Origin of the sequence: uncultured Tateyamaria sp., assembly GCF_947503045.1 — a bacterium.
Classification (GTDB): Bacteria; Pseudomonadota; Alphaproteobacteria; order Rhodobacterales; family Rhodobacteraceae; genus Tateyamaria.
Map to the genome: position 1 here is coordinate 890,988 of NZ_CANNCF010000001.1, position 55,145 is coordinate 946,132.

Annotated in this window: 60 protein-coding genes (2 of these 60 cut by a window edge); 35 read left to right on the forward strand and 25 right to left on the reverse strand. The window is 61.5% G+C overall.

The window, feature by feature from the left end; translation table 11 throughout:
- The 4 genes from Q1A89_RS04540 to Q1A89_RS04555 form a co-directional block, all read left to right on the forward strand.
- On the forward strand, window positions 1–133 hold the end of the coding sequence (locus tag Q1A89_RS04540) for a DUF484 family protein (protein WP_299724351.1). Its footprint begins 575 nt before the window's first position; 133 of the gene's 708 nt are visible here — the last part of the coding sequence; its start codon lies off the left edge, out of view; the stop codon is at window positions 131–133.
- The gene (locus Q1A89_RS04545; protein ID WP_299724353.1) at window positions 130–1,050 is read left to right on the forward strand and encodes a tyrosine recombinase XerC; all 921 of its coding nucleotides are present in this window, start codon (window positions 130–132) and stop codon (window positions 1,048–1,050) included. Before Q1A89_RS04540 ends, Q1A89_RS04545 begins: the two co-directional genes overlap by 4 nt.
- Before the next feature lie 116 nt (window positions 1,051–1,166).
- Window positions 1,167–1,751: a cytochrome P460 family protein gene (locus Q1A89_RS04550; RefSeq protein ID WP_299724355.1), complete on the forward strand. Its 585-nt coding sequence runs from the start codon at window positions 1,167–1,169 to the stop codon at window positions 1,749–1,751.
- Between the two features lie 99 nt (window positions 1,752–1,850).
- Complete coding sequence (locus tag Q1A89_RS04555; protein WP_299724357.1) at window positions 1,851–2,540, forward strand: CDP-alcohol phosphatidyltransferase family protein; 690 nt, start codon at window positions 1,851–1,853, stop codon at window positions 2,538–2,540.
- A gap of 20 nt (window positions 2,541–2,560) precedes the next feature.
- Here the strand turns inward: Q1A89_RS04555 and Q1A89_RS04560 are convergent, their stop codons facing one another.
- Window positions 2,561–3,016 (reverse strand): methylated-DNA--[protein]-cysteine S-methyltransferase, encoded by a 456-nt coding sequence (locus tag Q1A89_RS04560; RefSeq protein WP_299724359.1) that lies wholly within the window; start codon window positions 3,014–3,016, stop codon window positions 2,561–2,563.
- Here Q1A89_RS04560 and Q1A89_RS04565 point away from each other — a divergent pair.
- From Q1A89_RS04565 to Q1A89_RS04585, 5 genes are all read left to right on the forward strand, one after another.
- Window positions 3,015–3,152, forward strand: coding sequence for a hypothetical protein (locus Q1A89_RS04565; RefSeq protein ID WP_299724361.1), 138 nt, complete (start codon window positions 3,015–3,017; stop codon window positions 3,150–3,152). The genes Q1A89_RS04560 and Q1A89_RS04565 overlap by 2 nt on opposite strands.
- On the forward strand, window positions 3,149–4,381 hold the full coding sequence (locus Q1A89_RS04570) for an MFS transporter (RefSeq protein ID WP_299724363.1): 1,233 nt from the start codon (window positions 3,149–3,151) through the stop codon (window positions 4,379–4,381). The genes Q1A89_RS04565 and Q1A89_RS04570 overlap by 4 nt, the downstream gene beginning before the upstream one ends.
- Before the next feature lies 1 nt (window position 4,382).
- Window positions 4,383–5,768 (forward strand): MATE family efflux transporter, encoded by a 1,386-nt coding sequence (locus Q1A89_RS04575; RefSeq protein WP_299724365.1) that lies wholly within the window; start codon window positions 4,383–4,385, stop codon window positions 5,766–5,768.
- Window positions 5,768–6,637 carry a 50S ribosomal protein L11 methyltransferase gene (locus tag Q1A89_RS04580; RefSeq protein ID WP_299724367.1) on the forward strand — a complete coding sequence of 290 codons (870 nt, stop codon included), beginning with the start codon at window positions 5,768–5,770 and terminating at the stop codon, window positions 6,635–6,637. Before Q1A89_RS04575 ends, Q1A89_RS04580 begins: the two co-directional genes overlap by 1 nt.
- A gap of 109 nt (window positions 6,638–6,746) precedes the next feature.
- Window positions 6,747–7,094 carry a hypothetical protein gene (locus Q1A89_RS04585; RefSeq protein ID WP_299724369.1) on the forward strand — a complete coding sequence of 116 codons (348 nt, stop codon included), beginning with the start codon at window positions 6,747–6,749 and terminating at the stop codon, window positions 7,092–7,094.
- Window positions 7,095–7,201: 107 nt separating this feature from the next.
- Here Q1A89_RS04585 and Q1A89_RS04590 read toward each other — a convergent pair whose 3' ends face one another.
- A complete protein-coding gene (locus Q1A89_RS04590; protein ID WP_299724371.1) occupies window positions 7,202–7,411 on the reverse strand; it encodes a DUF1127 domain-containing protein in 210 nt (69 codons plus the stop codon).
- A gap of 347 nt (window positions 7,412–7,758) precedes the next feature.
- Here Q1A89_RS04590 and ruvC point away from each other — a divergent pair, with 347 nt between their 5' ends.
- The 5 genes from ruvC to Q1A89_RS04615 are packed head-to-tail and all read left to right on the forward strand — an operon-like array spanning window position 7,759 to window position 11,074.
- The gene (ruvC, locus tag Q1A89_RS04595; protein ID WP_299724373.1) at window positions 7,759–8,271 is read left to right on the forward strand and encodes a crossover junction endodeoxyribonuclease RuvC; all 513 of its coding nucleotides are present in this window, start codon (window positions 7,759–7,761) and stop codon (window positions 8,269–8,271) included.
- Complete coding sequence (ruvA, locus tag Q1A89_RS04600; protein ID WP_299724375.1) at window positions 8,268–8,930, forward strand: Holliday junction branch migration protein RuvA; 663 nt, start codon at window positions 8,268–8,270, stop codon at window positions 8,928–8,930. Before ruvC ends, ruvA begins: the two co-directional genes overlap by 4 nt.
- A 3-nt stretch (window positions 8,931–8,933) precedes the next feature.
- Window positions 8,934–9,968, forward strand: a complete 1,035-nt coding sequence (gene ruvB, locus Q1A89_RS04605) for a Holliday junction branch migration DNA helicase RuvB (RefSeq protein ID WP_299724377.1) — start codon at window positions 8,934–8,936, stop codon at window positions 9,966–9,968.
- 12 nt (window positions 9,969–9,980) lie between these two features.
- Window positions 9,981–10,604 (forward strand): hypothetical protein, encoded by a 624-nt coding sequence (locus Q1A89_RS04610; RefSeq protein ID WP_299724379.1) that lies wholly within the window; start codon window positions 9,981–9,983, stop codon window positions 10,602–10,604.
- 32 nt (window positions 10,605–10,636) lie between these two features.
- Window positions 10,637–11,074, forward strand: a complete 438-nt coding sequence (locus Q1A89_RS04615; protein ID WP_299724381.1) for a cytochrome c — start codon at window positions 10,637–10,639, stop codon at window positions 11,072–11,074.
- Window positions 11,075–11,082: 8 nt separating this feature from the next.
- Here the strand turns inward: Q1A89_RS04615 and Q1A89_RS04620 are convergent, their stop codons facing one another.
- Entirely contained in the window at window positions 11,083–11,643 is a 561-nt protein-coding gene (locus Q1A89_RS04620; protein ID WP_299724383.1) for a DinB family protein, read from the reverse strand.
- Between the two features lie 65 nt (window positions 11,644–11,708).
- Here Q1A89_RS04620 and Q1A89_RS04625 point away from each other — a divergent pair, with 65 nt between their 5' ends.
- The 15 genes from Q1A89_RS04625 (at window position 11,709) to folD (ending at window position 26,177) form a co-directional block, all read left to right on the forward strand.
- Window positions 11,709–12,101, forward strand: a complete 393-nt coding sequence (locus Q1A89_RS04625) for a YbgC/FadM family acyl-CoA thioesterase (protein WP_299724385.1) — start codon at window positions 11,709–11,711, stop codon at window positions 12,099–12,101.
- A 101-nt stretch (window positions 12,102–12,202) separates the two neighbouring features.
- Window positions 12,203–12,898 carry a protein TolQ gene (gene tolQ, locus Q1A89_RS04630; RefSeq protein ID WP_299724387.1) on the forward strand — a complete coding sequence of 232 codons (696 nt, stop codon included), beginning with the start codon at window positions 12,203–12,205 and terminating at the stop codon, window positions 12,896–12,898.
- 3 nt (window positions 12,899–12,901) lie between these two features.
- Window positions 12,902–13,372 (forward strand): protein TolR, encoded by a 471-nt coding sequence (gene tolR, locus Q1A89_RS04635; protein ID WP_299724389.1) that lies wholly within the window; start codon window positions 12,902–12,904, stop codon window positions 13,370–13,372.
- A gap of 3 nt (window positions 13,373–13,375) precedes the next feature.
- Window positions 13,376–14,491 (forward strand): energy transducer TonB, encoded by a 1,116-nt coding sequence (locus Q1A89_RS04640; protein ID WP_299724391.1) that lies wholly within the window; start codon window positions 13,376–13,378, stop codon window positions 14,489–14,491.
- The gene (tolB, locus tag Q1A89_RS04645; RefSeq protein WP_299724394.1) at window positions 14,488–15,816 is read left to right on the forward strand and encodes a Tol-Pal system beta propeller repeat protein TolB; all 1,329 of its coding nucleotides are present in this window, start codon (window positions 14,488–14,490) and stop codon (window positions 15,814–15,816) included. Before Q1A89_RS04640 ends, tolB begins: the two co-directional genes overlap by 4 nt.
- Before the next feature lie 102 nt (window positions 15,817–15,918).
- Complete coding sequence (pal, locus tag Q1A89_RS04650) at window positions 15,919–16,440, forward strand: peptidoglycan-associated lipoprotein Pal (RefSeq protein ID WP_299724396.1); 522 nt, start codon at window positions 15,919–15,921, stop codon at window positions 16,438–16,440.
- Between the two features lie 31 nt (window positions 16,441–16,471).
- On the forward strand, window positions 16,472–17,305 hold the full coding sequence (locus Q1A89_RS04655; protein WP_299724398.1) for a tetratricopeptide repeat protein: 834 nt from the start codon (window positions 16,472–16,474) through the stop codon (window positions 17,303–17,305).
- 3 nt (window positions 17,306–17,308) lie between these two features.
- Window positions 17,309–18,556, forward strand: coding sequence for a tRNA lysidine(34) synthetase TilS (tilS, locus tag Q1A89_RS04660; protein ID WP_299724400.1), 1,248 nt, complete (start codon window positions 17,309–17,311; stop codon window positions 18,554–18,556).
- Window positions 18,557–18,635: 79 nt separating this feature from the next.
- Window positions 18,636–20,555, forward strand: a complete 1,920-nt coding sequence (ftsH, locus tag Q1A89_RS04665) for an ATP-dependent zinc metalloprotease FtsH (protein WP_299724402.1) — start codon at window positions 18,636–18,638, stop codon at window positions 20,553–20,555.
- A gap of 120 nt (window positions 20,556–20,675) precedes the next feature.
- A complete protein-coding gene (locus Q1A89_RS04670) occupies window positions 20,676–21,287 on the forward strand; it encodes a ferric reductase-like transmembrane domain-containing protein (RefSeq protein WP_299724404.1) in 612 nt (203 codons plus the stop codon).
- Window positions 21,288–21,385: 98 nt separating this feature from the next.
- Window positions 21,386–21,985 carry an MOSC domain-containing protein gene (locus tag Q1A89_RS04675; protein ID WP_299724406.1) on the forward strand — a complete coding sequence of 200 codons (600 nt, stop codon included), beginning with the start codon at window positions 21,386–21,388 and terminating at the stop codon, window positions 21,983–21,985.
- A gap of 146 nt (window positions 21,986–22,131) precedes the next feature.
- Entirely contained in the window at window positions 22,132–22,845 is a 714-nt protein-coding gene (locus Q1A89_RS04680; RefSeq protein ID WP_299724408.1) for a cyclic nucleotide-binding domain-containing protein, read from the forward strand.
- 138 nt (window positions 22,846–22,983) lie between these two features.
- Window positions 22,984–24,660, forward strand: a complete 1,677-nt coding sequence (locus Q1A89_RS04685; protein ID WP_299724410.1) for a formate--tetrahydrofolate ligase — start codon at window positions 22,984–22,986, stop codon at window positions 24,658–24,660.
- Between the two features lie 128 nt (window positions 24,661–24,788).
- Window positions 24,789–25,265, forward strand: a complete 477-nt coding sequence (locus Q1A89_RS04690; protein ID WP_299724412.1) for a hypothetical protein — start codon at window positions 24,789–24,791, stop codon at window positions 25,263–25,265.
- Between the two features lie 12 nt (window positions 25,266–25,277).
- On the forward strand, window positions 25,278–26,177 hold the full coding sequence (folD, locus tag Q1A89_RS04695; RefSeq protein WP_299724414.1) for a bifunctional methylenetetrahydrofolate dehydrogenase/methenyltetrahydrofolate cyclohydrolase FolD: 900 nt from the start codon (window positions 25,278–25,280) through the stop codon (window positions 26,175–26,177).
- Here folD and pdeM read toward each other — a convergent pair.
- The 16 genes from pdeM to Q1A89_RS04775 form a co-directional block, all read right to left on the reverse strand.
- Window positions 26,174–26,836: a ligase-associated DNA damage response endonuclease PdeM gene (pdeM, locus tag Q1A89_RS04700; RefSeq protein WP_299724416.1), complete on the reverse strand. Its 663-nt coding sequence runs from the start codon at window positions 26,834–26,836 to the stop codon at window positions 26,174–26,176. The two genes, folD and pdeM, sit on opposite strands and share 4 nt — an antisense overlap.
- Before the next feature lie 112 nt (window positions 26,837–26,948).
- Entirely contained in the window at window positions 26,949–29,387 is a 2,439-nt protein-coding gene (locus Q1A89_RS04705) for a ligase-associated DNA damage response DEXH box helicase (protein ID WP_299724418.1), read from the reverse strand.
- Window positions 29,388–29,660: 273 nt separating this feature from the next.
- On the reverse strand, window positions 29,661–30,449 hold the full coding sequence (locus Q1A89_RS04710) for an NAD(P)-binding domain-containing protein (protein ID WP_299724420.1): 789 nt from the start codon (window positions 30,447–30,449) through the stop codon (window positions 29,661–29,663).
- Entirely contained in the window at window positions 30,446–31,753 is a 1,308-nt protein-coding gene (locus tag Q1A89_RS04715; protein ID WP_299724422.1) for an ATPase, read from the reverse strand. Before Q1A89_RS04715 ends, Q1A89_RS04710 begins: the two co-directional genes overlap by 4 nt.
- Window positions 31,754–31,828: 75 nt before the next feature.
- Window positions 31,829–32,326, reverse strand: a complete 498-nt coding sequence (locus Q1A89_RS04720; protein WP_299724424.1) for a prepilin peptidase — start codon at window positions 32,324–32,326, stop codon at window positions 31,829–31,831.
- Window positions 32,327–32,330: 4 nt separating this feature from the next.
- Window positions 32,331–33,185, reverse strand: a complete 855-nt coding sequence (locus Q1A89_RS04725) for a tetratricopeptide repeat protein (RefSeq protein WP_299724426.1) — start codon at window positions 33,183–33,185, stop codon at window positions 32,331–32,333.
- 75 nt (window positions 33,186–33,260) lie between these two features.
- Complete coding sequence (locus Q1A89_RS04730; protein WP_299724428.1) at window positions 33,261–33,836, reverse strand: tetratricopeptide repeat protein; 576 nt, start codon at window positions 33,834–33,836, stop codon at window positions 33,261–33,263.
- Window positions 33,837–33,923: 87 nt separating this feature from the next.
- On the reverse strand, window positions 33,924–34,892 hold the full coding sequence (locus tag Q1A89_RS04735; RefSeq protein ID WP_299724430.1) for a type II secretion system F family protein: 969 nt from the start codon (window positions 34,890–34,892) through the stop codon (window positions 33,924–33,926).
- An 11-nt stretch (window positions 34,893–34,903) separates the two neighbouring features.
- Complete coding sequence (locus Q1A89_RS04740) at window positions 34,904–35,869, reverse strand: type II secretion system F family protein (protein WP_299724432.1); 966 nt, start codon at window positions 35,867–35,869, stop codon at window positions 34,904–34,906.
- Between the two features lie 12 nt (window positions 35,870–35,881).
- Complete coding sequence (locus Q1A89_RS04745; protein WP_299724434.1) at window positions 35,882–37,312, reverse strand: CpaF family protein; 1,431 nt, start codon at window positions 37,310–37,312, stop codon at window positions 35,882–35,884.
- Window positions 37,313–37,335: 23 nt separating this feature from the next.
- The gene (locus Q1A89_RS04750; RefSeq protein WP_299724436.1) at window positions 37,336–38,574 is read right to left on the reverse strand and encodes an AAA family ATPase; all 1,239 of its coding nucleotides are present in this window, start codon (window positions 38,572–38,574) and stop codon (window positions 37,336–37,338) included.
- Window positions 38,575–38,807: 233 nt separating this feature from the next.
- A complete protein-coding gene (locus Q1A89_RS04755; RefSeq protein ID WP_299724438.1) occupies window positions 38,808–39,473 on the reverse strand; it encodes an OmpA family protein in 666 nt (221 codons plus the stop codon).
- A gap of 12 nt (window positions 39,474–39,485) precedes the next feature.
- A complete protein-coding gene (locus tag Q1A89_RS04760; RefSeq protein WP_299724440.1) occupies window positions 39,486–40,916 on the reverse strand; it encodes a type II and III secretion system protein family protein in 1,431 nt (476 codons plus the stop codon).
- Window positions 40,917–41,137: 221 nt separating this feature from the next.
- Complete coding sequence (cpaB, locus tag Q1A89_RS04765; RefSeq protein ID WP_299724442.1) at window positions 41,138–41,995, reverse strand: Flp pilus assembly protein CpaB; 858 nt, start codon at window positions 41,993–41,995, stop codon at window positions 41,138–41,140.
- Between the two features lie 190 nt (window positions 41,996–42,185).
- Entirely contained in the window at window positions 42,186–42,362 is a 177-nt protein-coding gene (locus tag Q1A89_RS04770; RefSeq protein ID WP_299724444.1) for a hypothetical protein, read from the reverse strand.
- A 110-nt stretch (window positions 42,363–42,472) separates the two neighbouring features.
- Window positions 42,473–42,652, reverse strand: a complete 180-nt coding sequence (locus Q1A89_RS04775) for a hypothetical protein (protein WP_299724446.1) — start codon at window positions 42,650–42,652, stop codon at window positions 42,473–42,475.
- 399 nt (window positions 42,653–43,051) lie between these two features.
- On the opposite strand from Q1A89_RS04775, the gene Q1A89_RS04780 reads away from it, so the two are divergent.
- A complete protein-coding gene (locus Q1A89_RS04780) occupies window positions 43,052–43,825 on the forward strand; it encodes a lytic transglycosylase domain-containing protein (protein WP_299726091.1) in 774 nt (257 codons plus the stop codon).
- Window positions 43,826–43,891: 66 nt separating this feature from the next.
- Here the strand turns inward: Q1A89_RS04780 and Q1A89_RS04785 are convergent, their stop codons facing one another.
- The 6 genes from Q1A89_RS04785 to tldD form a co-directional block, all read right to left on the reverse strand.
- Window positions 43,892–44,518 (reverse strand): 3-oxoacid CoA-transferase subunit B, encoded by a 627-nt coding sequence (locus Q1A89_RS04785; protein WP_299724448.1) that lies wholly within the window; start codon window positions 44,516–44,518, stop codon window positions 43,892–43,894.
- Window positions 44,519–44,529: 11 nt separating this feature from the next.
- Window positions 44,530–45,558: a PAS domain-containing protein gene (locus Q1A89_RS04790; protein ID WP_299724450.1), complete on the reverse strand. Its 1,029-nt coding sequence runs from the start codon at window positions 45,556–45,558 to the stop codon at window positions 44,530–44,532.
- Window positions 45,559–45,573: 15 nt separating this feature from the next.
- Window positions 45,574–46,269: a CoA transferase subunit A gene (locus tag Q1A89_RS04795; RefSeq protein ID WP_299724452.1), complete on the reverse strand. Its 696-nt coding sequence runs from the start codon at window positions 46,267–46,269 to the stop codon at window positions 45,574–45,576.
- A gap of 134 nt (window positions 46,270–46,403) precedes the next feature.
- Window positions 46,404–48,995 carry a type I DNA topoisomerase gene (gene topA, locus Q1A89_RS04800; protein ID WP_299724454.1) on the reverse strand — a complete coding sequence of 864 codons (2,592 nt, stop codon included), beginning with the start codon at window positions 48,993–48,995 and terminating at the stop codon, window positions 46,404–46,406.
- Between the two features lie 98 nt (window positions 48,996–49,093).
- A complete protein-coding gene (gene dprA / locus Q1A89_RS04805; protein ID WP_299724456.1) occupies window positions 49,094–50,242 on the reverse strand; it encodes a DNA-processing protein DprA in 1,149 nt (382 codons plus the stop codon).
- Between the two features lie 248 nt (window positions 50,243–50,490).
- Window positions 50,491–51,912: a metalloprotease TldD gene (gene tldD / locus Q1A89_RS04810; RefSeq protein ID WP_299724458.1), complete on the reverse strand. Its 1,422-nt coding sequence runs from the start codon at window positions 51,910–51,912 to the stop codon at window positions 50,491–50,493.
- Between the two features lie 188 nt (window positions 51,913–52,100).
- On the opposite strand from tldD, the gene coxB reads away from it, so the two are divergent.
- The 5 genes in view from coxB to Q1A89_RS04835 are tightly spaced (at most 56 nt apart) and all read left to right on the forward strand, a layout consistent with a single transcriptional unit that may run on beyond the window.
- Complete coding sequence (coxB, locus tag Q1A89_RS04815) at window positions 52,101–52,982, forward strand: cytochrome c oxidase subunit II (RefSeq protein WP_299724460.1); 882 nt, start codon at window positions 52,101–52,103, stop codon at window positions 52,980–52,982.
- A 56-nt stretch (window positions 52,983–53,038) separates the two neighbouring features.
- On the forward strand, window positions 53,039–53,977 hold the full coding sequence (locus tag Q1A89_RS04820) for a heme o synthase (RefSeq protein WP_299724462.1): 939 nt from the start codon (window positions 53,039–53,041) through the stop codon (window positions 53,975–53,977).
- The gene (locus Q1A89_RS04825) at window positions 53,974–54,135 is read left to right on the forward strand and encodes a cytochrome C oxidase assembly protein (protein ID WP_299724464.1); all 162 of its coding nucleotides are present in this window, start codon (window positions 53,974–53,976) and stop codon (window positions 54,133–54,135) included. The genes Q1A89_RS04820 and Q1A89_RS04825 overlap by 4 nt, the downstream gene beginning before the upstream one ends.
- Entirely contained in the window at window positions 54,135–54,710 is a 576-nt protein-coding gene (locus Q1A89_RS04830; protein ID WP_299726094.1) for a cytochrome c oxidase assembly protein, read from the forward strand. The genes Q1A89_RS04825 and Q1A89_RS04830 overlap by 1 nt, the downstream gene beginning before the upstream one ends.
- 12 nt (window positions 54,711–54,722) lie before the next feature.
- Window positions 54,723–55,145: the 5' portion of a cytochrome c oxidase subunit 3 gene (locus Q1A89_RS04835; RefSeq protein ID WP_299724466.1), read on the forward strand. 432 nt of this gene lie beyond the right edge of the window; the window shows 423 of its 855 coding nt (coding positions 1–423); its start codon is at window positions 54,723–54,725; its stop codon lies beyond the right edge, outside the window.

Sequence of the window (55,145 nt, forward strand, 5' to 3'; positions counted from 1 at the left end):
CAACGCCCGCCTGCCCGGCCTGCTGGTTCTGGGTGCCGAAGACCCGCACATGTTTGGCCCGCAACAGGGCACAGACCTTTTGGCCTTTTTCACCGGGGTCTTTGAACGCGCGATGCGGCGCTGGCTGGGATGAGCCTGATCTCCCCCGCGGCTCGCGACGCGCTGGAACATTTTCTGGCGCATCAGCAAAGCATCAAGGGGGCAGCGCAGAACACCGTGGTCGCCTATGGCCGCGACATCACTGAATTTCTGGCCTTCATGACCGAACATTCCGGCCAGACACAAGGCCTTGGCGCATTGGCGCGCATCAGCACGCAGGATATGCGCGCCTGGATGGCCCGCACGCGCAGCGGCGGGGTGGGCGCACGTTCGCTTGCGCGCAAGCTGTCGGCCGTCAAGGCGTTCTACAAATGGCTGAGCCACCGCGAAGGGTTTGAGCCCACAGCCGTTTTGTCCACCCGCGCCCCCAAATTCACCAAGAAACTGCCTCGCCCCGTGTCCGAAGATGCGGCACGCGATCTGCTTGATATTGCGGCCCTGCAATCGGACAAGCCGTGGGTTGGGCTGCGCGACACTGCGGTGCTGACACTGCTTTGGGGCTGTGGGCTGCGGATTTCCGAAGCGCTCAGCCTCACCGGGCGGGCCGCACCGCTACCCGAGGTGATGCGGATCACCGGCAAGGGCAACAAGGAACGGATTGTGCCGGTGATCGACGCGGCGCGCAGTGCGGTCGATTCCTATATCAACGCCTGTCCCTATGATTTGAGCGGCGAGGGACCCCTGTTTCGCGCCATCCGGGGCGGCGCGCTGGCGCCGCGCGCCATTCAGAAGGTGATGGCTCAGGCCCGCATGCAACTGGGCCTGCCGGCATCGGCCACCCCCCACGCGATGCGCCACAGCTTTGCCACGCATCTGTTGAATGCAGGGGGCGATCTGCGCGCCATTCAGGAATTGCTGGGCCATGCGTCGTTGTCCACTACGCAGGCCTACACAGCGGTCGACACCATCCGGTTGATGGACGTCTATGCCCGCGCGCACCCAAAGGCCTGAACGCTCACGAAATTGTGCATCAAGGTGATGCGGCATTGGTGACGTTTTGTGCCAGAAATAGACGACGGCATACAGCCGCATACAAAAAGACATTCGCCACCGAGAGGGAACACCACATGATCCGTAAACTTGCCATTGCCGCAGTGCTCAGCGTTGCCGCAGGCACGGCCGCCCATGCCGAAGACTGCACAGCCATCACCGTCGAAGACGCCTTTGATCTGGACGAGGCGCAAATCAACGCACTCTATGACTGCCTGCAGGAAAAGATGGCCACGGGCTATGCCAAGGAAGGCGACGAGATCGGCTCGAACTACCGCTCGTGGGCTGCGACCGCGACCCGCCCTGCTGTGGCAGGCCCGCATGGCAACCGCCTGCTGAACACATTCGCCAATGATGTAGCCGCCGAACAGTACCTGAAATTCGAGGAAGAAGGCTTTGAAATGCCGATCGGATCGGTGCTGGCCAAGGAATCGATCACGGTGTCGATCAAGAAGAAAGCCGCACGCCCCGGCCCCCTGTTCATCATGACCAAGGTTGGTCTGGACGAAGCCCCGGATGCCGGTGGATGGCTGTATTCCGGGTTGCAGCCCAACGGCAAGGTGATGAAGGTCAAGCAAAGCTTTTGCCATGATTGCCATGTCGGCTGGGAAGCACAAGACAGCCTTGGCTATCCCGTCGAAGAAGTCCGCGTCTCGCAGTAAGTCAGTCGCAAACAGTCACCCGATATCAGACCGCGCCAGCATTCCCGGCGCGGTCTTTTTGCATTTGCAACCCAGCGCGCGATGGACCATGACACGCATATGACAGTTCAGCTTCGCGCGCTCTGCGTCCATCTTTTGACCGCCACAGGCGCCGTTTTTGCCATGCTGGCCATGCTGGCGGCCGTCGATGCCAAATGGGATCTGATGTTTCTGTGGCTGGTCGTCGCCTTTTTCGTGGACGGGATCGACGGCCCGCTGGCGCGCAAATACGATGTCAAAACAAACGCGCCCGAATTTGATGGCGTGCTGCTTGATCTGATCATCGACTACCTGACATATGTGTTCATTCCCGCCTTTGCCCTGTTCAAATCGGGGCTGATGGACGGCTGGACCGGCTGGGTGGCGATCATCCTGATCACCTTTGCCTCGGCCCTCTATTTTGCCGATACACGGATGAAAACAAAGGACAATTCCTTTTCCGGCTTTCCGGGCTGCTGGAACATGGTGGTTTTGGTGATCTTTGCGCTTGAGCCGAATTTCTGGGTGTCGCTGGCGCTGGTCAGCACGTTGGCCGTGGGCATGTTCCTGCCCCTCAAATTCGTGCATCCGGTCCGAACCGAGCGGTGGCGGATGCTGACCTTACCGATGGCACTGGCCTGGACCTTTTTTGCGGGCTGGGCCGCATGGGTCGGGTTTCATCCCGAAAGCTGGGCACATTGGGGGCTGGTGGTCACCTCGCTTTATCTGGTCTTTGCCGGGATGGCGCAGCAGTTGATCCCGCAGCGTTAGGGCGCTGCTTTCCAACCCGCTCAGATCAGAAAACCGCCCGCCTTTTCGTGGCGCAACAGGGCCACTTTGGTTTCAACCCCTCCTGCGCCGGAAAAGCCGGTCAGGCCCTTGGCGCCCATGACCCGGTGGCAGGGAATGATGATCGGGATCGGGTTGCCGCCGCAGGCCTGCCCGACGACTTGCGCAGGGATGCCGAGCTGTTTGGCGATATCGCCATATGTGCAGGTCTCGCCAAACGGGATCGCGCTCATCGCGGTACAGACATCACGTTGCACCTGCGATCCGTTGACCTGCAATGGCAGTTCGAACGCCTCACGTGTGCCTGCATCATACTCGGCCAGTTGCGTTGCCGCTGCATCCAGAACCTCGGACGCGTCTGACCTGCCCGACGACCCCCATGTCAGGTGTACAATCGCGCCGTCTTCCTCGCCCAGCGTCATGGCGCCGAATTGGGTTTTGATGTCTCTCATTCGCATGGGCGCGACCTTGACCGAGACAGGCACGGACCTGCAACCCGAAAGCTGCGGTATCGATCTGTGCACGCAGGTCGCGCGCGATGTGCGTTTTGGTCACTCGCCAGCACTGGTCAAAGGGCGTAAAGCAGGATCATGACCCGCTACGTTTCCCTTTCCGATGCGGCCAGCTTGCCCAAATGGCGCCGTCCCAAGGCGCTGTTGTACCTGATGGCCTTTGCCATGCCCATAGCGTTTTCGGTGTGGCTGGCGCTGCTCAATAATTTCGTGGTCGAGGCCGCGGATTTCGACGGTGGTGACATCGGCCTGTTGCACACGATCCGCGAGATTCCGGGCTTTCTGGCGGTCGGGGTTATCGTGGTGATCATGTTCATGCGCGAACAGGTTCTGGGCTTGCTGTCGCTGATCATGCTGGGGCTCGCCACGGCGCTCACGGCCCAGTTCCCGGAGCTGACCGGTATCCTGATCCTGACATTCATCAGCTCGGTCGGCTTTCACTATTACGAAACGGTCAACCAGTCGCTGCAACTGCAGTGGCTGACCCGCGACGAAGCTCCGCAAATGCTGGGCTGGTTGCTGGCCGCCGGATCGGCCGCCACTTTCCTGGTCTATTTCGTGATCATGGTCCTGTGGGAGCCGCTCGGCCTCACTTACAACATCGTTTATATGATAGGCGGGGGCATTACGGCGGTCATCGCGATCTTTGCCATGCTCGCCTATCCGCAGTTCGAGGCGCCCCATCCCCAGCTCAAGACATTTGTGCTGCGCCGTCGCTACTGGCTCTATTATGCGCTGCAATTCATGTCGGGTGCGCGACGCCAGATCTTCATGGTCTTTGCAGGCTTCATGATGGTCGAAAAGTTTGGATTTGAAGTGCATGAGTTGACCGCGCTTTATCTTATCAACCTCGTGGTCAACATCATCGTGGCCCCGCTGCTGGGCCGGATCGTCGCCCGGTTCGGAGAGCAAAGGGCCCTCGTTTTTGAATATACCGGCCTTGTTCTGGTTTTTCTGGCCTATGGTGGTGTCTATTTTCTTGGCTGGGGCCTGCTGGTGGCCTCGGCGCTTTATGTGATCGACCATATCTTTTTCGGGCTGGCTCTCGCGCTCAAGACCTACTTCCAAAAGATCGCCGATCCGGGAGACATTGCCCCTACGGCCGCCGTTGCCTTCACCATCAACCATATCGCCGCCGTGGCTTTGCCGCTGCCCTTGGGTCTGTTGTGGCTGGTCTCTCCCGGTGCTGTGTTTTTTCTGGCCGCAGGTATGGCCGCCACGTCCCTTTGCCTTGCCCTGCTGATCCCGCGCCACCCTGTGCCGGGTTACGAAACACGCCTCGCCCCCCTTTTGCCGTCGCCTGCGGAATAGGATGTCGCAAGGGCGCTTTCTGACCGGGTCCACCATGGGGCACGTGGTTCGGATGACAGCAACAGGGGCCTTTGGCATCACATTCGTCTTTCTGGTTGATGCGGCCAACCTGCTCTGGATTTCGCAACTCGGCCAGCCGCAATTGGTGGCGGCTATCGGCTTTGCCTATGCGATCCAGTTCTTTTCCGTCTCGTCCGGTGTGGGGATGATGATCGCAGCCACTGCGCTTGTGTCGCGCCGGATCGGCGAGGGGGACAGAGTTGCCGCCCGCCGTCAGGCCGGGGCCGCCATCGCGATGTCCTGTGCCGTTCAAGGGGCGATTGCGCTGCTTATTGTTCTGATACGCCACGAGCTTGTCGCGTTGGCCGGGGCCACGGGCGAAACGGCGCGTTTGGCGGCGCGTTACCTGCTGTTCACCGTGCCATCTCTGGTTCCCATGGCCGTGGCCCTGACCGCCTCGGGAACGCTCAGGGCCGAAGGCTACGGGGCCAAGGCGATGTATATCACGCTGGGCTCCGGGGCGCTGCTGATGGTGCTCGACCCGATCTTTATCATCTGGTGGGGCTGGGGACTCGATGGTGCGGCCCTTGGTCTGGTGCTGTTCCGCTTTTGCCTGATGGGCCTTGCTCTGTTCTTTGCCGCTTATCAGCACAACCTGATTGCGCGCCCGGACTGGACCGGGGTCCGCGACACGTGGCGCCCCTATATGGGCGTCGCATTGCCTGCCATCGCCTCCCAACTCGCGACCCCTGCGGGCAACTATTTCCTGACTATCGTCATGGCCCCGTTTGGCGATGACGCAGTCGCCGCGTGGGCCGTTGTGGGGCGCCTGACCGTGCTGGCCTTTGGCGGCATCTTTGCGCTGTCGGGCGCGATTGGCGGCATCTTTGGTCAGAACCTCGGAGCCGGGCAATATGACCGTTTGCGCAGTACGTACCGCGATGCGCTGATCTTTTGCGGGGTCTACACGCTGGTCACGTGGGGGGTGCTTTTGGCTGTGACCCCACTGGTGATCGACGCCTTTGGCTTGAACGGGCAGGGGGCGGACGTGTTGCGCGCCTTCACACTGGTGGGGGCAGGGGCGTTCATCTTTACCGGTGGTTTGTATGTGTCCAGCGCGGCCTTCAACAACCTGGGCAAACCGGGCCGCTCGACCCTTGTCGGCTGGATCAAGGACGGTGTGCTCAGCTGGCCACTGGCCGCGCTGCTGGCCAGCCTGTTCGGGGCCACCGGCGTCATCTACGGGCAGGCGGCGGCCGGCGCGCTGATGGGGGGGCTTGCCGCGCTCTGGGGCTGGCGTTATGTCGCTCAACTTGGGCCCGAGGCGCATATTGCACACCCCGTGGCCCGCCCATGGCCCAACCTCGACAGATACCGGAGACGCTGATGCCCACATGGACCGCCCTCACAACCCTGATCGGGAAAGCGCCCGCAGAAAGGCTGGGCACCGCGCTCGAAGAGCTGGACGAGGCCCCCACGGGCGTCGGTGTGTTCGAGGTCGAGGACGGCTCGGGCCTGTGGGAGGTGGGTGCTTATTTCACCGACCCACCGGATGAGACCGCGCTGATGCTGCTTGCCTCGGCTTTTGGCGCCAAACCGTTCAACATCTCGGAACTGCCGGAAACTGATTGGGTCGCCCATGTGCGGCGCGAATTGGCGCCTGTCGAGGCGGGACGGTTCTTTGTCTATGGCAGCCATGATGTGGACAAGGTGCCGACGGGCAAACACGCGCTGCTGATCGAGGCGGCGATGGCCTTTGGCACCGGGCATCACGGCACCACCCTTGGCTGTTTGCGCGCGCTGGACCGGCTGGCGGATGCGGGGTTTGTGGGCCAAAGCGTGGTCGATATTGGCTGCGGTACTGCGGTGCTGGCAATGGGGGCGGCGGCCATCTGGCCGGACCCGGTCATGGCCAGCGATATAGACGCACAGGCGGTCGAGGTGGCCGAGGCCAATCTGGCCGCAAATGGCATGAGAGACCGCGTGCGTGTGGTCGAGGCGGCCGGGTTCGATCACCCGGACCTGTCAGGCCCTTACGATCTGATTTTTGCCAATATTCTCAAGGGGCCGCTGATCGCCCTCGCCCCCGACCTGAGCGCGCGACTCGGAGACGGAGGATATGCGATTCTGTCCGGCATTTTGAACGAACAGGCCGACGCTGTGCTGGAAATTTATGTGGGGTGCGGAAACAATCTTGTGCACCGCGAACAGATTGGTGACTGGACGACGCTGACACTGCAGAAAAGCCATAATTAACCCCAGTTTTTTGACGCATTTTCCGCATTTGCCCAGATTTTGCCACAATTCAATCGCATCTTGATCTGGTCAAACGGTGGGGGCTGTTTACGGAGTGATCGAGGCTGTCATGCGAGACTCGCAAGCTGATTTCAACAAACGCATTTCGACCCTGGGCCGCAAGCATGCGGCCATGTCCCATGGGTTCACCACAGCTGTGCGTTCTGACGGGCTGATTGTTATCAAACCCAACCGCGCGCTGCGCCGCGGTTTTCCGATCAAGGGTCTGCTCGCCCTTGTCTTCGGCTTCTTTGTGTTCAAGGCCATCATGCTCGCCTCGCTGAGCGAGATTACCTACAACGAACGGGTGGCCAAACTGAACCAGGGCAGTGCGCTGGAACAGGGCGGGGCATGGTTGATGCAAATCGAACCCGTGACAGCATTCCTGTCAGGCTTCCTTGAGCCGCTGATCGACTGAATTTTTCGTTAACGAGTAAAAAACGACCCTCCAAATGAAAAAGCCGCGAGCCCTGATCGGGTCTCGCGGCTTTGCGCTGTTTTGTAACCGTTGGGTCGGTCGCTATATCAGCGGCCGATGGCCACGGAGTCGATATCGCCACGTACGAGGCCGATATCTTCCAGTTCGCGGTCCGTCAGTGAATTCAGCGCTTTGCGTGTTACGCGTGCGTCGTTCCAAGCGATCACGTTGGCGATCAAGTTGGACATGAAACCTTTGACGTGGCCTGCAACCGGAGCAGCGCCATATGCGGGGCGGGTGGTGTCGAAAGCAGCCATTGTGCAGTCCTTATCTCGATATATCAGCGCCGAACCATTCGGCGTTGTGATGAGGATTTAGGCAGTATGTGAACGTGGGACAAGCGCGCAAAAGTCATGCCCGCCATGCATTTCGTGCATATCAGGTTTCACGGTTAACGTTTTGTACAATAAGGAAAATTTAACGCTGCCATACTGTCGATTTCCGACCTCTGAATGGCGTTTTTGCCCCACTTGGGGCGAAAGTAACGCGTCCGTGACGCCTCAATCTTGCAACGGGGCCTTGGCGGTTAACACTTGGCGGATGTTCGCCTTTCGTGCTAGTGCGTTGAAAAAGCCACAAGGCAGGCAGGGGCAGGCAGAAAATCATGCGCATTTTAGGGATTGATCCGGGTCTGCGACACATGGGCTGGGGCATAATCGATGCCGATGGGCCCAGATTGCGCCATGTGGCCAATGGAATCTGCGACTCAACCGGTGAAGACCTGTCGCTGCGTCTGCTCAGCCTGTTTGATCAACTCACCGCAATCATCGCCGCACATGCCCCCGAAGCGGCGGCGGTCGAGCAGACATTCGTGAACAAGGACGGCGCTGGCACGCTTAAGCTGGGGCAGGCGCGTGGCATTGCGATGCTTGCCCCGGCCCGTGCGGGCCTCAGCGTTGGCGAATACGCCCCCAATTCGGTCAAAAAGACGGTTGTGGGTGTCGGCCACGCGGACAAACGCCAGGTCGCTCATATGGTGCGCGTGCAACTGCCGGGGGTTGAGATTGCGGGCCCAGACGCGGCGGATGCGCTGGCCATCGCCATCTGTCACGCCCATCACGGCGCCCATTTCGGCACAACCGGGCTGGCCGCCGCTGTCGCGCGGGCCCGCGCATGATCGGCAAATTGACAGGCCGCATCGATTATCGCGCGAGCGACCATATCCTGTTGGACGTGGGCGGTGTGGGGTACCTCGTCTATTGTTCGGACCGCACGATGGCGACACTGCCCGGTGCCGGGCAGATCTGTGCGCTCTTCACCGATCTGGTGGTGCGCGAGGATCTGATGCAACTGTTTGGCTTTCCGACGCTGGCCGAAAAAGAGTGGCACCGTTTGCTGATGTCCGTGCAGGGGGTGGGGGCAAAAGCCGCGCTCGCGATCCTTGGGACGTTGGGCCCAGACGGTGTGGGCCGCGCCATTGCGCTTGGCGATTGGAACGCGGTCAAGGCCGCCAAGGGCATTGGCCCCAAGATCGCGCAGCGCGTCGTACTGGACCTCAAGGACAAGGCACCGGGTGTCATGGCCATGGGCGGCACTGTGGCCCAAGCCAGCGGCGACGCGCCTGCCGCCATGCCGGATGATGCAGTGATCGAGCCGGTTGTGGTCTTAGCCCCCCCATCCTCAGCGCAGGCCGATGCCCTCTCCGCCCTTGGCAATCTTGGCTATGGCCCCTCGGATGCCGCGGCCGCCGTCGCGCAGGCCGCCGGTGAGGCGCTGGATGCCGACACGCCCGCCCTGATCCGCGCCGCCCTGAAACTGCTGGCACCGAAAGGGTAGGGGATGACCGAAGGCTCTGATCCCACCTTGCGCGCGGCCCCTTTGCCCGAGGATGACGCAACCGCCTTTGATCGCGCCCTGCGCCCGCAGATGCTGGACGATTTTGTCGGACAGGCCGAGGCCCGCGCCAACCTGCGCGTCTTCATACAGTCGGCAAAGCAACGCGGCGAGGCGATGGACCACACGCTGTTTCATGGCCCCCCCGGACTGGGCAAGACGACGCTGGCGCAGATCATGGCGCGCGAGTTGGGCGTGAACTTCCGCATGACCTCCGGCCCGGTGCTGGCGCGCGCGGGCGATCTGGCCGCTATCCTCACCAATCTTGAGGCGCGCGATGTGCTGTTCATCGACGAAATTCACCGCCTCAACCCGGCGGTAGAAGAGGTGCTTTACCCTGCGCTTGAAGATTTCGAACTGGACCTCGTCATCGGCGAGGGGCCCGCCGCACGCACCGTGCGCATCGAATTGCAGCCCTTTACCCTTGTCGGGGCCACCACGCGCATGGGCCTTCTGACCACCCCGCTGCGCGACCGGTTCGGCATCCCGACCCGCCTGCAATTTTATACCGAGGACGAGCTGTTCACGATTGTCGAGCGCAATGCCCGCAGGCTGGGTGCCCCCGCAGAGGAGGGCGGTGCGCGCGAAATCGCGCGTCGTGCGCGCGGTACGCCACGGATTGCCGGGCGCTTGTTGCGCCGGGTTGTGGACTTTGCCGTGGTGGACGGCGACGGGCGGGTGACACAGGAACTGGCTGATGCTGCCCTGACCCGCCTGGGTGTCGACCATCTGGGTCTTGATGGGGCCGACCGGCGGTATCTCACGCTGATGGCCGAACACTACAGCGGCGGCCCCGTTGGCATCGAAACCCTGAGTGCTGCCCTGAGCGAAAGCCGCGACGCATTGGAAGAAGTGATCGAACCCTACCTTTTGCAGCAGGGTCTGATCCAGCGCACCCCGCGCGGGCGCATGCTGGCGGCGCGGGCGTGGCGGCATCTGGGCCTTGATGCGCCCAAGACGGACCGCGACCTGTTTGACTGAGAGACACGCGCTATGACCCCAGAAGAGATCGAGGCATTGTTCACGCGGGAAAGCGGAGTTTATGCCTTTGCCCGCTGGGACAGGCCGCTCGCGCCCGTGGTTTTTGGGGTCGAGGACGAGACGCTGGGCGTCATCAAGGGTGCGATCGAGGCTGTGTGCCAGTTGGCAGGCACATCCGTTGCCGAAACCGACCCGGAACTGGGCGCGAATTTCATCTGGTTCTTCCTTACCGAATGGTCCGAACTGCTGGACGTGCCCAATATGGACCGCCTCGTGCCGGACCTTGCCCCGCTGGTTGACCGCCTGAAGCAGGCCCAGGCCAATCAGTACCGCACGTTCCGCTTTGATGAGGCGGGCGCGATCAAGGCCTGTTTCGTGTTCCTGCGGATGGACGAAAACCTGCGCGAGGTGCCCGCCGAAACCCTCGCCCTGTCGCAAGTGGTGCAATCGATGCTGCTCTGGTCTGACCTCGCCTTTCGCGACCGCTCCGCCCTGGCTGTGGCGGGCGAGACGACGGTTTTGCGGCCCGATATTGCCGCTCTGATCCGCGCCGCTTACGATCATGTGATGCCCGTTGCGGCCAATGACCCCAGCCACGCCTTGCGGCTGAGCGCACGGATTGGCACTGTGCAATAGGTCTAAATCTCTAACCCAAAGGGAATTCCGGCATGACGTTCAAATGGCTCAGCATCTGCGCCGCGCTGCTTTGCGCCACAGCGGCACTTGCCCACAAAGGGGTCACGAACCCAGCGGTCATGGCCCGTATGAACGGGATGAGCGCGATTGCCGACGGGGTCAAAGTGCTGGGCACCATGGCCAAGGGGCAGATCGCCTTTGATCAGGCATCCGCGCGTGAGGCCGCAAGCGCCATTGCGCGCCATTCGGCCGAGTCCGTGGCCTTGTTCACGCCAGAGGAATCCGATCCGAAATCCGAGGCTTTGCCCGCGATCTGGCAGAATTTTGACGATTTCACCGCCAAGGCGCGCGCGCTTGAGGTGCTTGCCAGTGACCTTGCGACGTCGATCACGTCGCTTGAGGACGTGCAGGCGGGCATGGGCCCGCTGGGCGCGAGCTGCAAATCCTGTCACTCCGCCTATCGCGAATAGCCGCGCGATCAGGCGAGCATCGGCAGGTCTGTCGCTTCCGGCGTGGCCCCGGCGGCGGTGAGCATGCAATGCACTTGCCCGCGATGATGCGTCTGGTGATTGAACAGGTGCATGATGCAAAGCTGGCGCGGTTTGACGACACGCTCTGTCCCACCTGCCGGGTACCACGTAACTTCGCCCGTGACATCGACCGCCTTCAACCCTGCCGCCCAAGCGGCAATCTCGCCATCCCGCTGCCTGCGCAGGGTGGTGAAGCCATCCCAGTCTGCGGGTGCATCAAGGGTCGGGTTCACCGTCTCTTCGGCGCGCGCGTTGCCCGCGAACCGCTCCAACCACAGGGCGTCATCCCACAACAGGTGATTGAGCGTGGCGGCAATCGAGCCAAAGAACGCACCCCGGTCCTGCCAGCGGGCCTCGTGATCAAGGGTGCTTGCGGCGGTCACAAGCGAGGTGTTCTGCCAAGAATTGTATCGGCTCATCAGGCGGCAATAGTCGGGGGTGATCATCGGGTTGGTCCAATCCGTCGCTGCGTTTGCCCCATGGGGTGGGATCGAGCGCGCAGATGTCAACGCGCATCCTTGCTGCGCACACATCCTTGCTGTTTAACCTGCAAAACAGACCTAGAGGCACGCCCATGACACCGCACCGCTTTCCCGTGACCGTCTATTACGAAGACACCGACATGGCGGGCGTCGTCTATTACGCCAACTACCTGCGCTATATCGAACGGGCCCGGTCCGAGATCGTCGAACAGCTGGGCCTGGATCAAAACGCGATGCGCGCAGATGGGATTGTCTTTGTCGTCACCCGGGTCGAGGCGGACTATGTCAGTGTGGCGCGCATGGGCGACCGGCTTGAAGTGGTGACCACCCATCAAGCTGCCGGTCCCGTGCGCTGGACCTTTGATCAGGAGGTGCAGCGGGACGGCAACGTGATCTTTCGCGCGCATGTCGTGGCCGTGACCATGACAACGGGCGGAAAACCCGTCCGACTTCCTGCGAAAATCCGCGCAATGATCGCAAAATAAGGCCGTTTTGACGCCGAAGTGATAGCTTTCCACGTTCGGCTGGCTTATGTTACTCGCCAATAGGGTCCGACAAATGCGGCCCAAGGAAAAAGAGCAGGTAGATGGAAGCAGAAACCCTGGCCCTCGCGCAGGAGATTGATTTCTCACTGTGGGGCTTATTCGCACGTGCCACTCTCGTCGTGAAACTGGTGATGATCATGCTGATCGTCGCGTCATTCTGGGCATGGGGCATCATTATTCAGAAATTGATCCTCTATCGGCGCGCCCGGGCCGAGGCAGCGCGATTTGACCGTGCCTTTTGGTCCGGAGAGCCGCTGGATGGTTTGTATGAACAAATCGGGCCGGACCCGGATGGCGCGGCAGAAAAGGTGTTTGCCAGCGGCATGACCGAGTGGCAGCGCTCGCACCGCGATGATGGTGGGCTGATCGCCGGGGCCACGGCGCGCATCGACCGGTCCATGGATGTGGCCATCGCCAAGGAATCCGAAAGCCTGCAAGCGGGGCTGACGGTGCTGGCCACGGTCGGGTCGTCCGCACCCTTCATTGGCCTGTTCGGAACGGTGGTGGGCATCATGAACGCCTTTATCGAGATCGCAGAGCAGCAAAATACCAACCTGGCCGTCGTCGCCCCCGGCATTGCCGAGGCGCTCCTGGCCACTGGCCTCGGCCTTCTGGCAGCCATCCCGGCGGTGATTTTCTATAACAAGCTGAGCGCGGACAGCGACCGGATCGTGTCTGGCTACGAGGCCTTTGCCGACGAATTCGCAACCATCCTCAGCCGCCAGTTGGACGGCTAGGCCATGGGCGCGGGGACCATTCAAAAGGACGGCGGGTCAGGGCGGCGCAGGCGCGGCGGGCGCACACGGCCGATGTCTGAAATCAACGTCACACCCTTTGTCGACGTTATGCTGGTGCTGTTGATCATCTTTATGGTGGCGGCCCCCTTGCTGACCGTGGGTGTGCCGGTCGAACTGCCCAAGACCGCTGCCGGGGCCTTGCCCGCCGATCAGGAGGAACCCCTGACTGTCACCGTGACCGCCAGCGGCTCGGTCCAGATCCAGACAACGGAGGTCGAGCGCACAGCCCTCGTCCAGCGTCTGCGCGCCATCGCCGCCGAACGCACCAGTGACCGTGTGTTCCTGCGCGCGGATGGTGCCGTGCCTTATGCGCAGGTGATGGAGGTCATGGGTGCCCTTAATGCGGGCGGGTTTTCCAACATCGGCCTTGTGACGGATATCGGTGGCCCCGCCCTGGACGGCGAAGGCCAATAGGCGATGAACACCGGGCAGGTCATATCGGGGATCGGTCACATCGGCCTGATCGGCTGGGTGCTGTTTGGCGGCACGTTCCAGTCCGAACCCTTGCCCTTTGAAGTGACCGAAGTATCGGTGATCTCGACCGACGCCTTCGAGGCGTTGCTGTCCGCAGGCCCGGCCCCCGACAGCGCAACCGAGGTCGCACTGCCCGAACAGCCCGATGTGGCACCCGACCCGGTTGAGACGCCAACCCCGGATGAGACGGTCGTGACCGAACCGCCCGAACCGACGGTGCAGCCAGAACCCGAAACGGCGCCCGAACCCCCGGCCCCTCAGCCCGAGCCTGAGATTGCCGACGTCTCGCCCGAGCAACCCCAGCCGCAGGAACAGGCCGTACTGGTCCCCGAAATCGCGCCGCGCCCGATCCCGCGCCCTTCTATACGTGTGGCCCCCGAGGCTGTCGCGCCTCCCCCAGAGGAGGCCGCACCGGATGAGGTCGAACAGGAAGCCGTGACCGAGGACGAGGGCGCAGACACCCCGGCCGAAGAGCAAGAGGCGACCGCCCCGGAAGAGGCGGCGACCGAGATTGTGACCGAAGCCGAAGAGCCGTCAAATGCGCCCACAACCTCGCCGCGCCCCCCATCGGTGCGCCCGAGCGCGCCGGTGCGCACTGCCGAACCTGCAACACCTACGCCGGAAACGCCCGCGCAGGAAGGTACCACACAAGACGCGCCCGCGCCCACGGACACAGCCGTGAACGATGCCCTGCGCGAAGCCCTTGACGGTGGCGAAGAAGACATCCCGCAAGGCCCACCGCTCACCGCAGGCGAAAAGGACGCGCTGCGCGTCGCGGTTTCAAGCTGTTGGAATGTCGGCTCGCTCTCGACCGAGGCGCTTGGCACCACAGTTGTGGTGGTGGTCGACATGACCCCTGATGGCAAACCGGTGAACAGCTCGATCCGCCTTGCCTCCAGCTCGGGCGGGTCAGAGAGTGCCGCAAATCAGGCCTTTGGTGCCGCGCGGCGCGCGATTATCCGCTGCGCGGGCGACGGATATGGATTGCCGGCCGATAAATACGGACAATGGAAAGAAATCGAGATGACGTTCAATCCCGAAAGGATGCGTATCAAATGATCTATCGTATATTGTGCACGCTCGTCGCCCTTGGCGGACTCGCATTGGCCCCCGGTTTTGCGGCGGCCCAAAGTGGCCCGCTCAGGATCGAAATCACCGAAGGTGTCATCGAACCCCTGCCTGTCGCGGTGCCCGACCTCGTGGCCGAAACCGCAGGCAGCGCCGAGATGGGAGCGCAATTGGCCCGCGTCATCGCCGCCGACCTCACAGGCACCGGCCTGTTTCGCGAACTGCCCAGTAGCGCGTTTATCTCGCAGGTCAGCGACTTTGGTGCACCGGTGCAATATGCCGATTGGAAGGCGATCAATGCCCAGGCCCTCGTCACCGGGGCCGTCAGCGTGAACGGCAACCAGATCAACGTGAAATTCCGCCTTTATGACGTGTTCTCCGGGGCTGAACTGGGCGATGGTCTGCAATTTGCAGGCACCGTCGATGGCTGGCGGCGCATCGCACACAAGGTGGCCGACGTCGTCTATTCCCGTATCACTGGCGAAGGCGGCTATTTCGACAGCCGGGTCGTCTATGTCAGCGAAACCGGCCCCAAGGACAACCGACGCAAGCGCCTTGCGGTGATGGATTATGACGGAGCCAATGTGCAGTACCTGACGGGCAGCGAAGACATCGTGCTTGCCCCACGCTTTTCCAAGACTGGGGATCGGGTTCTTTATACCAGTTACGAGACCGGTTTCCCACGCATTTTTGTGCTGGACGTGGGATCGGTTCAGCGCCGGGTGCTCGAAAGCCAGGTCGGCACGATGAGCTTTGCACCCCGCTTTGCTCCTGACGGGCAGACGGTGGTCTATTCGATCAGCCAGGGCAGCAATACCGACATCTATTCGATGAACATCAATTCGGGCGTCACAAACCGGCTGACCAACACGCCAGCCATCGAAACCGCCCCCAGCTTCAGCCCTGATGGGGCGCGGATCGTGTTTGAAAGCGACCGCTCGGGCACGCAGCAGCTTTATGTGATGAACGCAGGCGGGGGCGAGGCGACGCGGATCTCCTTTGGAGAGGGGCGCTATGGCACGCCCGTGTGGTCGCCGCGTGGCGATCTGATCGCCTTTACCAAGCAATCCAAGGGCCGGTTCCACATTGGTGTCATGCGCACCGATGGCAGTGAGGAACGCCTGCTGACCGCGTCCTTTCTTGACGAGGGGCCGACATGGTCCCCAAACGGGCGCGTGATCATGTTTGCGCGCGAAACCCAAGGGGCCGACGGGCGCTCGACGCTTTATTCGGTGGACATCACCGGGCGCAACCTGCGGCCCGTGCGCACGCCCGAAGGTGGCTCTGACCCGTCATGGGGGCCGCTGCAACCATAAGTCGCAGGTCCATCCCTGCATTTTCATGCCGCGCAGTTCGTGGTAAGACTGAACATAACGACCAAGAAATTTGGCGATGTAACCCAAGAGAGGCCCGAGCCGATGAAACTGAGAACTTCCGCACTGATGATCTGTGCCGCACTGAGCGTGGCGGCCTGTACCAACCCCAACCGCTTTGGCGGCGGCGAAGCGGGGGCTGATCCCTTTGCCAATGGCGGGGCCAATGCCGGGATTGCGGGCAGCGCGTCCGATCCATCCTCGCCTGCCTATTTCCAGCAATCCGTTGGCGATCGGGTGCTGTTTGCGGTGGACCAGTCGACACTTAGCCCCGAGGGGCGGTCGACCCTTGACGGGCAAGCCGTGTGGCTGTTGCAGAATGCCGATTTCACCGCCGTCATCGAAGGTCACGCGGATGAACAGGGCACGCGGGAATACAACCTCGCACTTGGGGCGCGGCGCGCGGATGCGGCGCGGGCCTATCTGGTGGCTCAGGGCGTACAATCCAGCCGCTTGCAGGTGGTCAGCTACGGCAAGGAACGTCCGATCGAGATTTGCAGCGAAGAGGCCTGCTATGCCAAGAACCGTCGCGCGGTGACCGTGCTGGCCGGTGGTCTGAGCAGTTAGGCGCACACGGGCGCAAAAGAAGGGGCAAGTGATGGTGCGTTTGATTGCAGTTCTGGTTCTGGCGCTGGGTGTTTCGGCGCCCCGCGCCGCCTTGGCGCAGGACGACGCCACGCTTGCCGACATCCGACAGGAACTGACGGTGCTTTATGTCGAGGTACAGCGGCTCAAACGGGAGTTGTCGACCACCGGCGGCACCGGCACAAGCGTGGGCAGCGGCGACACCTTTGATCGCATCGCTGCCATTGAAAGCGAATTGCAGCGCCTCACCGGCAAAAGCGAAGAGCTGGAATTCCGCATCGGGCGCGTGATCGAGGATGGCACCAACCGCATCGGCGATCTTGAATTCCGCCTGTGCGAGCTTGAAGAAGGCTGCGATATCGGCGCCCTTGGCGATACGCCCACATTGGGTGGCGGTGCGACCCCCGGCGTGCCCGCCATCGCGCCGGCCCCCGAAACCGGCACACAGCCCGAAACACAACTGGCGGCAAACGAACAGGCGGATTTCGAGCGGGCGCAGGAGGCGCTCGCCGCCCGTGACTTTCGCGCCGCCGCTGACCAGTTTGAGACCTTCAATCAGACCTACCCCGGCGGCCCCCTTGCAATAGAGGCGACGTTGCGGCGCGGCGAGGCGCTCGAAGGTCTGGGCGATGTGCGCGAAGGCGCGCGCGCGTACCTGTCGGCCTTTACGCTTGATCAACGGGGTCCGCTGGCCGCCGAGGCGCTTTATCGGCTGGGCAACGCCCTTGGTCGTCTTGGCCAGACCACCGAGGCCTGCGTCACCCTGGGCGAGGTCGGTATCCGCTTTCCTGGCGCTGCGGCTGTGACCGATGCCGAGGCCGCAATGCGCAATATCGGCTGTTCCTAGGCGATGCTGGCCCCCCTTCTTGACGCGATTGAGGAGCTGTTGTCGGGCCACCTCCCGGAGCGCTTGGGGGTTGCGGTGTCTGGGGGCGGGGATTCCGTGGCCTTGCTGGCCGCCCTTGTCGAATTTTCCAAAAAGAACCCGATTGATCTGCATGTGATCACCGTCGATCACGGTCTGCGCCCCGAAACGAAGCATGAAATCGCACTCGTCACGGATTTGTGCGCGCGCTGGGAATTGCCCCATCACGTCGAATTCTGGACCGGCTGGAAAGGGCAGGGGAACCTGCAGGCAGCGGCGCGCGATGCGCGCTATGGGCTGATTGCGGACTGGGCCTATGGCAACCAGATCACCCATGTCGGCCTTGGCCACACCGCCGATGATCAGGCCGAAACCTTTTTGATGCGCCTTGCGCGCGGGGCCGGAGTGGATGGGCTGAGCGCGATGTCACCGCGCCGCGTGCAACATGGCATCACCTGGGTGCGCCCGTTTCTGCGGGTCGAACGCTCGGCGCTGCGCACCTACCTGCGTGCGGCCCGCCTGGATTGGTGCGAAGATCCCAGCAACGAAAACCGCGATTTCGAACGCATCCGGGTGCGCGACGCGCTGACCGTGCTGGGCAGCCTCGGGGTGCAGACAGAGGCGCTGGTGGACGTGGCCCAGAACATGTCCCGGGCGCGCGAAGCGCTTGATTGGCAGACGTTTCTGGCCGCACAGGATGCAGCCACGCTGCTTTACGGGGCCATTGCGATTGATCTGCGCAAGTTTCGCATGCTGCCCGAAGAGATCGGGCGCCGCCTGATGGTGCATGCCATCACGTGGATCGCGGGCACCACCTATCCCCCCCGCCGCGACGCCATTGCGACCGTCATGCGCGCCGTACGCTCGGCCAGCGGGGCGACGCTGGAGGGCTGCCAGATCACAGTCGAAAACGATGTCATCTGGGTGTTTCGCGAGCTCAACACACTGGAGGATGTCACCTGCGAAGTCGGGGACATGTGGGACGACCGCTGGCTTGTCACCGGCCCCGAAGATGACCCCGATATCGAGGTGCGCGCCCTTGGATATGAGCAGCTAAGCGAGATTCCGGACTGGCGCACGCTGGGTCTGCCCCGCGCCGCCCTCGCTGTTACGCCGTCGGTGTGGTATGATGATCGCATGATCGCCGCACCCGTCGTGCGCCATGACCCGGACTGGGTGGCAGAGCTTGATGGCGGGCAAGATGCCTTTTTCGCCGCACTATTATCGCATTGAACCTCGCGATATCCTCTCTATCTTAAGACCAACGCTGTAGTGGGTCGCCCATACGGCCACATGTATCAGGAGATTTTCCTTGGGAAACGCACGTAACATCGCCTTCTGGGTGGTTCTGTTTTTGCTGATCTTGGCGTTGTTCAACTTGTTTGGCGGCTCCGGCAACACGCTTCAAAGCCGTGAAGTCAGCTATTCCGAGTTTGTGGCAGCGGTCGAAGATGGCTCGGTCAGCAATGTGACGCTGGATGGCGAGCAGGTGCGCTTTCGCCGCGGGTCCGACGATTTCGTGACGATCAAGCCCGAGGATGCAGAGGTCACGAACCTTCTGATTGAAAACAGTATTCCGGTGCGTGCGGAACAACAGCAACAATCCGGTTTCCAGACCTTCCTTGTGTCGCTGCTGCCGTTCCTGCTGCTGATCGGTGTCTGGGTTTACTTCATGAACCGGATGCAGGGTGGCGGCAAAGGCGGGGCCATGGGCTTTGGCAAATCCAAGGCCAAGATGCTGACCGAAAAGCATGGGCGCGTCACCTTTGACGATGTCGCAGGCATCGATGAGGCTAAGGAAGAGCTTGAGGAAATCGTCGAATTCCTGCGCAACCCACAGAAATTCTCGCGCCTTGGCGGTAAGATCCCCAAGGGCGCGCTGCTTGTCGGCCCTCCCGGCACTGGTAAAACCCTGCTGGCCCGCGCGATTGCGGGCGAGGCGGGCGTGCCCTTCTTCACCATTTCCGGCTCCGACTTTGTCGAGATGTTCGTCGGTGTGGGTGCGAGCCGTGTGCGCGACATGTTCGAACAGGCCAAGAAAAACGCGCCCTGCATCGTGTTTATCGACGAAATCGACGCCGTGGGTCGCCACCGGGGTGCCGGTTATGGCGGCGGCAATGACGAGCGCGAACAGACCTTGAACCAGCTGCTGGTCGAAATGGACGGCTTTGAGGCGAACGAGGGTGTAATCATCATCGCTGCGACCAACCGCAAGGACGTGCTGGACCCGGCCCTGTTGCGCCCCGGACGCTTTGACCGTCAGGTCACCGTTGGCAATCCCGACATCAAGGGCCGTGAGAAAATTCTTGGCGTGCATGCCCGCAAGACCCCTCTGGGCCCTGACGTCGATCTGCGCATCATCGCGCGCGGCACACCCGGGTTCTCCGGGGCTGATCTCGCCAACCTCGTGAATGAAGCGGCCTTGATGGCCGCCCGGATCGGACGCCGGTTCGTGACCATGATGGATTTCGAACAGGCCAAGGACAAGGTGATGATGGGCCCCGAGCGGCGCTCCATGGTCATGACGGCGGCGCAAAAGGAAATGACCGCCTATCACGAGGCCGGCCACGCGCTGGTCGGGATCAAGCTGCCCAAATGCGATCCGGTCTACAAGGCGACGATCATCCCGCGCGGCGGTGCCCTGGGTATGGTGATGAGCCTGCCCGAGATGGATCGCCTCAACATGTTCAAGGATGAATGCCACCAGCGTCTGGCCATGACCATGGCGGGCAAGGCGGCTGAAATCCACAAATACGGCCCGGATTCGGTGTCCAATGGCCCTGCGGGCGACATCATGCAGGCCAGCGGGCTGGCCCGTGCGATGGTGCTGCAGTGGGGCATGTCCGACAAGGTCGGCAACATCGACTACTCCGAAGCGGCCCAAGGCTATCAGGGCAACACCGCAGGTTTTTCCGTCTCTGCCAACACCAAGGAACTGGTGGAGCAGGAAGTGCAGAAGTTCATCCAGGACGGCTATGACTGGGCGCTCAAGATCATCTCGGAAAACGAAGAGGAATTCGAGCGTCTGGCCCAGGGCCTGCTGGAATACGAAACCCTGACCGGTGAAGAAATCAAGCGCGTCATGGCAGGCGAACCACCCCATGCGCCGGACGACGAAGATGGCGGCTCGAAAATCGAAGAAGAAAAGCCGAGCCTGACAGCCATTCCCAAGGCCAAGAAGAAATCCGGTCCCTCCGGCGATGGCGGGATGGAACCTGAACCCAGCACTTGATCCGCAAGTGTCTGGAACAGATAAGGGGCCCGCTTTGGCGGGCCTTTTTCTTTGCGGGCCGCGCGTCACGATTTTGGCACCGACCTTGCGCAAGGGCTGCGACACACGCAGGTTCTGAGCATGATCCGTATTCATTCGTCCCTGTCTGCTTCCATCCCTCTGTTTTATGCCGCTCTGCTGTGGCCGGGGCGCTATACCATTGCCGGATTGTTCGATCCCGAGGCCTATTATCCGGCCCTGATGTACGACAGCGGTGTGTGGTCTTTGCGTCTGTTGATTGCGGCCATCGCCGTCACCCCGATCCTGCTGGCGATCAATCGCCTTGGGCGGGGACAGGCGCTTGGGCGCTGGCTGTTGCGGCGGCGACGGCACCTGGGCCTTGCTTCGGCCTTTTATGCGGTGCTGCACATGGTCCACTACTTGCTTGAGGTGCGTACACTGGATGCGGTGCTGTTTGATGCGGTGCTGTTGGAATACGCCGTTGGGTGGCTCAGCTTTGTCCTGTTGGCCGCACTTGCTGTGACGTCGAATGACGCCTCTGTGCGCCGCCTTGGGCGCAACTGGAAACGACTGCACCTGTGGGTCTATCCGGCCGGGGCGCTGGCGTTCTGGCACTGGTATCTGCTGGACTGGTATGTGGGGCGGGTGGTGTTCTGGGTCGCCCTGTTTCTGGTGCCGCCGCTGTTGCAATGGATGCTGCGCCGGATCAGGGGGCGCATCTTTGCGCGCTGAGATCAAGGGTTGTGATCACGCGCCGACAAAGCGTCATTGGTCAAGCCTCGCCAAACACGTTAGCACGCGCTCGTAATTGGTTTTTCGGAGACACGCCCATGCCTGCACTTGCCCCCACGACCTATCAGGCACGGATCACCTGGCTGGGCCATGTGCCCGATCGCAAAGCATCCCTGCGGGCGGTGCCGGTTGAGGCGGTTGACGTCACGCTGGACGGTTTTGGCGGCGAAAGCCACAGCGGCGCGACGCGGCAGTCCTGCGTGCGGGTCAAAACGCAGTACCAGCAAGGCACCGTCATTCGCAACGTGCGCCAACTGAGCATTGTCAGCGCCGAAGAATTGGCCGCGACAGCCGCCGCCATGGAGCTTGATGCCATTGACCCTGCACTGATCGGGGCCTCGATGGTGATCGAGGGCATCCCGGATTTCAGCCACGTGCCCCCGTCCTCGCGATTGATGTCAGTCAGCGGCGTGGGGCTGGCCATCGATATGCAGAACCGTCCCTGCAGCCTCCCGGCCCGAGAGATCGAACAACAGGCTCCGGGCTTTGGGGGGCGCTACAAATCGGCGGCCAAAGGGCGGCGCGGCGTGACGGCCTGGGTCGAGCATGGCGGACATTTGACAGTGGGCGATGAACTGACCCTGCATGTGCCGGACCAGCCGGTCTGGGCACATCTGGACGCAGCGCGTCAGGGATAGGACTGCAGGCGTTCCGCAAAGCGCGCCTTATGCAGGCCCCACATCTACGGCAGAGATGCCTTCCAACCCCGTCTTGACCCTTGATTTTCAAAGCAATTCGCAGGCAAGCTTCGCCGCGAAGAACTGCCTTTGGGGAAGGGTACGGCGTGATAGATTACTACCTGGTGGCCGGGTACGGTGGCGTGGCCTTTTACCTCGGCTCCTACGGGCTGCTGCAACTGGGCGTGCTGAAGGGCAACAGCTATACCTACGCGGCGATGAACCTGATGGCCGCGGCCCTTGTTTTGGTGTCCCTGTTTCGCAACTGGAACCTGTTTTCGGCGATCATCCAGATCAGTTGGATCACCCTTTCGGTGGTCGGCATCGCGCGGGTCTGGGTGATGAGCAACATGCTGCGTTTCAGCGACGAGGAACAGGAGTTGCTCAAGACCCGTTTTCCGGCCCTGCGCGCGATCGAGGCCAAAAAGCTGATGGATGCCGGCACCTGGCACAACGGTGACGCGGGTGATGCGCTGACCCAACAGGGCGAGCCGGTCGAGGCGCTGACCTACCTCGCCGAAGGGGGCGTGGACATCGACGTGGGCGGACAGATCATCGCGCAGGTCGGCCCCGGCCAGTTCATCGGCGAGATGGCCTGCATGACCAGTGGCCCCGCCAGCGCGTCCGTGCGCCTGAACCAGCCGACCCGTTTTTTCAGCGCACCCTCAGATGCCCTGCGCCGTCTGGTGCGGCGCAATCCGGACATCGCGCCGCACCTCGATCTGGCCTTTTCGGGCAATATCCGCAGCAAGTTGATGGCCACCAACACGGTTCTGGAACAGACGATGAAAGCACGCGAAACCGTTCCTGCCCCCGACTGATCGTTTCCGAAACGAAACGATGGCGCGCATCGTGGCCGCTCAACCGCGCCGAAATGTCGGATTCGCACGTATGGGCTCTGGGCATGCGCCTGTATGCAGGTCACGACAAACGTGCCCATTTGACTTGCGGGGAGCATCATGGCCTACAAATCCGACATCGAAATCGCGCGCGAGGCGCAAAAGAAACCGATCCAGGAGATCGGGGCCAAGATCGGCATCGACAGCGCCGACCTGCTGCCATACGGCCATGACAAGGCCAAGGTCAGCCAGTCCTTTATCAACTCGGTCCAGGGTCGGGAAGACGGCAAGCTGATCCTTGTCACGGCGATCAATCCCACGCCTGCGGGTGAAGGCAAGACAACAACCACGGTGGGTCTGGGCGATGGCCTGAACCGCATCGGCAAAAATGCGATGGTCTGCATCCGCGAGGCCTCGCTGGGCCCGAACTTTGGTATGAAGGGTGGCGCCGCCGGGGGTGGTTACGCTCAGATTGTCCCGATGGAAGAGATGAACCTGCACTTCACAGGGGATTTTCACGCAATCACCTCGGCCCACTCGCTGCTGAGCGCGATGATCGACAACCACATCTATTGGGGCAACAGCCTTGAAATCGACACCCGCCGCGTTGTGTGGCGCCGCGTGGTCGACATGAACGACCGGGCCCTGCGCCAGATCACGGCGTCCCTGGGCGGTGTGGCCAACGGCTTCCCGCGCGAGGCGGGTTTTGACATCACCGTTGCCTCCGAAGTCATGGCGATCCTGTGCCTCGCCAAGGACCTCGCGGATCTGCAGAACCGTCTGGGCGACATGATCGTGGCCTATCGCCGCGACCGCTCGCCGGTCTTCTGCCGCGACATCAAGGCCGATGGCGCAATGACCGTTCTGCTCAAGGACGCGATGCAGCCCAACATCGTGCAGACACTGGAAAACAACCCGGCCTTTGTGCATGGCGGCCCGTTTGCCAACATCGCCCATGGCTGTAACTCGGTCATCGCGACGTCCACGGCGCTCAAGCTGACCGATTACGTCGTGACCGAAGCCGGGTTCGGCGCCGACCTTGGCGCCGAAAAGTTCATGAACATCAAGTGCCGCAAGGCGGGTCTTGCCCCGTCCGTGGTGGTCTGTGTGGCCACCGTGCGCGCGATGAAGATGAACGGCGGCGTGGCCAAGGCCGATCTGGGGGCCGAGAATGTCGACGCCGTCAAGGCCGGTTGCCCCAACCTTGGCCGTCACATCGAGAACTTGAAATCCTTTGGGGTCCCGGTGGTCGTGGCGATCAACCACTTTGTCACCGACACGGACGCCGAAGTGCAGGCGATCAAGGACTTTGTGGCCAGCCATGGTGCCGAAGCGGTCCTGTCGCGCCATTGGGAACTCGGGTCCGAAGGATCGGCCGACCTAGCCACCAAAGTCGCCGAACTGGCGGATGCGGGCACAGCCAACTTCGCCCCGATCTATCCAGACGAGATGTCGCTGGCCAACAAGATCCAGACTATCGCCAAGCGGATCTACCGTGCCGATGAGGCGCTGATGGATCAAAAGATCCGCGACCAGCTGAAGCTTTGGGAAGAGCAGGGCTATGGGCATCTGCCGGTCTGCATGGCCAAGACGCAGTACTCGTTCTCGACCGATCCGACCTTGCGCGGTGCGCCCACCGGGTTCTCCGTGCCGGTGCGCGAAGTGCGCCTGTCTGCCGGTGCCGGGTTTGTCGTGGTTGTCTGCGGCGAGATCATGACGATGCCGGGCCTGCCCCGCGTACCGTCCGCCGAGAGCATTCATCTCAATGACGCAGGCCAGATCGAAGGCCTGTTCTGATCCGGGCGGGGTCAACCCCGCCTTACAGATCACACGGCCCTGTCACGATTTTGGGACAGGGCCGCACAGCGATTGACCCGGTGACCCGCAGGCCCCAGCCTGTGGTCAAACAACCGGAGGAAAGACTCATGATGATCCGAACGATAGCTGCGATACTCACCGTGATGGCTGCGACGATGGCAGGCGCGCAAGACCGGTATGAAGGGTATTACTATCCCGAAATCACCTCGATCGAGGATTTTACCCGCGTCATCCGAGAGGCTCCGAATTCGGGCAAGGACGTGCGCGTCGGATTTGTAACCAACCTGACCGTCGCACAACTGGCCGCCCCTGAAAGCCCGCGTTTCGTGTTCTTTGCCAAGGGTGCGGATGCCAGACATCTCAACGTGATCGCGCTGGATGATGACGTGTTTGCAACGCTTTTCCGTGCCCGCGCAGTGCTGGCGCAGATGACGTCGAACATGCGCAACAATGAATTCTTCCGCCAACAGAACCTCGAAACTGTGGCGACCTTTTACGACCTTTTGCAGTTCATGGATTTTGACACGCTGGTGATCAGCGATGGCAAGACATGGGCCCATCAGGTCAATCTGACCCGGAACTAGAAAGGACGACGCATGACTGCGACCCTCATCGATGGCAAGGCCTTTGCCGCAACCGTGCGCGCCAAGGTCGCGGACCATGTGACCCGCCTCAAGGCAGATCACGGGGTCACCCCCGGTCTCGCGGTCATTCTGGTGGGCGCGGACCCGGCCAGCGAGGTCTATGTCGCGGCCAAGCACAAGCAGACGGTCGAGGTCGGCATGGCCTCGTTCGAGCATCGCCTGCCTGCGGATGTCTCCGAAGAGGTGCTGTTTGCGCTGATTGATGAGCTGAATGCCGACCCCTCCGTGCACGGCATCCTGTGCCAGTTTCCGGTGCCCGATCACTTGGATGAACGCGCCGTTGTGGCCCGAATCGACCCGGCCAAGGATGTCGACGGGCTGAGCGTGGTCAATGCCGGTCTGCTGGCCAGTGGCGAAACGGGGCTGGTGTCGTGCACGCCGCTCGGCTGCCTGATGCTGCTGCGTGACCAGTTGGGCAATATGTCTGGGATGGAGGCCGTGGTGATTGGCCGCTCGAACCTGTTCGGCAAGCCCATGGGGCAGCTTCTGTTGCGTGAAAACTGCACCGTCACCATCGCCCATTCCCGCACCAAGGACCTGGCCGCGGTGTGTCGCCGTGCCGACATTTTGGTCGCGGCTGTCGGCCGGGCCGAGATGGTCGAAGCGGATTGGGTCAAGCCCGGAGCCACGGTCATCGACGTGGGTATCACCCGCATCCCTCACCCTGAAAAACCCGGCAAAACCAAGCTGCTGGGCGATGTGAACTTCGATCAGGCCGCAACCGTGGCCCGCGCGATCACCCCCGTCCCGGGCGGCGTCGGTCCCATGACCATCGCCTGCCTGCTGGCCAACACCCTTACCGCCTGTTGCCGCGCTCATGACTTGGCCGAACCCGAAGGGCTGACCGCCTAACGCGGCATCGGCACCCGCACCGGGTGGGCCCCTGTCAGCACCGCCTGCGCGTCGCTGCGCATGAGCGTGGTGAGCGTTGCATCATGGCTGCGCAAACCGCCCGTATAGGTGCCATAGGCGGGCATGATCAGCCGATCATTGTCGATCAGGAACGCCGGCCGCGTGATCGCCCGTCCGCGCGTCGCAAGCGTCGCCTTGGGGTGGTAATGGCCCGAGATCTCTCCGTGCGTTCCGGCCTCGGCGATGTGGCGAAAGGTCAGGGGGCCTTGTGACAGTTCGCCCAGATGCGAGCCGCCAAACTCGACCGGACCGGGGTCGTGATTGCCCTCGATCCAGATCCAGCGGCGCCCTGCCTGCAAACGTGTGATCCAGAGGCGCTCGTCTTCTGGCAGGGACCGGGCAGCGGTCAGATCGTCAAAGCTGTCACCAAGGCAGATTACGGTGCGCGCGCCCGTCTGTTCGAGGTCATTTGCCAGCCGGGTAAGCGTGTCGCGCGTCTCGTAAGGGGGCAGGTGGCCGCCGCCGCGCCGGGCGATCCGCTCGGCCTTGCCCAGATGCAGATCAGAAACGCAGAGCAGCGCCTGATCCGGCCAGAACAAGGCACCCGAGCCGAGCGCCTTGAGCGCGGTGCCCGCCAATGTGAGATCGCACGTGTTCATACTTTGTTCATATCTGTGCTGATTGGGCGCATCAAGATGCGCCTTACGGATTTGGGGCTCTGCCCCGTCGCTGACGCGACTCCCCGGGATTTTTTCAAATCAGAGAAGGGGGTCAGAACGGCACCCGCCTGTCCCGTTTCGGGGGATCGGCGGGCAGGCCTGCGGTGCTCATCAGGCGCGCGGCCTCTTCGGCCAGCAGCTTTTCCTCGGCCAGCCCTTTGATCGGGACGCGCCCCACCTCCAGCAGCAGGGGGGCGGCGAGGGGCGTGACCCGCTCAAGTTCGATCAGATCAATCCGGTCGCCGATGCGTGCCGCCATCTCTTCGATCCGGCCAAAGTCGACAAGGCCGCGCATCGCCTCTTGCCGCGTGATGTTCAGCATCAGGTGGTCGGGATCGTACTTTGCCAGCGTATCGTAAAGAATGTCTGAACTGAACGTCGCCTGCCGTCCGGTCTTGCGGTTGGAGGGCAGATTGCGCTCGATCAGGCCCGCGATGGTGGCTGATGCGCGGAAGGTGCGTTTCATCACCGCGTTGCCCGCCAGCCAGCGATCAAGCCCGTCGCGCAAGGACGCGATGTCAAACAGCGGGGCCGGGTCGCGGATCGGATCAAGGCCCCAGATCAGAATGGCATAGTCCGTGGCAAGAAAGCCAAGCGGGTTGAGGCCGGTTTCCTCCATCCGTTTGGTCAGCAAAAGACCAAGCGTTTGCATGGCGTTACGCCCGGCAAAACCATAGACTGCGGCGTGGACGCGCCCGTCATGGGGAAAGCTTTCGATCAGCAAGCGCCCCGGTTCGGGCAGGCGCGAAACCTGCCGTTGCAGCGTGAGCCAGTCTGCTGTGTGCGCGGGCAGGTCAGGCCAGGCGTCGCGCTGAAACATCTCGATGATGCGGTGGCTGAGTTGGGTGGAGGTGGCGAATTTGGTGCCCAGAAAGGTCGCGATCTTGGGCTTTTTGGCCGCATCGCGGGTCACTTGCACGGTCATTTCGCGCAATGAGTCATAGCGCACGATCTGCCCGCCGATCAGGAACGTGTCGCCGGGGGTGAGCGAGGCGGCAAAGCCCTCCTCGATCTCGCCGAGCGGCTTACCGCCGCGTCCCTTGAAACGCACCTTGAGCGTGTCGGTGTCCTGAATGGTGCCGATGTTCATGCGTATCCGCTGGGCGCTGCGTGGGTCGCGCAATTGCCATTGACCGTCGGTGCGCTGTTGCAATCGTTGCCACTGGTCATAGGCGCGCAGGGCGTAGCCTCCCGTCGCGCAGAAATCGAGGCAGGCGTCGAATTCTTCTTTGGTTAGAGTGCTGTAGGCGCCTGCGGAGGTGACCTCCTTGTAGAGTGTGTCAGCATCAAAAGGCCCGGAGGCAGCGGCGATCAGGATGTGCTGGCAGAGCACATCGCGCGGACCGGGACCGCGGGGATCACCGTCAAGCGCGCCTTCTTTCACGGCCCCAAGCGCGGCGACGCATTCGACCACTTCGAAACGATTGGCGGGCACAAGCAGCGCCTTGGACGGCGCGTTGTACCGGTGGTTGGCGCGCCCGATCCGCTGCACGAGGCGTTTGACGTTCTTGGGCGCGCCGATCTGGATGATCAGGTCCACGTCGCCCCAATCGATGCCCAGATCGAGCGTGCCGGTGCAGACAATCGCCTTGAGCTGACCTGCGACCATCGCCTGTTCGACCTTTTCGCGCTGTTGGCGGTCGAGGCTGCCGTGATGAATGCCGATGGGCAGCCCTTCATCATTGGCGAGCCAGATATTGTGAAAATAAAGCTCGGCCTGAGCGCGGGTGTTGTGGAAAATAAGCGTTGTTTTATGCGCCTTTACCTGTTCGAGCACGGCCGGGATAGCGTATTTGCCACCCGCGCCGGACCAGGGCGGCGCCTCGTCCGTGACCAGCATCTGGATGTCGGGTGCGGGGCCGGGATCGGAGTGCAGAATGGGGCAGGGATCGGGGTGGCGGGCGAGCAGGTGGGCGATGGCATCCGGGTCCTCGACCGTGGCCGAGAGGCCCACGCGTTTGAGGTCGGGGCACATGGCTTGCAGACGCGAGAGCGCAAGGAACATCTGATCGCCCCGCTTGCTTTCCGCCAATGCGTGGATTTCGTCCACGATCACCCGTTTGAGGCCTGCAAACATGCGCGGTGCGTCCTCGTAACTTGTTAAAAGCGCAAGACTTTCCGGGGTCGTCAGCAGGATGTGGGGTGGGTCGGCGCGTTGCCGTTTCTTTTGCGTGGCTGAGGTATCGCCGGTGCGGTCCTCGATGCGGATCGGCAGGTCCATTTCCTCGACCGGGGTGCGCAGGTTGCGCTTGATATCGGCCGCCAGCGCCTTGAGCGGAGAGATGTAGAGCGTGTGTATTCCGTCATGTTCTCCGTCACTTAGGTCCGCCAGAGAGGGCAGGAACCCTGCGAGCGTCTTGCCCCCGCCGGTCGGGGCGATGAGGAGCAGGGCGGGTTCATCCGCGCGCTCGAGCATGGCCTGCTGATGCGGGTGGATCGTCCAGCCGCGGGAGGCGAACCAACTGGTGAAGTGTGCGGGGAGCGTGGCCATCGCCGCAAATGTAGCAGGCTGCGGATTGGGGGCCAGCCCCCAAAGAAACCAACACTTGGGGGCCGGCCCCCAAACAGACCGCCATTGGGGGCCAGCCCCCAAACCCCCGGGATTTTTGTTAATCAGAGAAGGGACTGGGCGCGTTTGGTGTTTTTACTCTATTTTCAGGGAGGTTAAGGCGAAAAACGCGATACACGGAGTGTGCACACCCTGTGCACCATGTGTGCACCGACTGGCATACGGAGGCCAAATCTTAATGCGGCGTGCGCTGTGTCAGGTGCGGGGCTTCAGGGCGCGGATGGTGGCCTGGACCTGCGCGGGCAGGGCCATGTCGGCCCCGTCCGGGGCGGCATCCATCGCGGCGGCCACATCCTTGACCAGAATACCGATGGAGTTGTCCGGCGCGTGCCCGTGTTTGGCAAATTCGATGGTCTCGAAACCGGAGGCGAGCCAGTTCTGGCCCGAGGCGGTTTCGATCAGGGCCAGCAGCTTGTCGGTGTCCATGCCAGCGGCATCGGCCCAATCGAGCACCAGCCGCGTCATCGCCGTATGCGAGGCGGCGAGCAGGTTGTTCAGCACCTTGGCCTGCATGCCGGACCCAAAGCCGCCCATGTGGTGAAAGTGCTTGCCCATAAGGGCGAGCAGGGGGATGGCGTCGTCGATGTCGCCCTGCGCGCCGCCGAGCATGAAGCTGAGGGTGCGGTCGCGCGCGGCCACTTGCGCGCCGGACATGGGCGCATCGATCAGGATGATGTGGGCGGGAATGCGCGCGCGCAAGCCATGTACATAGCGTGGCGACAGGGTCGAACAGATGAAGATGCGGGTGAGGTTGGGCGCGGTCGTAATCAGGTTTTGCGCGCCGAACAGCAGCGTGTCGGTCTGGCCCTCGTCGCGTACCACGCTGAACAGGGTGTCCAGACGCGGGGCAAAGCCCATCAGATTGGTTGTGACGTGATCGACACCCTTGTCCACCACGTCAAAGCCCATGGCGTGCGGCACGCCATCGCGCAGGGCCTCAAGCATGGGCAAGCCCATGCGGCCACAGCCTGCGACGCCGATCATTTGACGATATGTTCGTCCTTGACGAACATGTTGGCCCATGCACGGTCGATCAGCTCGGGCGTCATCTGCTTGGGAATGCCTTCGAAATTGCAGGTGGCGACCATCTGGTCAATCAGGAAGTTCGGTTGATAGTTGGCATAGATATTGTTGATGGTCGGGTATTTCTGCTTGAGCAGATAGACCAGCGCTTCTTCGTTGAGGGCCATGCCCTTATTGCGCGCGACCATGGCGAAAATCTTGAGGAAGTTTGCCTGGCTCGGCCCGTCGATCTTGATCTTGAAGAAGATCCGACGCAGGGCGGCCTGGTCAAAGATTTCGTTCGGGTGGAAGTTGGTCGAGAACACCACCAGCGTGTCGAACGGCACTTCGAACTTTTCGCCCGATTGCAGGGCGAGGATGTCCTTGGATTCCTCGAGCGGAACGATCCAGCGGTTGACCAGCGCCTGCGGGCTTTCGGCCTGACGTCCAAGGTCGTCCACGATGAAGATGCCGCCGGTCGATTTCAGCTGCAGCGGGGCCTGATAGGTCCGCGCGGTGGGGTTGTAGACCAGATCGAGCATCGACAGGCTGAGTTCACCGCCCGTCACAACCGTGGGCCGTTCGCATTTCACATAGCGCATGTCATGGGGCGTGCGGCGGCGCAGCGAAGTGGTGTCGTCGCCTGCGTCCTTGGACAGCACGTGCACGATGGGGTCATAGACCGTGATCACCTGACCGGCATATTCGATGGCGCGCGGCACATAGACCTGATCGCCAAGCGCGTCGCGGATGCCGTTGGAGATCGAGGACTTACCGTTGCCGGGAGGGCCATACATCAGGATCGAACGGCCAGCGGAGACGGCGGGGCCGAGCTGGTCCAAAAGGTCAGGGGGCAGCACCAGATGGCCCATGGCCCCGGTCAGCTGGGTCCGTGTGACCATGATATTGCGGATCGACTGGCGTTTGACCTGTTCGCTGTAGACAGACAGCGGCACCGGCATGGCGCCGAAATATTCCGACTGCGACAGGGCATCCAGCGCGCGCGCCTTGCCCTGATCGGTCAGCTGATAGCCCATTTCGTTGCCATTGTTGGCGTTGAGCGTGCCCGTCGCTTCCATCAGGCGCTGGTCGCGGCACATGTCGATCAGTTCCTGCACCACGGGGATCGGCAGGCACAGCGACGGCGACAGGTCAGAGACCATGTCGAGGTTCTTGCGGAACATCGTTTTGAGCAGGATATCCCGCATCATCACGACGGGGAGTTTCATTTCCTCCAGCCGTTTCGGGGCAGAGGGTGCGATCACGTCGGCGACTTGCATATTCATCGGTCAGGGCCTGTGCGTTAGACTGCTTTTGGCGAGCCTAGCGCAGGTTTCCGACCGAATTATGGCGATATGTCGTCAAGACCCGTGCAGGGCGGCCAGCACGAGATAGAGCGCAAGCGTGGGGCCAAGGGCAAAACCCATGGGGAATTTGCGCCCCTTTGCGCTCCAACTGTCCCAGGACGGGGCCATGTTGCGCAAGGGTGTGGCACGCGCGATGCGGTGCACCGCGTAGGCCGCCAGCAACACGGCCGCAAAAAGCGCCATCAGCAGACGCACATCGCCAAGGGCCACATATGGTGCGGCGGCGGCGAGAAACTTGGCATCCCCGGCCCCCATCGCGCCCGCGGCGTTCAGGACCATGCACACGACCAGCACGATGGCGAGGTGCGCCAGTTGCCACAGGTAGACGTCAAAGGGATAGAGAAACGGGCCCATCACCACAAACACCGCCGCAATCGCAATCACGGTGGGGTTTGTGATGCGCATCCGCGCAAGATCGGTATAGGCCACATAGAGGCACAGCGGCACCAGCAAGGGCAGGAACCACCACGCCACCAGCGCGGGCAGGGCCATCAGATCACCCGTTGTTTTCGAGCGCGCGCAGGGATCTCACCGCCGCTTCGAAGTGCTGGGGATGGGTTTCGATCGCATCGCGCAGCAGGCCTTTGCCGGTCTGCACATCGCCTTGTTTGACGGCTGTGAGGCCAAGGGTGTGCAGCAGTTGCGCCCGTTCGACCTGGTCCATGGGGACCACGGGCAGCGCATAGTTGCGCTGTGCGCCGCGGGCCAGGATCAGGTTGTTCTTGGCCGTAAACAGGTTCGGGTCCTGCCGGATCGCGTCGCCAAAGAGCCGCTCGGCATCCTTGAAATCACCGCGTGTCAGCTTGGAATAGCCCCAGTTGTTCAGCACGCCCGAGGGCCGCGTGGTCAGGCCCACGGCGGTTTCATAGAAACTGTCGGCCTTTTTCCATTCCTTGTTGCTGTCGGCGATCAGCGCCTCGAGCCGGTAGCGTTTGAATGTCTCGAAGGTGGGGGGCACCTTGTCGAGTTCCTGTTCGGCGCGCGCCCAGTCGCCCGAGCGCAGCAGGGCGTCGGCATAGTCGACGCGGTCGTCATTGGTGGCGCCATCCAGCTTGATCACCTTGGCATAGGCCGGGGCCGCCTCGGAATAGCGTTTGGCGCGCACATAGCTGGAGGCCAGACCGCGTTGCACGTCGATGCGGTCGGGATTGTCCGCGGCGGTGCGCTGGAAATAGGTCACCGCCTCGTTGGGGTCAGCGACGGTCAGCATCACGTCGTTCAGATCGCTTTCGTCGATCACGTTCACGTCCTGGAACGCGCGTTCGACGGTTTGATCTGCGGATTTCTGTTCACATGCCGACAGGGCCATTGCCCCTGCCAGAGAGACGGCCAAAACTACGGGGTGGCGCATGTTTGCGTCCTTTTCCTGCTCGTTCACGCCGGACTTTTGTGTCCGGTCGCATCACTTCGCGCCAGATGGCGCACCTCAAATTCGGTCAGCAGATCGGATCAGATAGTCACTGCTGCCGCGTCGGACCAGTTTATACTGGTTCTCGTTCTCATCCAGAGTATCAGAGTTTTCTATTTTTGCGAGGGCCAAGCGTAAATTATCCCTGATGAGTGTGCTTTCTCCGTCATCAAGGGCGAAGGCGCGGCGCAGGACCTGCACGGCCTCGTAGGTTTCGCCCCGTTCCATCAGCACAACGCCAAGGTTGTTGAGGTCTTCGGGGACGGGGTCGAATTCGGTGGTGGCGCGGCGCAAAAGGGTTTCGGCCTGTCCCAGCCGACCCAGACCCAGATTGGCAGTGCCGAGGGCCGACAGGATTTCGCCGTCATAACCGCCCCGGTCCAGTGCTGCGCGGTTGAAGGATTTGATGGCCAGTTCGAACTCTCCGGCGGCGATCAGGCGGTGCCCGACCTCGACCCCGTCCACCGCATCGCCGCGCCGGTCCACGCCGGGGGCGAAGGGGCCGGTGTCGCCCACGTTGATGCCGCCCGTGGAACAGGCGGCCAGCGACAGCGAAAGAATGAGGGCCCAGAACGCCCGAATGCCTGACATCATTTGGCCTTTGCGACCTTTTTATACGACTGCATCGCACGGAGTTTCCCCCGCGCGATGCATGTCTTTTAGCACAAAACTGCGCTCTGGCTAGTTCCCCATGTTGCCCAGCTGCGTGATGCCGTGCACCGAGGGGCCCACAAGGATGATCAGCAGCGGCGGAACCGTCAGCATCATTGTGGCCAGCGTCATCTTGGTCGGCAGCTTGTTGGCCGCCTCTTCGGCGCGCATCACGCGCTTGTCGCGCATTTCGCTGGCAAAGACGCGCAGCGCATCCGCGATCGAGGTACCAAAGCTTGCCGATTGGACCAGCACGGTCACGAACGAGGCCACGTCCTGCACGCCGCAGCGTTCGCCCATGTCCTGCAGCACGGTGACCTTGTCCTTGCCGGCCTTCATCTCGTAGCTGACGACCTGGAATTCGTCGGCGAGGGCAGGGAAAGAGGCGCGCAATTCGCCCGCAATCCGCGTGATCGCCTGATCAAGGGACTGACCGGCCTCGACGCAGACCAGCATCATGTCCAGCGCGTCCGGGAAGCCCTGGGTGATCTCTTCCTTGCGGGCCTCGACCCGGCGGGTGATCCAGTATTGCGGCAGGTAGTAGCCAACGCCGCCCGGACCAACCGTCCACATGATGATCTTTTGCGTGGTCATGTTGTCTGTCCCAACCACAAAGTTGGTATAGATCACGCCCGCAATCAGGCCCAGCACGCCAAGGATGAACTGCGCGGCATGGAACATCCGCACCGAGTCGCGCGACTGGTAGCCCGCCTGGCGCAGCATCAGCTGGCGCTTGGACAGTTCGGCCACGTCCTCGGGTTCGAGGAACTTGGAAAACCGTTCCAGTTGTTCGTTGCGCGCACCCTGACGCAGACGCTCTTTTTGCGAGCCCGTGTGCTGGGAGTGGCTGTTTTTCTTAAGCTTGGCGAGCGGATCTTCGGGCTGGCGCATCATCATGATGATGACCATGACGATCATCATGAAACCCAGCACACCGACGATGATGATGGGGCCAAGGGGGCCGAGAAGATCGGTGATTGGCTGTAACAGGGCGTCCATAATCGGGCTCCTCAAACTTTGATATTGGTCAGGACGCGCATCACAACGAGGTTAACGCACAAGAAGATACCGACGACGAAACAGGCCGGGATGAACCACGGGTGGTCGCGCACTTCGTCATAGTAGTGCGGGTCACCAATGTTGATCACGACCAGCGCAACCAGCGGGAAGGCGGACAGGAACTTGCCCGACCACTTGGCCTCGGCCGTGATCGCCTTGACCCGGCGGAACAGGCGGAAGCGGGCGCGGATCACCTTGGCCAGACCCATCAGGATCTCGGCGAGGTTACCACCCGATTGCTGCTGGATGGTCACGGCCACAGCGAGAAAGCGCAAATCCTGCATGTCCAGCCGCTCGGCCATGGCCTTGAGCGATTCACCGACGTCGCGGCCAAAGGCGGATTCATCCGCGATCACCCCGAATTCGGAAGCCAGCGGGTCCTGCACCTCTTTGGCGACGATCTGGATCGCCGAGCTGAACGGGTGACCCACGCGCAACGAGCGCACCATGAGTTCGACGGCGTCAGGAAGCTGTTCCTCGATCATGCCCATGCGTTTGCTGGCTTTGGACGAAACCCAGAAGAAGACCGCACCGATGCCGATGACAACGGACAACAGCACGCGCACGGGCACCTCGGTTTCGGTCCCGACGCTGAGGCCGACAAAGGCCACTGCTGACAGACCGCCCATGATCATGATCAACTGTTGCGGGGTAAAGGCGATGGCCGCCTTTTGCGCCCGTTCGGCAAGCAGCGAATAAAGCGGGATGGAGCGTGCGCCCATGTGCTGCTGCATTTCCTTGCGCAGCTGTTCGAGCACTTCCTCGCGCCGTCCGCCTGCCTTGTTCAGCATTTCCAGACGACGGTTGACCCGGTTGTTCAGGCTGATCGATTTCCCAAAGGCGACAAGGTAAATCCCTTCGACGAGCACAAGCACGCCGATAAAGATCAACCCGTAAATAATTGGTTCTGCACTCATTTTTCGGGTTCCTTATTCAGCCGCAATCGGCTCGTAGATGCTGGATGGCAAATCATAGCCCCACATACGGAAGCGTTCGGAGAAGTGCGAACGCACGCCGGTTGCGGTGAAATGACCAATGATCTTGTTGTCGGGGGTCAGGCCGACGCGCTGGTAGCGGAACACTTCCTGCATCGAAATGACGTCCCCTTCCATGCCGGTGATTTCGGTGATCGAGGTCATGCGACGCGAGCCGTCCTGCAGGCGCGAGGCCTGCACGATCAGGTTCACAGCCGATGAGATTTGCGAGCGGACCGCCTTGAGCGGCATCTCGATGCCCGCCATCGCGATCATGTTTTCCAGACGCGACACGCCGTCCCGCGCCGAGTTGGCGTGGATCGTGGTCATGGAACCGTCGTGGCCGGTGTTCATGGCCTGCAGCATGTCGATGACTTCTTCGCCGCGCGTCTCGCCGACGATGATGCGGTCGGGCCGCATCCGCAGGGCGTTTTTCAGACAGTCGCGGGGGGACACCTCGCCCTTGCCTTCGACGTTGGGCGGGCGGCTTTCCATCCGGCCCACATGGGTCTGTTGCAACTGAAGTTCCGCCGTGTCTTCGATGGTGAGGATACGTTCGGCATTGTCGATGAACGAGGAAAGAGCGTTGAGCGTGGTGGTCTTACCCGAACCTGTACCACCGGAGACGATGACGTTGAGGCGGGTGGCGACGGCGGCTTGCAGATATGCAGCCATTTCTTCGGTGAAGGCGCCGAATTGCACCAGATCGTCGATGCCCAGCTTGTCCTTTTTGAACTTACGAATGGAGACAAGGCTGCCATCCACCGCAATCGGCGGCACCATGGCGTTAAAGCGCGAGCCGTCTTTCAGGCGGGCGTCAACGTAAGGGTTGGATTCGTCAACACGACGACCCACGGCGGACACGATCTTGTCGATGATGCGCAGCAAGTGGCGTTCGTCCTTGAACGTGATGTCGGTCAGTTCCAGCTTACCGGCCCGTTCCACAAAGATCTGTTGCGGCCCGTTAACCAGAATATCGTTGACCGACTCGTCCTTCAGCAGGGTTTCGAGCGGGCCAAGGCCCATGACTTCGTCAAACAGTTCCTGATTGAGAACCTGACGGTCCTCTCGGTTCAGGATGATGTTCTTTTCTTCCAGGAATTCGCTGGAGATGGCCTGAATTTCCTGACGCAGATCGTTTTCGGTCGCCGTTTCCAGTGCCGACAGGTTCAGGTTGTCGAGCAGGGCACGGTGCAGTTCGAGTTTGATCTCGCCCATCCGCTCCTTTTTCTTGCGCTCTTTGTCCATCGGCACAACGGTGGCCGCACTTGCATTGGCCTTACGCGCGATCTTGGGCGCGGCGGCATCTGCCTTGGGCGCTTCTTCCACCTTTTCCGCAGGTGCGGCTTTGGCTGCTGGTGCGTCTTTTTTGTACTTGGAAAACATCGAATAACCCTTTGGTTATCGGATCACGCCGCTTTGACGTGGCCCTCGCTCAGTTCATGGATGGACGCGGCGAGTTTGGCGATCTCGCGACGCAATGGGTTCTTGGTGGCCGACGATGCCAGGGGCAGGCCGTGGTCCGCGCTTTGCGTGATCGGCTTGCCGCCATCGGGCATTTGGACTTCGACGGCGATATCGAGGCTTTCGGACAGGCGCTTGACCCGTGCCTTACCACCGAGATCGGTAAATTTCGGTGCACGGTTCAGCACGTAGCGCAGTTTTTCTATCGGCAATTCTTCGGATTGCAGCGCGCGTTTGAAGCGCAGCGTGTTCTGGGCCGACCGCAGGTCGAGTTCCAGCGTGACAAAGTAGAGGTGCGCGGCGGCCAGAACGGTTTCTGTCCACTGCACAAGGGTCGACGGCATGTCGATCACCACATAGTCAAAATGCGCGCGCGCCATTTCGATCACACGCCCGATGTCTTCGGGGGTGATCAGATCCAGCGGGATCATGTCGGCGGGTGCGGTCAGCACCTGCAGCTTTTCCTCGAAGGTCAGCAGGGACTGGCCAAAGCTTTCCTCGTCCATGGCTTCGGTGTCCGAAAGCATCTCGAACACGGCCTCGCGGCGGGGCAGATCGAGGAAGGTCGAGGCCGACCCGAATTGCAGATCAAAGTCCAGAAGGCACACATTGGGTGTCTCGCCGGGATTGAGCAGCGCCAGTTCCCAAGCCAGGTTCACGGCCAGAGTGGTGGAGCCTGTCCCACCGGCGACGCCGTGGGTGACAAAAACCGCGCCTTCCTTGTTGGCCCCGGTCTTGAGCTGTGCGGTGCGCTCGGTCTCGGCCGGTTGCGGGGCAACGGCGGTGCGCAGCCGATCAATGGCTGACAGCAATTCACCTTCGGGCAGGGGGTAGGGGACAAATTCGTCCGCCCCGCGCCGCAACAACTGGTGCAGCGAGGCGGGTGTGACGTCTTCGGCGATGAGGATAACCTTGATGTCGCGGGCCTTGGCCTGAGTGATGATTTCACCCATCAGAACAAGGTTGTCTTCGTCCGCATCGTCCAGGGCGAGGGCGACGAACTCCATCGCTTCGGCTTCGGGCTGGTTGAAAAAGGCGAGTGCTTCGGCAAATCCCAGATCACCCCAGGATTCACCCAGGGCCTGTTCCATATCTTCGATCAAAAGATCGAAATTCTGCACATCGCGGCTGATGGTACACGCCACGATCGGTGCTGTTTCTGGTTGCGGCATTACACTGCTCATTGCCCACTCGTCCTTCAATTGCGGAGCCGAGGGCCAAAAAGGGGCGGTGTTACGCCGTTGACCTGCGGTTCCTGCGCCCAATGCTCATTGGACATACGTATCCTCAAGAGCGTTTTTCGCAGGCAATTCAGGCGAGATTTGGGCTAAAAAACTCCAATTGTTGGGTTTCTTAGAACGATAAGGCGCGCAGACAGGGATTGTCTGCGCGCCAAAGCGGAAAAATCTGTGTGTTTTTACTGTTCGGTGCGCAGATCAGAGCCGGTGATACCGGACAGCTGGCTGGGCGCTTCGGCGGATTTGACATAGTCGCGGTAGATGATCTGCGCGTACTTGCCATCCAGAACAGTGGGGTTGGATTTCACGAAACCCGACACTTCGGTCACGGTGCGCCGATTGCGCCGTTCACGTCCTTGGGTCACGATCAGGGGCTGAGTTTCGCCAAAGGATGCCACGGCCTCAAGCCGCGAGCGGCTGATGCCTTGCGAGGCGAGGAAGCCGACAACCGCGCGGGCGCGGGCGAGGCCCAATTGCTTGTTATATCCGGCAGACCCCACCGCGTCCGTATGGCCATAGACCCGGAAGCGGACTTCGGGGAACTGGCGGATCCAATTTGCCTGCTGGCGCAGCGCATCTTGCGCGCCGGCATCCAGGACAGAGGAATTGAACGAGAAGTTCACCGTGGTGATCACCTCGGAGGCGAAACGGTTGGCCAGATCGAAGGTATAGCCCTGTTCGCCCGTCATGATCAGCGTGTTGTTCGCTGTGGCGTTGCCGAAGTGGCCAGTGTCCACCAATGCGCCCGCTTCACGATAGAACTGGGTGTAGACCGGATCGTTGGACGCCGTACACGCCGAGATTGCGAGGCTGCTTACCAGTGCGACTGAGATGATCGGTTTCATTGAACCCTGTCCTTAATCCAACACGTAGCCATAAGAGCCGGAGAAGTCCTGTTTGGCAACCTCGCCTGCAGCCCCTTGTTTGGGAACGCGGGTGCCCGCGGCTGTGCGACCATACAGGAACAAATCCTTTTCGCTGGGTGGTTTGATGCGATCAGTGGGCAGCGCCAGGATGTCACCCCGAACAGGGGACACAAGATGCGCTGTGATGATGATCACAAGTTCAGTTTGGTTGCGCTGATACGACGCCGAGCGGAACAGTGCGCCCAGGATCGGCACATCGCCAAGCCAGGGCAACTGGCTGGAGTTGTCGTCGAAGTTGTCTTCGAGCAGACCAGCGATGGCAAAGCTCTCTCCGTCGCGCATCTCGACCGTGGTCGATGTCTCGCGCCGCGAGAAGGCGTCGATTTCAAAACCGTTCACCGCAAAGCCGTTGGTTGGGTCGATGGCCGACACAGCCGCCTCAAGCTCGAGGTTGATCAGGTCCTTGTCCACCACGCGGGGGATAAAGTTGAGTTCGATCCCGAAAGGCTTGAACTCGATGGTGATCACGCCGTTGTCCTGGCTGACGGGGACGGGATATTCGCCACCTGCAAGGAACTTGGCCTCCTGGCCGGACAAAGCGACCAGGTTTGGTTCGGCCAGCGTGCGCACAACCCCTTTGGTTTCAAGGGCTTCAAGCAGCAGACCCACCTGGGTGTTGCCGGTGTTGAAGCCAAAGAGAATCGCACCTGCGTTTTCGTTGATGGCCGGGATATTGCCGCCAAGGCTGGTGCCGACACCGCCCGAGCTGTTTGTTGTCCCGGTCCCGCCGTTTACGCCCACATCACCCGAGAACAGGGTGCCGTTCAGCGACAGCGAAGAGCTGAGAGATTTGGAAACCGAGCGGTTCATCTCGGCAAACCGGACCTTGAGCATGACCTGCTGGACGCCACCGACGCTCATCAGGTTGGAAACGCGGCCTTCGGCGTAGCGTTCTGCCAGATCAAGTGCGCGTTGCAGCCGTGCGGTCGATGATACGACGCCCGACAGCACGATACCGTCATTGGCGGTGCGTACCTCGATCTTTTCACCCGGAAGGATCTGGCGAAGCCGCTCCTTGAATTCCGAGATGTCTGCCGCGACCCGCACGTTCACATTCGTGATCAGGCGGCCATTGGCATCCAGAAGGGTGAGTGTTGTCAGTCCCGGCGCTTTCCCGAGCACATATATAGTGCGGTCGCTGAGCGAGGAGATGTCCGCGATGGCCGGGTTGGCGATGCTGAGCTCTGCAAAGGGCTCTTCGCTTTCCACGACAACGGCCCGGTTCATGGGCACGTTCAGCGTTGCTTCGCTGGCGGTGCGCACGACCTTGAGGTTCTCTGCGTGTGCTGCAGAAAACGCCATCGGGCTGATAGCAAGGGACAACCCGAGAAGGGATGCTTTGAAAATTCCGTCAATGTTCATGTGACCTGCCTTTTTGATCACGCCTCTATGCCGGGTCTTATTGCCCGCGATCGTCACGGGTCGTTTGCCCGCGTATTGGGATCACCATGGGACACTTTGGTTTTTATTGCAAGAATCAATGGGTTCAGGGAGTTCTTTTATGTGGATAACTGGCAACAGACCCCAAAACGCAACCGGCGCCCCCAAGAGGGAGCGCCGGTTTAAGTCTTTGATTTCTAGGCTCAGTTTGTGCAGGGGATCGGAATTTCGACAACCTCTGCGCCGCGGCGTGTGCGGATCGAACAGGTCTTTTCTTCCTCGACTGCGGCTTTGACTTCCTGGGTTGCGATACCCAAAAGTGAGCGTTGATCGACTTCGATGGCGGCCGCGACGGTATCGTCTTCGGCGCCGACAAGCGACAGCGACAGGCGACCCGACGACTGGGCCTGCGCCAGCTTGGCCACCTTCGCGGGCGGAATGGAGACGGTCACGGTCTGGGCAATGGTCGCCCCGTCCAGATCACCGGCGGCGTTCTGGTCGATGGCAATCAGCTTGACGCCCGGTTCGATCAGTTTGGTCACTTCACCACGGTCCTGGCTGAGCGATTGGTCCACACGGCCGGTCCAGTACACGTCGACCCGGTCACCCGGACGCAGGAAGCCGGATACACCCGAGGCCACGTCAACTTTGATGGCAAAGGCGCGCATGCCGCGTTCCAGCCGCGAAGTCAGGCCTGCCTCTTCACCGGGTTCGGTCACTTTGACCTCAAGGACGGCTTCGTCCTTTTCCATGGTGCGCAACACGACGCGGGCCGCGGTCACACCTTCGGCAAAGATGGGATTGTCTTCTGTAAAGGCGCCCTCGGGGATGGCATTTTCAGGCCAGTCCACGGTACGCACGTCTTCCATGGTGAGCGCCTCGCCGTATTTCAGGGGGCGATCCGCCACGTAGACGGGGATTGTGGGCACGATCTTTTCCCGCTGCGCGCGTTCCTTGGCGAGCGCCGTCTGATATTGCCCGATGTAATTCTTGGCCATGTATACGGCACCCCCCGCCAGGGCGATCCCGGCCAAAAGCACCAATCCGAAAACCATTCGCATAGTAATACCTCATATCTGGGCCCATCATCACCGGAAGGGTGCGGGCCTCTTGGGATCAGGTGTGTCATCAAAATGTGGCAGATTCTGGGACGCGGGACGGTGTTAAGGTGGCATCTGCCCTCTTGGGGCGTTCACCCACGACAAACGCCCGAGGCTGGCCCGGGCGCACGTCGTACAAATATAGATGTGTTTAGAACTGCCAGCCGGTCATAAAGGCTTCGACACCGGCAGAGACGCCGACGGAGCCATTTGTAAGTGCAAGCACAAGGGCCACCGCAAGAGCGACAATCGCCGCGGTCAGCACAACCCAGTCCACGGTGACAGCACCGTCTTCGTCGTTGTGGAATTTCTTCAGAAATCGGGTCATGGCAAAAGCACCTTTTCGGAATGGTAACGGAAACTCGTAGGCGTAAAAAAGGGCTGCGCCCGGATGCGGTCGCAGCCCCCGTATCGTAGTGACCTTCAGGTCAGACCAACTTAGTTAGGGTCTTGAGCCTGCAGGAATGTGTCGGTGTCAGCTGTCAGCTCAGTCGCGCCGGTTTCGATCGACGTGTAAGCTGCAACGGCCAGACCAACAACTGCGGCTGTCAGAACAACCCAGTCAACTGTCACGGCACCGTCTTCGTCGTTACGGAAGTTTTTGATAAATTTCATCATTGTTGTGTCCCTCCAAAGGATCAGTAGATTTACGTTTTAACCTCGCCGTCTGATATGGGCCGCTCTCTCTCATTGGCCCAGGTCCGACTTGGTATAGAGCTTTATAGCCTTGGGATTGGGGCACGAATTTGGCGGCATATTGGGCATTTCAGGTCGCATCCCAGAAAATTTGAAAAATCCGCATAGCATTCTGAAATCACACTGTTTTTTTTGGGGGTAAATTTTGCTTGCTGATAATTTTTATCAAAGGGCGTGGCAAATAAGGCAAAACTGCCATGTTTGGCGTGAACAAAGGTGGTTAGAGCCCGGTTTTTTTGCTAAATTGTATCCAATCTCGGTCGTAGAACCGATGTCTTGAGGCGAACCATGATACCCAGATATTTGATCTGCGCCGCCATGATGGCAGCGCTGGTGGGAGCTTGCCCCGTTGCGGCCAAGGATCCCCCTCCGTTCAAGGATTTTTCGGCCAAGCGGGTCAAACCGCCCAGTGCAGGTACGAAAAAGCGCATCACCATTCAGATTGATCCGGCCGAGGCAGCCGTGGCGGCAGCCCCCGCACCTGGCGAGAATGCAGCCCAGCCCCGCGCCAGCCGCTATGACTGGTTCTGGAACGATATCTCGCCGGACATTGCCGATTCAGGACCCGGACGACTGGATCTGGCCATGCGCGCGCTGGCCCGGTCAGACGCGCCGGTGCCCGTACCCCGCCTGCAGCAGATGCAGGCGCTGGCGCAAGCGCAGGGCATCGACATCCTAAAGGCCACCATCGGCACCGACGTGTCCCCGGCGCTGGTGCTGGCGGTGATGATGGTGGAATCAGGTGGTGTTGCGGATGCCAAAAGCGGGGCCGGGGCCGAGGGCCTCATGCAGTTGATGCCCGATACAGCGTCCCGTTTCGGGGTCGACGACAGTTTTGAGCCTGCGCAGAACATTGCGGGCGGGGTGAAATACCTCGACTGGCTGATGGGGCATTTTGACCACGACCCGGTTCTGGTGCTGGCGGGGTACAATGCGGGCGAGGGGGCTGTGCGCAAACATCAGGGTGTGCCGCCATACCCGGAAACCCGCGACTACGTGCCCAAGGTGCTGGCGACGTTCCAACTGGCGCGCGGGCTGTGCATTACACCGCCGGTGCTGGTCACCGACGGCTGTGTGTTCGCCGCCCTGAACTGACGCTGGCAGAAATTCTCGGAATTTCCGGTCCGTTTTCCGACTTCGGAAAACGTCTCCGCGTGGATGTCAGATAATCGTTGCTTCGGTTGCGGCGCGCATTTCGTCCTCGGTAACCCCATCGGCGGTTTCGACGATCTGCAGGCCGCCCTCGACCACGTCCAGTACCCCGAGATTGGTGATGATGCGATCCACCACCGCCTGACCGGTCAGCGGCAGGGTGCATGCCTTGAGCACCTTGCTGTCGCCGTGCTTGTTGGTGTGGTCCATGACCACCACCACGCGGCCCACGCCTGCCACAAGGTCCATCGCCCCGCCCATGCCCTTGACCAGCTTGCCCGGGATCATCCAGTTGGCCAGATCTCCGTTCTCGGCCACTTCCATCGCGCCCAGGATCGCCATCGCGATCTTGCCGCCCCGGATCATGCCGAAGGACTGGGCAGAATCGAAATAGGCCGTCTGCGGCAGTTCGGTGATTGTCTGTTTGCCCGCGTTGATCAGATCGGCGTCTTCGGTGCCCTCGATCGGGAAAGGGCCCATGCCCAGCATGCCGTTTTCCGATTGCAGCGTCACCTCGACCCCGTCGGGGATATAGTTGGACACAAGCGTCGGAATGCCGATCCCGAGGTTCACATACCAGCCGTCTTCGAGTTCCTGTGCGGCGCGCGCCGCCATTTGGTTACGGTCCCAGGGCATGTATTTTCCTTTTAGGCGTCCAGAAGGGTCGCGCCCGCGGGCACGTCGATGGTGATAAAGCTGCCAGCGGCACCGCGGCCCAGTTGCAGCGTGCCCTCAAGCCCTTCGATCAGGCCCGAGACGATGCGTCCGCCCATGGTGCGGCTGTCGGGCCATTGCATGTCCGAAGGCACACCGACGCCGTCATCGGACACGGTCAGGCGCAGCCCTCCGGCGCTTAGCTGGCTCATGCGAATCTCGACCAGCCCGCTGTCCATGCGATCAAAGGCGTGCTGAAAGGCGTTGGTCAGCACCTCGGACAGAACGAGGCCGACGCGGGTCGCCGTTTCAATGGGAACCTCGAGCGGTTCGACCTGCAGGTTCATCCGCACGCCGGGACGACCCAATGTGTGCGCGATGGCAGATGACAGGCGCGACAGGTAGCTGCCCATCTGGATGCTGTCGCGGTTGGATTGGGAATCCGCCAGCTTCATCTCTTCATAAAGCAGTTGCAGAGTTTCGATGCGGCGGTGCAGGGCGGCAAAATCCTCTGGCACGGATGTGGCTGCCGACTGGCGGCGGATCATGCCGATGACCATGGACAGGTCCGTGGCCACGCGGTTCTGTATCTCGATCAGCGCGGCGTTGATCTCTTCGGCGCTGGCATCGGTGTCGCCGTTGCGCAGTTCCTTCTGGATGCCAATGAAATATTGCAGCTTGCCCTGATTGTCATGCAGCGGTGAGATCACCAGCCGGTTGCGGTATTTTTCACCGCTGGCGCGATAGTTGATGATGTCGACGGTGACGGTCTGTTCGTTCTCGATCGAATGGCGCAGCTTGTCCACATCTGCCTTGCTGGTGTCCTCACCCTGCAAAAAGCGGCAGTTGCGCCCGATGGCGGCCGACCGGGCAAAGCCGGTTGAGCGGGCAAAGGCCTCGTTCACATAGACGATGGGGTTGTCTTCCAGATACGGGTTGGTCACCACGATCGCGACTTGGGCGCGATTGTACCCGTCAAAGGCCGCATCCTCTTCAAGAAGCTGTTCCAAGGTGTCTGGCACGATCCTGCTCCCTTTTTAGGCCGCGCGCGTTGTACGTTGTTCGATCCGCTTTTCATGTTCGCCCTGCACGATGCGGTGCACATAGATGCCGGGCAGGTGGATCGAATCCGGGTCAAGCGACCCCGTCGGCACGATTTCCTCGACCTCAGCGATGCAGATCTTGCCGCACATGGCAGCCGGGGGGTTGAAGTTGCGTGCTGTCTTGCGGAACACGAGATTGCCGGTGGCATCCGCCTTCCACGCCTTGACGATGGCGAGATCCGCAAAGATCCCCTTTTCGAGGATATAGGTCTGGCCGTCGAATTCCTTGTGCTCTTTGCCTTCGGCGATCACGGTGCCCACGCCGGTCTTGGTATAAAAGCCGGGGATGCCGCAGCCGCCGGCGCGCATACGCTCGGCCAATGTGCCCTGGGGGTTGAATTCCAGCTCAAGTTCACCCGACAGATATTGGCGCATGAACTCGGCGTTTTCGCCCACATACGAGCTGATCATTTTCTTGACCTGGCGCGTCTGCAACAGGATGCCGATGCCGAAATCATCGACGCCCGCGTTGTTGGAGGCAAAGGTCAGATCCTTGGTGCCTGCGTCCTTGATCGCGTCCAGCAACAGTTCCGGAATGCCGCACAGGCCAAATCCACCTGCCGCGATGAACATGCCATCAAACAGCACACCATCAAGCGCTTCAGCCGCTGAGCCGTAAATCTTTTTCATTGCTGTTCCCCCGACACTTCCGCAGAAGCCTGACACTCTTCATAAAATAACTGACGGGCGGGTGCAATAAAGTCAACGAATACAGGCGGTGCACGGCGGTATACTGCGACAATTTTTCTCGCAAGCCGTGTGGATCAGGATGCCTCTTTGGTCGCTGTCTTTTTCTTGGCGGGTTTCTTTTTGGCTGCGGGCTTCTTTTTGGCGGTCTTTTTCTTGGCCGGTGCTTTTTCGATGATGAGCTGCACGGCCATGTCCATGGTGACGTTTTCGGGTTCGGTGCCCTTGGGGATGGTCGCGTTGACCTTGCCCCATTTGACGTAAGGCCCGTATTTGCCCTTCATCACCGATACAGGTCCGCCCTCCTCGGGGTGTTCCCCCAACTCGTGCAGCGGTTTGGCAGCAGCCCCGCGTCCGCCCCGGCTCGCCAGCTTTTCGGCCAGCAGTTGCACGGCGCGGTTCATGCCCACGGTCCAGACCTCGTCGATCCCTTCGAGGTTGGCATTGGTGCCACCACGGTCCGACGTGCTTTCGGCATGTTTGATGTAAGGCCCGTAGCGTCCGATATTGGCCCAGACCATCATGCCGTCCTCAGGGTGCGGCCCGATTTCGCGGGGCAGGGACAGCAGCATGACGGCGCGGTCCAGTTCCAATTCCTCCGGTGCCCAATCCTTGGGGATCGACTGGCGCGGGGGTTTCTTATTCTCTTCGGTGACGGCGCCGCGCTGCACATAGGGGCCGAAACGGCCCTTGAAGACGCGGATCTCATCGCCATTGTCCTCGCCGAGCAGCTTGCCCTCGGGGGGGATGGCGCTGGCCTCGGCCTCTGGGTCCGGCGGGCCGAAGGGGCGGGTGTAGCGGCATTCTGGGTAGTTCGAGCAGCCGATAAAGGCCCCGCCCGAGCGCGCGGTGCGCATGCTCAGCCGTCCAGCCCCGCAATTCGGGCACAGGCGCGGATCGCCCCCGTCTTCAAGCGGCGGGAAGAGGTGCGGTTCCAGCACCTCGTTGATCTTTTCCAGCACTTCGGTGATGCGCAATTCGGAGGTTTCGGCAATGGCGGCGGAAAAATCCGTCCAGAACCGGCCGAGCACATCCTTATAGTCGCGGCTGCCCGCGCTCACGTCATCAAGCTGTTCCTCAAGATCGGCGGTGAAATCATAGCCCACATAGCGGCGAAAGTAGTTCTCGAGAAAGGCGATCACCAGCCGCCCCTTGTCCTCGGGGATCAGGCGGTTGCGGTCCTTGCGCACATATCCGCGATCCTGAATGGTCGTGACGATGCTGGCATAGGTCGAGGGGCGGCCAATGCCGAGCTCTTCCATCCGCTTGACGAGGGTCGCCTCGGTGTAGCGGGGCGGGGGCTGGGTAAAGTGCTGTTCGGGGGTCACGCCGCGTTTCTCGGCGGATTCACCTTGGGTCAGTTGCGGCAGGCGCTTGTCGTCGTCATCGACAACTTCGTCATCGCGCCCCTCTTCGTAGACCTTGAGGAACCCGTCAAACAGGATCACTTGCCCGGTGGCGCGCAAGCTCACCTGTTCGTCGGCGCTGCCGATTTCGACCGTGGTGCGCTCCAGCCGCGCACCTTCCATCTGGCTGGCGAGCGTGCGTTTCCAGATCAGATCATAGAGCTTGCGCTGATCCGCATCCGTCACCGGCAGGTCGTCAGGTTTGACGGTCATATCGGTGGGGCGCACGCATTCGTGGGCCTCTTGCGCATTCTTGGCCTTGTTTTTGTAGATGCGCGGTTTGTCCGGCACATAGTCCTTGCCATAGAAACTGGCGATGGCCTCGCGGGCGGCGGTGACGGCCTCGGGGGCCATGTCGATGCCGTCGGTCCGCATATAAGTAATGTAGCCTGCCTCATAGAGACGCTGCGCCGTGCTCATCGCGGCGCGCGCGCCCATGCCGAACTTGCGGCTGGCCTCTTGCTGCAGGGTCGAGGTCATGAAGGGGGCGGAGGGGTTGCGCGAAGCCGGCTTGGCCTCGACAGAAGTGATTTTCAGATCGCGGCTGGAGATGGCCGCGACGGCCATGTCGGCCTGCGTCTGGTTTTCCAGATCAAAGCGGTCGAGCTTTTTGCCTGCAAGGCTGACAAGGCGCGCCTCGTATTCCTGCCCTCGGGGGGAGGCCAGAACAGCCTTGACCGACCAGTATTCGCGGTTGCGGAACGCCTCGATCTCCATCTCGCGCTCGGTCAGGATGCGCAGGCAGACCGATTGCACACGGCCTGCGGATTTCGCGCCGGGCAGTTTGCGCCACAAAACGGGGCTCAGGTTGAAGCCCACAAGATAATCGAGCGCGCGGCGGGCCAGATAGGCCTCAACCAGCGGCATGTCGACCTGGCGGGCGTTGGCCATGGCCTCGGTCACGGCGGCCTTGGTGATAGCGTTGAAGGTGACGCGGCTGACGGGCGTGTCTTTCTTGATCGATTTGCGCTTGGTCAGGGCCTCTTGCAGGTGCCAGCTGATCGCCTCGCCCTCGCGGTCGGGGTCGGTTGCGAGGATCAGTGCATTGTCTTCTTTCAGCGCGTCGGCGATGGCCTTGACGTGCTTTTTGCTGTCGCTTGCGACCTCCCAAAGCATGTCGAATTCGTTGTCCGGATCAACCGATCCGTCCTTGGGCGGCAGGTCACGCACATGCCCGTAACTGGCCAGAACGGTATAGTCGTCGCCCAGATATTTGTTGATTGTCTTGGCTTTAGCCGGGGATTCGACAACGACGACAGGCATTTAACGGATCAACCTCTGACGGGAAAACTGGGGGCTCTATGGCCGCGCAAGATGTGGTGTGCAAGAGCGGAATGTCAACGGGGCCCAGCCCCGTGTCTTTAACTGGCGCGGGTCAGCAGGCCACCGGGGGCGCGATCGATGCTGCCGTCAAGCTCCAGTTCGACCAGCACCGGGGCCACGCTGGCAGAGGGCGCGCCAAGGTCGCGGATCAACTGATCCTCGGCCAGCGGCGAGGGGCCGAGGCGCGACAGGATCTGGCCGTGCAGATTGGCAGTTTCGCGCAATGTGCGGCTGTCGCTGGGGCGGGTCGCGGGAGGCTCCAGCGGCAGTTCGGGTGCGCGCGGCGCAATGGGGGCCAGCGCTTCGAGCACATCGGCGGCATCCCGCACAAGCGTCGCCCCATCCCGTATCAGCATGTTGCAGCCCGAGGCCCGCGAATCCATTGGATGGCCCGGCACCGCCAGCACGTCGCGGCCCAAATCGAGTGCATCCCGTGCGGTGATCAGACTGCCCGACTTGGCCGCCGCCTCGACGACCACGGTGGCCTGCGCCAGTCCCGAGATCAGCCGATTGCGCGCCGGAAAGTGGCGCGCCATGGGTTGCAGGCCCATGGGCTGTTCACTGATCCGCGCGCCTTTTTGGGCGATGTCCTGGGCAAGTTGGGCGTTTTCGGCCGGATAGATGGTGTCGACCCCTCCGGCTTGTACGGCGATGGTGCCTGTCTCAAGTGCGGCCAGATGGGCGGCGGCATCCACGCCGCGCGCAAGGCCGGAGACAACGACATAACCCGCAGCCCCCAGATCACTGGCCAGTTTGCGCGCCATGCGCGTCCCCAGCGACGAGGCATTTCGGGCACCAACCAGCGCAATGGCAGGCTTTTGCAACCACGCAAGATCACCGATCACCCATAAAAACGGGGGTGCGTCGCGCAGATCGTTCAGCGGGGCAGGGTAGTCGGGCGTGCCTTGGGCCACGAGGCGTGCACCCGCTGCGCGACCGGCCTTGAGTTCCGCGCAAATGACGCCTTCGGGGCAAATGGAGTATTTCGAGACGCCGGCGGCGCGCGCTACCTCCGGTAGCGCGGCCAGCGCGTTTTGCGCAGTGCCGTGTTCAATCAGCAAACGTTGATACGTCGAAATGCCAACCCGGCGTGAGCGCAACAGACGAAGACACGAGAACTGGTCATCTTCCGAGGTGGGTGGGAGTGGGGGGTGAGTGGAAGAAGGATGGGTATCCTTTTCAGTCATCCGTTGCTCCGTCCGTTGCTGCATTTGTTATAGAATTTACAAGGTTAACAACGCATGAACGCATCCTGTCCAATGAGAGACAAACCCGTTGTTCGTTGTTTTCATGGACGTATTTCAGCGCAGGATTTGTGTGCGGGAACGGAACAAGAACAAATTTGGCGCCCCAACCTCCCCCAAAATAGGGAGGTCAAAGCCCTCATCGCCTCATGCGGTACCAAATTCGCGCGACTCACCCTCAAGGTGATTCTTCAGGAGGCGGAGCCGCCGACCGTCAGCCCGCCGATCATCAATGTGGGCTGGCCCACACCCACCGGCACCCATTGCCCGGCCTTGCCGCAATTGCCCATGCCGGGATCAAGCGCCATGTCATTGCCGATGGCGCGGATGTGTTTGAGCGCGGTCGCCCCGTCCCCGATCAGCGTCGCCCCGTTAACGGGCGCGCCGACCTTGCCGTTTTGCACGCGATAGGCCTCGGTGCAGGAAAACACGAACTTGCCATTTGTGATGTCGACCTGCCCGCCGCCAAAGCCAACGGCATAGATCCCGTCCTTGAGGTCAGCCACGATGTCGCCCGGGGCCACGTCGCCGCCCAGCATGTAGGTGTTGGTCATGCGTGGCATCGGCGCGTGCGCATAGCTTTGACGCCGCCCGTTGCCGGTGGCCGCCACGCCCATCAGGCGCGCATTCTGGCGGTCCTGCATGTAGCCGACCAGCACGCCGTCCTCGATCAGCACGTTCTTGGCCGAGGGGGTCCCTTCGTCATCCACGGTGATCGAGCCGCGCCGGTCGGGGATTGTGCCGTCATCGAGCACGGTGACCCCGCGCGCGGCAATCTGCTGGCCCATGAGCCCGGCAAAGGCCGAGCTGCCCTTGCGGTTGAAGTCCCCTTCAAGCCCGTGCCCGATGGCCTCGTGCAGCAGGATGCCGGGCCAGCCGGGGCCAAGCACCACGTCCATCACCCCCGCCGGGGCCGGGACCGCATCAAGGTTCACCACGGCCACCCGCAGTGCCTCGCGCGCTTTGGCCTGCCAGTCGGCGCGATCAATCAGCCCATCAAGGCCAACACGGCCCCCGCCACCTGCACTGCCGCTTTCGCGCCGCCCGTTCTGTTCGACAATGACCGAGATGTTAAGGCGGCTCATCGGGCGCACATCGCGCACCGTGTGCCCATCTGCGCGCAGGATTTCGATCTCCTGCAGCGACGCGGCGATCGAGGCCGAGACCTGCACCACACGCGAATCAAGGTCGCGCAGGTAGGCATCGACCTCTTTCAGCGTCTCGAGCTTTACCGGAAAGGGGGCTCCGGCGATGGGATCGTCGCTGGTGTAGAGGTGGCGATTGGTGGCTTTCGGCGCATCGGCCATGGTGCCTCCGCCGCTTCCGACAGCCAATCGCGCGGTTTCAGCAGCCCTGCGCAGGGCGGATTCGCTGATCTCGGTGGAATGGGCATAGCCTGCCACTTCGCCGCGCACGGCGCGCAGGCCAAAGCCCTTGGCGGCATCATAACTGGCCGTTTTCAGGCGGCCATCGTCATATACCAGCGACTCCGAGCGGCGTTGTTCGAAAAACAACTCGCCATCATCCGCCCCCGCCGTGGCGGCGCGCAGCACGTCCAATGCGGTGTCTCGATCAACCTCTGTGTCCAGAGGGGCGAAGGGGGCGTCGGTCATGGCAGGCTCCTGCGGGTTCATGGGGGGCGAAATATGCGCGAAGCGTCCGTTTGACGCGCCCCTTAAGTCTTTATCTTGCGATCAAGATATGATTGTAAGTTCCGGTAATACAACGGGAGGAGAGTGCGGTGCGCGTATTCGCCCTCTCAAGGACCCCAGGATCGCTCCAACAAGTTCAGGACGACGACATGAAAAAGCTTTTCTCGATATCGGGCGTTTTTGCCGCTTTGGCCGCCGCCCCCGCTTGGGCCCAGGATGGGCTTGAAGTGATTGGCCGCCCGGTGGATGGTGCCATGGGCTTTCAGCCCGCCGCCACCGAAGTGGCCCGCCGGTTGCAGTGGCTGGATGGAATGATCCTGATCATCATCACCGCCATTACGCTCTTTGTCTGCGCGCTGCTGGCCTGGGTGGTCATCCGCTTCAACCGCAAGCGCAACCCTGAGGCGGCGACGTTCACGCACCACACGCCGGTCGAGATTGCTTGGACGGTGATTCCGATCGTGATCCTTGTCTTTATCGGTGCCTTCTCGCTTCCCACTCTGTTTCACCAGCAGGAAATTCCAGAGGCCGACATCACCATTAAGGCGACAGGCTACCAGTGGTTCTGGGGCTATGAGTATGTGGACGAAGGCTTTGCCTTTGACGCCTACATGATTGGTGCGCCAGCCACGGGCGGTGACAATTCGCTGACACCCGAAACCGAGGCCGCGTTGGTCGAGGCGGGCTATTCGCGCGAAGACTTCCTGTTGGCGACCGACAACGCCATGGTGATCCCAGTGAACAAGACCATCGTGGTTCAGGTCACGGGTGCTGATGTGATCCATGCATGGACCATCCCGGCCTTTGGCGTGAAACAGGATGCCGTGCCCGGACGTCTGGCTGAACTGTGGTTCGAGGTCGAAAAAGAGGGCATTTACTACGGTCAATGTTCCGAACTGTGCGGGATTGCCCATGCCTATATGCCGATCACGGTCAAGGTTGTCTCGGAAGAGGCCTATGCCGAATGGCTGGCAGGCGCCAAGGCCGAGTTTGCCGGCACGCCCAAGACGCTGACCGTCGCGTCGAACTGAACCCGTAAGGTGGGGTTCAACCCCACCCTACACCCCAGCTTGAGCTACAGGTGCATATGACCGACGTCAGTTTTCAGAACCAAGCACAAGAGGCCGAGGCATCCTTGGGTGATTATTTCGCCCTGATGAAGCCGCGCGTGATGCAGCTGGTGGTGTTCACGGCTGTGGTCGGTCTGCTGGCAGCACCCGTGGGCGTGCATCCGGTTATCGCCTTTGCCTCGATCCTGTTTGTCGCCATCGGGGCAGGGGCATCAGGCGCGCTGAACATGTGGTGGGATTCCGATATTGACGGCGTGATGCGCCGCACGGCCAAGCGGCCCATCCCTGCGGGCAAGGTCACGCCGGACGAGGCCAAGGTGCTTGGCTTTGCCCTGTCGGGTATGTCGGTGATGATGCTGGCGCTCAGCGCGAACCTGCTGGCGGCCTTCCTTCTGGCCTTTACCATCTTTTTCTACCTCGTGATCTATTCGATGTGGCTGAAACGCTCGACGCCGCAGAACATCGTTATCGGCGGCGCTGCGGGCGCCTTTCCCCCGGTCATTGGCTGGGTGATCGCGACCGGATCCATGACGATCGAGCCATGGCTGATGTTTGCCCTGATCTTTATGTGGACGCCGCCCCATTTCTGGGCGCTCGCGCTGTTCATGAAATCCGATTACGACGATGCCGGTGTGCCGATGCTGACCGTGACCCATGGGCGCACCTCCACCCGCAAGCACATCCTTGTCTACACCGTTCCGCTGGTCATTCTGGCCGTTGGCACGGCCTTCACCAGCATTGGCGGCCCGATCTATCTGGCCACGGCGCTGGTGCTGAATGCGCTGTTCCTCAAAGGTGCCTATGACATCTGGAGCCGCACCGAGGCGCAGGCCGAAGCAGACGAGTACAAGGTCGAAAAGTCGTTTTTCCGCCTGTCGCTGTGGTACCTGTTCCTGCACTTCGGGGCCATCCTGATCGAGGCCCTGCTGCCCGCCACATGGGGGATCTGGACATGAGCATTCGCGCCGAACACGAGATCCACCAGCGCCGCAAGGGCCGCAATATCGGCGTTGGCCTGATGCTGGCCGCTTTTGTCGTGCTGATCCTCGCGCTGACCTTCGTCAAGATCACCAGCGGTGATTTTGAGATGCCGCGGATCGAGGAGGGGCAATGATGCGCCTGTCGGGCCCTGCAAAGACGGTTGTACAAACGCTGAGCCTTGTCGTGTTCATGGGCGGCCTCGCCTGGGCATCGGTGCCGTTTTACGACTGGTTCTGCCGGGTCACGGGTTTTGGCGGCACACCGGGGGTGAGCGAAGTCGCCAGCGACGACATTTTGGACCAGACCATCAAGGTGCGCTTTGACGCCTCGCTGGAACGCTCCATGCCGTGGGAGTTCAAACCCGTCGTGCGCGAAATGGAATTGCGGATCGGCGAGACCGGGTTGGCGTTCTATGAGGCCTATAATCCGACCGACAAACCGGTCGCAGGGTCGGCCAGCTACAATGTCGCCCCATACGAGGCGGGCGGCTTTTTCTCCAAAATCGACTGTTTCTGCTTTGAAGAGCAGGTGCTGGCACCGGGCGAGCGCGTCCAGATGCCCGTCACCTTCTATGTCGATCCGGAAATCGTGACAGACCGGGACGCAAAATACGTGCACTCGATCACGCTCAGCTATACATTTTACCAAATCGACCTGCCGGAGGGCTATGCCGCTCTGGACAAGGACGAAGACACAAACCTGAACTGAGGGACGCAACCCATGGCCCACGCAAAAAATCACGACTACCACATTCTGTCGCCATCGACATGGCCACTTTTGGGCGCGCTGGCGGGCTTTGCCATGCTCTTTGGGGCGGTGGCCTGGATGTCGGGCGGGATGACCATCCTGTTCAAATCCGTCGAACTGAGCGGGCCCTGGCTGTTCCTGATGGGCTTTGTTGGCGTGCTTTATGTGATGTTCGGCTGGTGGGCCGACGTGGTGGCCGAAAGCAAGATCGGCGATCACACACCGGTCGTGCGCATCGGCCTGCGCTATGGGTTCATCCTGTTCATCATGTCCGAAGTGATGTTCTTTGCCGCGTGGTTCTGGGCCTTCTTCAAGGACGGCATCTATCCGATGAGCGAATATGTCGGCACGACATATGTGCGCCCCGAGATTTACCACGTGGATGCCTTCCACCTG

What these genes read in the sequence shown, in the direction of transcription:
- Q1A89_RS04545 (WP_299724353.1), top strand. Translation starts at nt 130, where the DNA reads ATGAGCCTGATCTCCCCCGCGGCTCGCGACGCGCTGGAACATTTTCTG.
- Q1A89_RS04550 (WP_299724355.1), top strand. Translation starts at nt 1,167, where the DNA reads ATGATCCGTAAACTTGCCATTGCCGCAGTGCTCAGCGTTGCCGCAGGC.
- Q1A89_RS04555 (WP_299724357.1), top strand. Translation starts at nt 1,851, where the DNA reads ATGACAGTTCAGCTTCGCGCGCTCTGCGTCCATCTTTTGACCGCCACA.
- Q1A89_RS04565 (WP_299724361.1), top strand. Translation starts at nt 3,015, where the DNA reads ATGGGCGCGACCTTGACCGAGACAGGCACGGACCTGCAACCCGAAAGC.
- Q1A89_RS04560 (WP_299724359.1), bottom strand. Translation starts at nt 3,016, where the DNA reads ATGCGAATGAGAGACATCAAAACCCAATTCGGCGCCATGACGCTGGGC.
- Q1A89_RS04570 (WP_299724363.1), top strand. Translation starts at nt 3,149, where the DNA reads ATGACCCGCTACGTTTCCCTTTCCGATGCGGCCAGCTTGCCCAAATGG.
- Q1A89_RS04575 (WP_299724365.1), top strand. Translation starts at nt 4,383, where the DNA reads ATGTCGCAAGGGCGCTTTCTGACCGGGTCCACCATGGGGCACGTGGTT.
- Q1A89_RS04580 (WP_299724367.1), top strand. Translation starts at nt 5,768, where the DNA reads ATGCCCACATGGACCGCCCTCACAACCCTGATCGGGAAAGCGCCCGCA.
- Q1A89_RS04585 (WP_299724369.1), top strand. Translation starts at nt 6,747, where the DNA reads ATGCGAGACTCGCAAGCTGATTTCAACAAACGCATTTCGACCCTGGGC.
- Q1A89_RS04590 (WP_299724371.1), bottom strand. Translation starts at nt 7,411, where the DNA reads ATGGCTGCTTTCGACACCACCCGCCCCGCATATGGCGCTGCTCCGGTT.
- ruvC (WP_299724373.1), top strand. Translation starts at nt 7,759, where the DNA reads ATGCGCATTTTAGGGATTGATCCGGGTCTGCGACACATGGGCTGGGGC.
- ruvA (WP_299724375.1), top strand. Translation starts at nt 8,268, where the DNA reads ATGATCGGCAAATTGACAGGCCGCATCGATTATCGCGCGAGCGACCAT.
- ruvB (WP_299724377.1), top strand. Translation starts at nt 8,934, where the DNA reads ATGACCGAAGGCTCTGATCCCACCTTGCGCGCGGCCCCTTTGCCCGAG.
- Q1A89_RS04610 (WP_299724379.1), top strand. Translation starts at nt 9,981, where the DNA reads ATGACCCCAGAAGAGATCGAGGCATTGTTCACGCGGGAAAGCGGAGTT.
- Q1A89_RS04615 (WP_299724381.1), top strand. Translation starts at nt 10,637, where the DNA reads ATGACGTTCAAATGGCTCAGCATCTGCGCCGCGCTGCTTTGCGCCACA.
- Q1A89_RS04625 (WP_299724385.1), top strand. Translation starts at nt 11,709, where the DNA reads ATGACACCGCACCGCTTTCCCGTGACCGTCTATTACGAAGACACCGAC.
- tolQ (WP_299724387.1), top strand. Translation starts at nt 12,203, where the DNA reads ATGGAAGCAGAAACCCTGGCCCTCGCGCAGGAGATTGATTTCTCACTG.
- tolR (WP_299724389.1), top strand. Translation starts at nt 12,902, where the DNA reads ATGGGCGCGGGGACCATTCAAAAGGACGGCGGGTCAGGGCGGCGCAGG.
- Q1A89_RS04640 (WP_299724391.1), top strand. Translation starts at nt 13,376, where the DNA reads ATGAACACCGGGCAGGTCATATCGGGGATCGGTCACATCGGCCTGATC.
- tolB (WP_299724394.1), top strand. Translation starts at nt 14,488, where the DNA reads ATGATCTATCGTATATTGTGCACGCTCGTCGCCCTTGGCGGACTCGCA.
- pal (WP_299724396.1), top strand. Translation starts at nt 15,919, where the DNA reads ATGAAACTGAGAACTTCCGCACTGATGATCTGTGCCGCACTGAGCGTG.
- Q1A89_RS04655 (WP_299724398.1), top strand. Translation starts at nt 16,472, where the DNA reads ATGGTGCGTTTGATTGCAGTTCTGGTTCTGGCGCTGGGTGTTTCGGCG.
- tilS (WP_299724400.1), top strand. Translation starts at nt 17,309, where the DNA reads ATGCTGGCCCCCCTTCTTGACGCGATTGAGGAGCTGTTGTCGGGCCAC.
- Q1A89_RS04670 (WP_299724404.1), top strand. Translation starts at nt 20,676, where the DNA reads ATGATCCGTATTCATTCGTCCCTGTCTGCTTCCATCCCTCTGTTTTAT.
- Q1A89_RS04675 (WP_299724406.1), top strand. Translation starts at nt 21,386, where the DNA reads ATGCCTGCACTTGCCCCCACGACCTATCAGGCACGGATCACCTGGCTG.
- Q1A89_RS04685 (WP_299724410.1), top strand. Translation starts at nt 22,984, where the DNA reads ATGGCCTACAAATCCGACATCGAAATCGCGCGCGAGGCGCAAAAGAAA.
- Q1A89_RS04690 (WP_299724412.1), top strand. Translation starts at nt 24,789, where the DNA reads ATGATGATCCGAACGATAGCTGCGATACTCACCGTGATGGCTGCGACG.
- folD (WP_299724414.1), top strand. Translation starts at nt 25,278, where the DNA reads ATGACTGCGACCCTCATCGATGGCAAGGCCTTTGCCGCAACCGTGCGC.
- pdeM (WP_299724416.1), bottom strand. Translation starts at nt 26,836, where the DNA reads ATGAACACGTGCGATCTCACATTGGCGGGCACCGCGCTCAAGGCGCTC.
- Q1A89_RS04705 (WP_299724418.1), bottom strand. Translation starts at nt 29,387, where the DNA reads ATGGCCACGCTCCCCGCACACTTCACCAGTTGGTTCGCCTCCCGCGGC.
- Q1A89_RS04710 (WP_299724420.1), bottom strand. Translation starts at nt 30,449, where the DNA reads ATGATCGGCGTCGCAGGCTGTGGCCGCATGGGCTTGCCCATGCTTGAG.
- Q1A89_RS04715 (WP_299724422.1), bottom strand. Translation starts at nt 31,753, where the DNA reads ATGAATATGCAAGTCGCCGACGTGATCGCACCCTCTGCCCCGAAACGG.
- Q1A89_RS04720 (WP_299724424.1), bottom strand. Translation starts at nt 32,326, where the DNA reads ATGGCCCTGCCCGCGCTGGTGGCGTGGTGGTTCCTGCCCTTGCTGGTG.
- Q1A89_RS04725 (WP_299724426.1), bottom strand. Translation starts at nt 33,185, where the DNA reads ATGCGCCACCCCGTAGTTTTGGCCGTCTCTCTGGCAGGGGCAATGGCC.
- Q1A89_RS04730 (WP_299724428.1), bottom strand. Translation starts at nt 33,836, where the DNA reads ATGATGTCAGGCATTCGGGCGTTCTGGGCCCTCATTCTTTCGCTGTCG.
- Q1A89_RS04735 (WP_299724430.1), bottom strand. Translation starts at nt 34,892, where the DNA reads ATGGACGCCCTGTTACAGCCAATCACCGATCTTCTCGGCCCCCTTGGC.
- Q1A89_RS04740 (WP_299724432.1), bottom strand. Translation starts at nt 35,869, where the DNA reads ATGAGTGCAGAACCAATTATTTACGGGTTGATCTTTATCGGCGTGCTT.
- Q1A89_RS04745 (WP_299724434.1), bottom strand. Translation starts at nt 37,312, where the DNA reads ATGTTTTCCAAGTACAAAAAAGACGCACCAGCAGCCAAAGCCGCACCT.
- Q1A89_RS04750 (WP_299724436.1), bottom strand. Translation starts at nt 38,574, where the DNA reads ATGAGCAGTGTAATGCCGCAACCAGAAACAGCACCGATCGTGGCGTGT.
- Q1A89_RS04755 (WP_299724438.1), bottom strand. Translation starts at nt 39,473, where the DNA reads ATGAAACCGATCATCTCAGTCGCACTGGTAAGCAGCCTCGCAATCTCG.
- Q1A89_RS04760 (WP_299724440.1), bottom strand. Translation starts at nt 40,916, where the DNA reads ATGAACATTGACGGAATTTTCAAAGCATCCCTTCTCGGGTTGTCCCTT.
- cpaB (WP_299724442.1), bottom strand. Translation starts at nt 41,995, where the DNA reads ATGCGAATGGTTTTCGGATTGGTGCTTTTGGCCGGGATCGCCCTGGCG.
- Q1A89_RS04770 (WP_299724444.1), bottom strand. Translation starts at nt 42,362, where the DNA reads ATGACCCGATTTCTGAAGAAATTCCACAACGACGAAGACGGTGCTGTC.
- Q1A89_RS04775 (WP_299724446.1), bottom strand. Translation starts at nt 42,652, where the DNA reads ATGATGAAATTTATCAAAAACTTCCGTAACGACGAAGACGGTGCCGTG.
- Q1A89_RS04780 (WP_299726091.1), top strand. Translation starts at nt 43,052, where the DNA reads ATGGCAGCGCTGGTGGGAGCTTGCCCCGTTGCGGCCAAGGATCCCCCT.
- Q1A89_RS04785 (WP_299724448.1), bottom strand. Translation starts at nt 44,518, where the DNA reads ATGCCCTGGGACCGTAACCAAATGGCGGCGCGCGCCGCACAGGAACTC.
- Q1A89_RS04795 (WP_299724452.1), bottom strand. Translation starts at nt 46,269, where the DNA reads ATGAAAAAGATTTACGGCTCAGCGGCTGAAGCGCTTGATGGTGTGCTG.
- topA (WP_299724454.1), bottom strand. Translation starts at nt 48,995, where the DNA reads ATGCCTGTCGTCGTTGTCGAATCCCCGGCTAAAGCCAAGACAATCAAC.
- dprA (WP_299724456.1), bottom strand. Translation starts at nt 50,242, where the DNA reads ATGACTGAAAAGGATACCCATCCTTCTTCCACTCACCCCCCACTCCCA.
- tldD (WP_299724458.1), bottom strand. Translation starts at nt 51,912, where the DNA reads ATGACCGACGCCCCCTTCGCCCCTCTGGACACAGAGGTTGATCGAGAC.
- coxB (WP_299724460.1), top strand. Translation starts at nt 52,101, where the DNA reads ATGAAAAAGCTTTTCTCGATATCGGGCGTTTTTGCCGCTTTGGCCGCC.
- Q1A89_RS04820 (WP_299724462.1), top strand. Translation starts at nt 53,039, where the DNA reads ATGACCGACGTCAGTTTTCAGAACCAAGCACAAGAGGCCGAGGCATCC.
- Q1A89_RS04825 (WP_299724464.1), top strand. Translation starts at nt 53,974, where the DNA reads ATGAGCATTCGCGCCGAACACGAGATCCACCAGCGCCGCAAGGGCCGC.
- Q1A89_RS04830 (WP_299726094.1), top strand. Translation starts at nt 54,135, where the DNA reads ATGCGCCTGTCGGGCCCTGCAAAGACGGTTGTACAAACGCTGAGCCTT.